This is a genomic window from Sciscionella sediminilitoris (genome assembly GCF_000737195.2).
Lineage (GTDB): Bacteria > Actinomycetota > Actinomycetes > Mycobacteriales > Pseudonocardiaceae > Sciscionella > Sciscionella sediminilitoris.
In genome coordinates, this window is the sequence record NZ_JALM01000079.1 from 1 (window position 1) to 57,671 (window position 57,671).

The following is a 57,671-nucleotide window of genomic DNA, read 5'->3' on the forward strand; positions in this document are numbered from 1 at the left end:
TCGAGTACTTCACCCTCTGACCCGAGCACGGTGGGAATGATCCCGGCATCACAAGCGATTCGGCGTAGTTGGGTTGCGGGGATGGTGCTGCCGTCCATGGTTGTTGCGGTCCCGATGCCTTCACGCAGGGATTCTTCGGTCATGGTGACCATGATCGTGAACGGCTCGCCCCCGTTTTCGGGAAGATTATCCGGATTCGCGGCGAGTTGGACGATCTCGGCGAACGCGTCCGCGTCCCGTTCACTCGCCAGTCGACCTTCCGGACGGCGGGTCTTACCCAGTACATCAAGGACACTACGCAGCTTCAATCCGGTTTCCTGGTCCAGGTGTCCTTCGATGCGCCAATCACTGTTGCGCTGCTGCAACCAGATCTCTCGGCGCGGGCGCACCGGATCATGATCATTGGGTTCCTGCCCATCCGGATCCAGACGGGCATGCAGCTCCCGGATCGGACGACTCAACCCACGCGGCCCGGTCTCACTAGCAATCGTGGCCAAACACTTCTCCGCGATCGGCCAGGATTCTCCGGTCAACACATCCGCGGGCAGTTCGGCAGCGAACTTGCGGATCCGATCCACATGCTCAGCACCGACCTCGCCACGTGCATAGGCTACCGCGGTATTCGGCAGATCCGGCGGCAACGGTTCACCACTGATCCCTAGCGAACCGAACAATGCCCGCGCACGCTCGGCGATCCGCCGCGCCTCGGCCAAACCGACCCGTGCCACATCCTCGACCATCCGCGCGGGCGAACCCCGATACCCGAACTCCACCGGCACACCACGCTTGTCAAGCAGCGCAACAAGATCCAGCAACTCCGCCTCCGCACGCCGCACCACCACGGCCTGCTCACGGAGCCGATCAAGCAACTCCCGATTCGACAACACCGTCGAACACTCCCCAGCGTTCATGACATCTATAATACCCCAGAATCGCGCGAGTTCCACCGTCGCAATCGAGAAACCACCCGAACGGACCAGTGCTAGAATTCCTGGCAGATAAGGGAAGGAAGCGACGCATGGCTTCCTCGGCCGGAAAGAGATGACGGTCGCTGCCGGAGATCTGACCACGACCATCGCGCGGCTCAAGCAGGAACATTCCGAGGGGTATCTGCTCGCGCACGGCGGGATTTCCTTTGCCCGGTCACTGGTCGAGACCGGCCTGGTCGACGAATACCGGCTCATGGTCCACCCGGCGGTTCTCGGTGCGGGCGAACGACTGTTCACCGCACCACTGACCATTACCCCGGTGCGCACCATCACCTTCAGTCGCGGTGCCGTCGCGCACGTCCTCACAGCACAGCCCTAAACCGCCGCTTCGGCGAACTCCGCCATCGAGGTGAATTCCCAGTCCGGGCTGGACTCGGTCTCGGGTGGCGGAGTCGCGCCCCAGCCCGGTTTCCCTTTCCTCCGGTTGATCCACACGGTGGACAGTCCGGCCCGCGCGGCGGGTACGTGGTCGTGGAACAGGCTCTGCGCGACGTGCAGCGGCGCCGGTCCGCCGAGCCCGAGCAGTGCGGCGAAGTTGCGCGGATCGGGTTTGTAGGAGCCGATGTCCTCGGCGGTGAGGATGTGGTCGAATCGCACGCCGAGCCGGGCGTTGCTCCCCGCGAAGGATTCTCTGTCCACATTGGACAGAATGATCAACCGGTAGCGTTCGGCGAGTGCGCGCAGTGCTTCGGCGGAGTCGGGGAAGGCGGGCCAGTCGGGGACCGAGCGACCGAACGCGGTGGCCTCCTCCGGATCGACCGGAGTGGCGAAATCCCGCCCCACCGCGGTGAAACTCCGCGCGAGGATGTCCGGATACCGCGCGGCCGGGGTATCCCGCATGGCCGCGGCCTCGTGCCCGGCATAGGTGGTGAGCAGTTCATCGGCGGACACGTCGAGCCGGTGTGCCTGGGCCCAATCGGTGAGCCGGGAACCGATCCCGGTCTCCCAGTCGATCAGCGTGCCGTAGCAGTCGAAGCTCAGTGCGGGAAAATCGGTGAGTTCCACGGCAACCACCGTAACTCAGCGGGACCCGCCGAACCACCGGTCAACGGCCCGCTCGAACCCGGCCGGATCAGCGCCGCGATCGCCCGCCCAGACCACGATTCCGTCCGGCCGGATGAGCACGGCGCCCAGTCCGAGGTCGTTGCGGACCGGAGCGCCGACGTACCGCAGCCGGTCCTCCCGCCCCTCGACCGCGCCACGCAGCCGCTCCCCGGTGCCGAACTCGAGGGCGAGACCGCGCCCGTCCGCCATCAGCTCGCCGAGCCGAACGCCGTCCGCGAACCGGAAGTCCGGGGTGTTGCCGCCGACAAGGGGATGCTCGCCACCCAAGTCGTGCCGGATCGCGGCACCGGTGAACCGGCGGAACACATAGGTGGTTCCGTCCTCGGTCGCGAGCAGGTCCCGCACCAGTCGCTGGACCGCGCCGGTATGCGAACCCGGCCGCATGATCGCCACCTGGGCGCGTGACCAGTCGAGCACCGAATCGGCGATCGGCTCGCGCTCGCGGGCGTAGCTGTCCAGCACCCCGTCCGGGGCCTGTCCCCGCGCGGTCGCCGCGAGTTTCCACCCCAGGTTCACGGCGTCCGCGAGGCCGAGGTTGAGCCCCTGGCCGCCGAGCGGGGAATGGATGTGCGCCGCATCTCCGGCGAGCAGGATTCGCCCGTTCCGGTAGGTACTCGCCCGCATGGCCCGATCGGTGAAGCTCGAAGCGTGCGTGACCCCGGTCAGCGTCACCTCGGTCCCGGATACCCGGCGCAACACCGCCTGCAGGTGTTCGCGGGTGAGCCGCTGCGTGCGGTCGAACGCGCCGCCGTCGAAGTCCATCATGCCGAGGTGCCCGTCCGCCTCCAGCCGCAGATATGCGCCGGTCGCGGTCAGGTTGATCCCGGGGGTCAGCTTCTCCGGATCATCGAGCTCGGCGAGCATGACGTAGCCGGTGAACAGTGGTTCGGTGCCGGTGAACGCGAAACCGGCGCGCTTGCGCACGGTGCTGCGGCCGCCATCGCAGCCGACGAGCCACCGCGCCGGGTACCGCTGCGTGCCCGCGTGCACCAGCACGCCCTGCTCGTCCTGGGCGATCTCGTCCACGGTGACCCCGCGCCGGATCTCCACACCGAGTTTCTCCGCCCGCTCGGCCAGCACCGATTCGACCGCGTCGAGGGTGGTCATCAGGAACTCCGGCGCGGGGGTCGGCAAGCGGTACGGCAGAGCGCCCAGTTCGACCTTGGCCGGATCGAGCACGGTGCCCGCGAAGTGGCCCACGATGCGCGGGGGCTGCGGCTCATCGGTTTCCGGGGAGGTGACCGGTTCCGCACCCGAGGCCGCCAGCAGCTGATCCAGCATTCCGCGGCGGTGGAACGCCTCCAGCGAGGTGGCGGAAAGGCCGCGCGTGCCGAGTGGATCCGTCCGCCAGGGGGAACCGGGTTCCGGTTCCCGTTCGAGCACCAGCACCGAGCAGCCGGCGAGACCGAGCTCGCAGGCGAGGAACAGGCCGACCGGGCCCGCGCCGACGATCGCGACATCATGCATGGGAACTCCCCTTCCGATTCCTGGCCGCTTCAGGTGCCGCCAGGGTCACCCGGGCCGCTCACACCGGACGCGCACGGCGCTCACGCGGGGGCACCCGGCGCGCACGTCCCCGCGGTGGACGAAGATCGGGGAATGGACCTGCGTATCGCGGTACTCGGCAGCTTCGCGGTGGCGAACGGGGATACCGCGCTCGGCGTCCCGGGCGCCCGGTTGCAGGCACTCGTCACCCGGCTCGCCCTCGAGGGCGGGCGCGTGGTCGGACAGAGCGCTCTTGTCGAGGCGATCTGGGCCGCGGATCCACCGGCCGATCCCGCGCACGCGCTGCAGGCCCTCGCCTCCCGGCTGCGCCGCACCCTCGGTGAGACCGAGGCCATCACCCAGCTCGCCGGGGGCTACCGGATCGCGGTGGATCCCGCCGGGGTGGACGCGCTGCGATTCGAGCGACTGGCCGCGGACGGCCACGAACGGTTGCGCTCGGGCGAGGTCCCCGCCGCGGCGGCCGTGCTCGGCGAGGCCGCCGCGCTGTGGGGCGAACACCCCGGAACCGAACCGGCGGTCGTCGCCGTGGTGGCACCGGCGGCGGCGACCCGGCTGGCCGGGCTCTCGCTGCAGGTGGTCACCGATCTCGCCGCCGCCGAGCTGGCGCTTGGCCAGGCCGACGCGGCCACCACCCGGCTGCACGCCCTGCTCACCGAACATCCGGTGCACGAACAGGCCACCGCGCTGCTGATGGACGCGCTCACGGCCCAGGGACGCGAAGCCGATGCCCTCGCCCGCTACGAGCGGATCCGGGAAACCCTCGCCGAAGAACTCGGCACCGATCCGGGCGCCGCACTACGCGAACGCCACCTGAACCTGCTGCGCGCCGAATCCCCGGGCCCGGGAACCGCACCGCCGCAACCGGGCAATCTGCCCGCGCCGCTGACCAGCTTCATCGGACGGGAGGCGGATCTGGCCCGGCTGGACACGCTGTTGCGCGCGGGTCGGCTGGTCACGGTGCTCGGCCCGGGCGGGGCGGGCAAGACCCGGCTCGCCGTCGAAGCGGCCCGCCGCCACCGCGAGGAGTACCGGGACGGCGCCTGGATGATCGACCTCAGTTCGGTCACCGAACCGGCCAAGCTCGGCGCGGCCCTGCTCGCCGGGATCGGGCTGCGCGGCACCGTGTTCGAGGCCGGGGACCGGACCGACGGCGATGAGCACAGCGCGCTCGTGGACCGGCTCGGTGGCCGGGAAAGCCTGCTGTTGCTGGACAACTGCGAGCATCTGATCGAACCGGCCGCCCATCTGGTCGCCGCGCTGTTGTCCCGCTGTCCGGAGCTGCGGGTACTCGCCACCAGCCGCGAACCCCTCGCGGTCGACGGTGAGGCGCTGGTGCCACTCGGCCCCTTGGCGCTGCCCGGCCCGGAGGACGGCGTGGCGCAGGCGGGGAACACCGCGGCGGTGCGCCTGTTCACCGAACGGGCCGCCGCCGTGCGCCCCGGCTTCGCGGTGGACGAGGCAACGCTTCCGGAGATCCGGCAGGTGGTCCGCGGCCTGGACGGGCTGCCGCTGGCCCTCGAACTGGCCGCGGCCCGGTTGCGGACGCTGTCACTGCCGGAACTGGCCGCGGGGCTCGCCGACCGGTTCCGGCTGCTCACCACCGGCAACCGCACCGCGCTTCCCCGGCACCGCACCCTGCGCGGGGTGCTAGCCTGGAGCTGGGATCTGCTCGGCGAGCACGAGCGCACCCTCGCCGAGCGCATCGCCATCCTGCCCGGCGGGGTCACACCGGAATCGGCGGCCGCGGTCTGCGCCGACACCGCTGTGCCACCCGCCGAGATCCCCGAGCTGCTCTCCGGGCTGGTCGACCGCTCGCTGCTGCAGCTGGCCGAGCCCGGCCGCTACCGCATGCTGGAGACGGTGCGCGAGTACGGCACGGAACAGCTGGCCGCGGCGGGTGATCGGGGCACCGCGGACGATCTCGCCGCCGACCATTTCGCCGCGCTGCTCGCCGAGTACGACCCCGCGCTGCGCGGACCCGGGCAGCTGGGCGCGATCCGGGTGATCGGCGCGGAGTACGACAACGTGCTCGCCGCCATCCGCAGGCGCTGCGCCACCGGGGATGCCACCGGCGCCCTCGCCATCGCCATGGACCTGACCTGGTACTGGCACATTCTCGACCGGCACACCGACGCGGCCCACTTGCTCGGCGAGGTGCTCGCGGTGCCCGGCGCCGCGCCTTCCCCGGACCGCGACTGCGCCGAGGTGATCTGCCTGTTCAACAGGACGAGCACCGCGGGGACAGCGGACGGGGACACGGAGCGGTTGGCCGAACTCGCCGGGCGGTTGGCCGGGTATCCGGAGCTGCCGAACCCGCACGGGGTGCTCATCGCGGTCCCGTTCGCACTGCTGCACGAGGCGCGGGCCGCGCTCGCGATCCTGGACCGTTACGCGGAAAGCGCGGATACCTGGCGCTCCGGACTGGCCCGGATGTTCCGGTCCGAGTTCGCGGAGAACGCGGGCGAGCTCGACCGGGTCCGTGCCGACCTGGAGGCGGCCCTGGCGAATTTCCGGCAGGCGGGCGATCGCTGGGGCCAGTCGAGCGTCCTGCCGATGCGCGCCCAGTTGCGGCAGTACGACGACCTCGACGGAGCGCTCGCCGACCTGCGTGAGGCGCGGGAGCTCTCCGCGGAGTTCGGCACGCTGTCCCTCGGCGACGAGGTGCTGACCGATCTGCGCTGGATCGACCTGTACCTGCGGCGCGGGGACACCGCACGGACGATCGCGGTGATCGAATCGGCACGGGAACGGGCGCAGCGGGTGCGCGCGCCGGGGATGTCGGCACTCGTGGACGTGTGGGAGGCCAGTTTCCGGGTGCAGCACGGCGAACCGGAGCGGGCGCGCGAGCTGCTCGCGGATGCCGACCGGAAACTGCGCGGGGACGCCACATTCCCCGGTAACCACGCGCGCACCTTCGCGGGCAACGTTCGGGCCTCGCTGTGCATGGCGGCGGGCGATCCGGCGGGCGCGGAACAGGCGCTGGCGCAGGCGTACGCGGTCGGGCTGGAGACCAGGGACCTGCCGATCCTGTCCCGGGTCGCGGTGAACACCGCCGCACTCGCCGGGGAGCTCGGCCGGTGGCGCCCGGCCGCCCGGCTGCTCGGCGCGGCCGCCCGGCTGCGCGGCGCGCACGACCACACCGACCGGCAGGTCCGCGAGCTCGGTGACCGGGCGGAATCCGCGCTCGGCACGGAAACCTTCGCCGCGGCCTACGATTCGGGGTGGCAGCTGGACGGGACGACCGCGGTGACCGCGATCGATCCCGCGCGGCTGGACATTCCCTAGTTCTCGATACCGAAGAACTCCAGGGCGTTCGCGCCGAGAATGGCCTGCCGTTCGGCGGCACTGAGCCAATCGGCGGAGCGCACGAGCTCCCCCGGTCGTTCCTCACCGAGCGGGAACGGGGTGTCGCTGCCGAGCATGACCCGCCCGGTGCCCATCACCTCGGTCAGCAGCCGCAGCGCGCCCGGATCGAACACCGCGGAGTCCAGGAAGAATCTGTCCACATAGGACGATGGCGGTTTCGGCGAGTCCGCCCGCACGATGTCCCTGCGCCGCCAGGCATTGTCCGCCCTGCCGAGCAGAAAGGGGAAACTCCCGCCGCCGTGCGCGAAACACAGCCGCAGGTTCTCCGGAAGCGCCTCGAAACCACCGGAGAGGATCAGCCCGAGCACGGTCAGCTGGGTTTCCGCGGCCATGCCGACGAGCCAGGAGAGCATGTAGCGCGGCATGCGATCGGCGCCGAGCATATCCCAGGGATGCACGAACACCGGTGCCCCGCGCAGCGCGCAGTGGCCGAGGAATTCCCGGATCCCGCCGTCGTCGAAGCCGCGCTCGCCGACGTGATTGCCGAGGTGCACACCGCGATGCCCGGCGGCGAGCGCCTTGTCGAGCTGTTCGCAGGCGCGTTCGGTGTCCTGCAAGGGAACCTGGCACAGCGGGACGAAGCGATCGGGCGCGTGCGCGCAGAACTCCAGGATCCGCGTGTTGATCAGCTCGCACCAGTCCATGGCGCGCCCCGGATCATGGGTGTACCCGAAAAGCAGCGGGGTGGAGGAGACCACCTGGATGTCCACGCCCGCGCGGTCCGCGTCGGCGATCCGGGAGGCCGGGTCCCAGAGCGGGGCGTGCACCGGGCGGTACTCCTGCGCCCCGCTCATCATCATCCCGGTCTCCGCGTCGTCGGTCCGCAGCCACGGACCGTCCTCCTCGTGCAGGATGACGGACTCCGCTTTGGACAGTTGCGGGAAGATGTGGGTGTGGACGTCGACGACGGTCACCGGGCTCCCCCGGCGGTCACCGGGACCAGTTCCGCGGGCCATTCCCGGCCCGGATGCTCGGCACCGCAGTTGGCGCAGTGCCCCTGCTCGTCGAAGAAGTCCGCGAACACCGGGGGCAGATCGCGCACGATCGATTCGAGCTGCAACTCGGCGCGGTACACCCGGTGGAAACACGCGGTGCAGTACCACTCGACGGCATCCAGGGATCCCTGCGGGCGGGCGAATTCCACGACCATGCCGACGCTGCCCGGTTCCGGGCGCTGCGGGGAGTGCCGGACGTGCGGTGGGAGCAGGAACACCTCGCCCTCGTTGATCTGGATGTCCTCCGGGGGCTGGCCCTCCTCGGTCATCACCCGCAGCACCATGTTCCCCCTGATCTGATAGAAGAACTCCTCGATCGGATCATCGTGGAAATCGGTGCGCTGATTGGGGCCGCCGACGATGGTGACCAGCAGATCGGCGTCCTCCCAGAGCTGCACATTGCCCACCGGAGGGCGCAGCAGATGCTCGTGTTCGTCGATCCACTGCTGGAAATTGAACGGCTTACGGCTGTTCCGGGGCAACACTGTCTTGGGCGACACTGCTCAGGACTCCTTCCGGTCGACGGGTAGATGGGCCACACAGGCGATCTCGATCAGCAGGTGTGGATGGGGAAGCTGATGCACGGCGACGGTGGTGCGCGCCGGTCCGTGCTCGTCGAAGAATCCGGCGTAGGTCTCGTTGTACCCGCCGAAATCGTTCATGTTCACCAGATACGCGGTCACATTGACCACATCGGAGAGCGCGCCGCCCGCGGCGGCGAGCACATCCCGGATGTTCTCCAGCACCGCGGCGGTCTGGGCCCGGATGTCCAGCCGGGTGGTGCCGAACTCGTCCACCTCGGCCCCGGCGAAACTGTTGTCCGGCCGTCGTGCGCTCGTGCCGGACACATAGACGAAGTCCCCGGCACGGCGCAGATGCGGGAACCGCCCGCGGGGCACGGCTTTTCCGGCCACCGTGATCGCCTGCTCAGTCATCCACCGTCACCTCCACCGCGCCGAGCGCGCTCGTCCGGACCCGCGCGTGCGTGCCGCGTTCCAGTGCGACCGCCGCGGTCGCTGCCCCGGCGAGGATCACCCAGCCCGGTTCGATCGCGAGGCCCGCGGCCGCGGCCAGCCGGGCGGCCGCCTGCACCGAACGCAGCGGATGCCCCAGGATCGCCGCGCTGCTCCCGGTTTCGGCGACCCGGCCGTCGATCTCCAGCAGCATGCCGAGGTTGCCGAGATCGGTATCGGGTGCGCGCCAGGCCCCGATCCCGAACGCCGCGGACGAGGAATTGTCCGCGATCACATCGGGAAGCGAGAACCGGAAGCCTTCGTAACGGGAATCGATGATCTCGTAGGCCGGGGCGACCGCCTCGATCGCGCGCACCGGATCGGCCGTCCGCTCGTCGATGCGGTCACCGATCAGGAAAGCGATCTCCGGCTCGATGCGCGGATGCACGAAGTTCCCCAGCTCCAGGTGTGCGCCGTCGGCCAGCCGCATCGCATCGGTGAGCCATCCCCAGATCAGGTCGGAGACGCCCATCTGGCGCATCTTCGCGGCACTGGTGAATCCGAGTTTGATCCCGGCGAGCCGTTCCCCGCGGCCGAGCCGGAGATCCACGAGCGCCCGCTGCACCGCATAGGCCTGTGGCACATCGAGTTCACGTTCCTCGGTCAGCCGGGGCACCGCCCGCGCCGAGCGCGCGGCCGCGTCGAGCACCCCGGCCATGGCTGCCACACTCATACCGTCTCCTTCGCAAACGCGGCACGCACGCTGCCGAGCCCTTCGATGCGCGCCTCGAACACATCCCCGGGATCCGCCGCGACGACCGGGCCGAGCGCTCCGGTCAGGATGGTGTCCCCGGCACGCAACGGTTCCCCGTACCGCGCGAGGGTGTCCGCGAGCCACAACGCCGCACGCAAGGGATGTCCGAGGCAGGCCGCGCCCGCACCGGTGGAGACCGGTTCCCCGCGCCGTTCCAGCACCATCCCGGCCAGCCGCAGATCCCCGGCCGCGGGCAGCGGAACCGGAGTCCCGCCGAGGACATAGCGGCCCGCGGAAGCGTTGTCCGCCACCGTGTCCAGCAGGCTGATGTCCCAGTCCCGGACCCGGCTGCCCACGATCTCGATCGCGGGCAGCGCGTAGCCGCAGGCGCCGATCAGCTCGGTGATCGTGTGCCGCTCGTGGGTCAGATCCGCGTCGAGCACCAGCGCGATCTCCGCCTCGACCCGCGGCTGCAGTACCGCACCCACCGGGATCTCCGCGCCCTCGGGCACCGCCATCTCGGCGAACAGCGCACCGAAATCCGGGGTGTCCACGCCGAGCTGACGCTGCACACTCGGCGAGGTGAGCCCGATCTTGCGGCCGGTGCGCCGGGCACCCCCATCGGTCCAGCGCCGGGTCAGCTCCCGCTGCACCGCGTAGGCCTGATCCACGTCCGCGAGCAGTTCGCGCACCGGTTCGACGGGTTCACCGCTGGAGTGCGCCCGCGCCAAGCGGTCCGCGGCCTCGGCTATCGGTCGACCGGTCACAGTTTCACGCACACATTCATCGGTTCGGAGAAGAAGTCGAGGGAGTGTTTTCCGCCCTCCCGCCCGATCCCGGATGCCTTCACCCCGCCGAAGGGGGTGCGCAGATCCCGGAGATTCCAGCAGTTCACCCAGGCGATCCCGGTCTGCAGCCGCGGCGCGATCCGGTGCGCACGGGAAAGCGATCCGGTCCACACCGTCGCGGCGAGGCCGTATTCACTGTCGTTCGCCAGTCGCAACGCCTCCTCCTCGGTGTCGAACGGGGCGAGATGACAGACCGGGCCGAAGATTTCCTCGCGCACCGGCCGATCCTGTTCGCGCAGCCCGGTGAGCACGGTCGGCTCCACGAAGAAACCGCTGCGGTCCGGGGCGCCGCCACCGGCGTGCACCGTGGCGCCGGACTGTTTGGCGAGCTCGTAGTAGCCGAGCACCTTTTCCTTGTGCTGCGCGGAAATCAGCGGCCCCATCTCGGTGTCCGGATCGTACGGCGTCCCGAGGCGCAGCCTTTTCGCGCGTTCGGCGAGCGCTTCGACGAACTCCGCGAAGATGGACCGCTCGACATAGACCCGTTCGGTGCACAGGCAGACCTGGCCCGCATTGGTGAACGCCGAGCGGACCGTTCCTTCCACCGCGGCCTCGAAGTCGGCGTCGGCGAACACCAGCGCCGGATTCTTGCCGCCGAGCTCGAACGAGACCGGAGCGAGCCGCTGTGCCGCGGACCGCATGATCGCGCTTCCGGTCGCGGATTCCCCGGTGAACGCGATCGCGTCCACCCCGGCATGCGCGGTGAGCATCGCCCCCGCACTGTCCGTGCCGAAACCGTGCAGCAGATTGAACGCGCCCGCGGGCAACCCGGCCTCGTCGACGACCTCGGCGAGCAGCGCGGCGCTCGAGGGGGTCAGCTCGGAAGGCTTGGCCAGCACCGCGTTCCCCGCGGCAAGGGCCGGGGCGACCTTCCAGGAAAGCAGCAGTAGCGGCAGATTCCACGGCGCGATCACCGCAACCACCCCGAGCGGGCGGCGCACCGTGTAGTTCAGCGCGCCCGCGCCGTCCTCGGTCGGGGTGTGATAGCTCTCCTCGGCGCGGCCCCACAACAGATCCGCGTAGGCGTGGAAGTTCGCGATCGCGCGCGGGATGTCCACGGTGCGCGCCAGTTCGACCGGTTTGCCGGTGTCCGCGACCTCGGCGGCGACGAATTCCTCGAACCGGTTCCGGATTCCTTCGGCGATCCGGTGCAGCAGCGCGCCGCGTTCCTGATCGCCGCAGGCACCCCAGGGCCCGGCCAGCGCGGCACGGGCCGCGGCCACCGCGCGGTCCACGGTCGCCGCGTCCGCCTCGGGGACCGTGCCGATCACCGCCCCGTCGGCCGGGTTGACCAGTTCGAACGGGCTTCCCGACTCCTCGAATCGGCCACCGATGTAGTGCGCAAGGGGCACACCGACCACCTCCTGTCCACCGTGCCAGGACGATCTTCGCGCGCACCAGGCATGCCTAGGAAATACTTTCCTGCGAGCCAGACATGCCCATATGGCTATAGGACCTGGCTAGGATGGGCCCATGGCGGAGAATCTGCTCGACGGCCGGCTGAAGCTGCGGCATCTCGTCCTGGCGACCACGGTCGCCGAGCACGGCAGCGTGGTGACCGCCGCGGAGCACCTGCACATCACCCAGCCCGTGGTCACCCGCGGCATCCGGGAACTCGAGGAACTGCTCGGGGTGAGCCTGTTCGAGCGCACCGCGCGCGGGATGAGCCCGACCGAGCACGGCACGGCCTTCCTCGAACACGCGGACGCCATCCTCGGTGAGGTGCGCCGCGCGGGCAAACACCTCAGTGAACTCTCCGCGGGCGCGACCGGAACGGTCACCGTCGGCACCCATCTCGCCGGGTCCAATGTGCTGCTGCCGCGCGCCATCGCCCGGCTCAAACGCGCCCACCCCGGGATCACCGTGATCGTCCAGGAGGGTTCCCCGGAACTGCTGCGCACCGAACTGCTCTCCGGTGAGCTGGATCTGACCGTCGGCAGGCTGTCCTCGGTCGAGGCGGACCGCACCGTGCGCAGGGCCCTCTACCGCGAACCGATCCGGCTCGTGGCCCGCGCCGGGCATCCGGTGACGAAATCGGCCACCCCGCCACCGCTCGCGGAACTGCTGCACTATCCGTGGAGGGTGCCGATCGCGCAGACCACCCTGCGCCACGAACTCGAGACCGCGCTGGCCAGGCACGGCCTTCCGCTGCCCGCAGACCGGATCGAGTGCACCTCGATCCTGACCATGCGGTCCCTGCTGCTGGAAACCGATGTGCTCGCCGCGCTTCCCGAACTCGTCGCGCGCGGGGAGGAGCAGCTGAGCCTGCTGGGCACCGAACTGGAGACCACGCGCACCGTCGGGGTCACCCTGGCGGACAGCACCCCGCCGAGCCCCACCGCGCGCAAACTGCTCGGCGAACTGGACGCGGTCGGTTCGGCCATCCGCGCGGAACTCGCCTAGCCGGTTTCGCTGCTCAGCTTCCCCGGAACACCCGGCGATACGCCCCCGGGGTGGTGCCCGTCTGATCACGGAACCGGCGGCGCAGATTGACCGCCGAGGTGAGCCCCACCCGGCGCGCGATCGCCTCCACGGACAGATCCGTGTTCTCCAACAGGTTCCTGGCCTCGGCGATCCGGCGGGAAAGCAGCCAGGCACCCGGACTCGTGCCGAGTTGTTCGGCGAACCGCCGGGCCAGAGTGCGGGACGAGACACCGAGCCATGCGGCGAAGTCCTCCACCGAAAGCGCGGTGCTGAGCCGGGTTTCCGCCCATTCGAGCAGGCCATCCAGGGCGTCCCCGGGCGGAGTGGGCGGCGCGTACTGCACCTGGCCGCCGTCCCGGCGCGGTGGCAGCACCATGTGCCTGGCGAGCAGGGCGGCATGCGCCGCACCGTGGTCTTCCCGGACCAGGTGCAGGCACAGGTCGAGGCCCGCACCCGCACCCGCGCTCGTGGCGACATCGCCGTGATCCACGTAGAGCGCGTCCGGTTCCACCCGCACCTCGGGGAAATCCCGGCGCAGTCGCTCGGCGTGCGCCCAATGCATGGTGGCCGAGCGACCGTCCAGCAATCCGGTCTGCGCCAGGGCGAACACCCCGGAACAGATCGTCACCAGTCGTACCCCGCGCTCGTGCGCCCGCAACAGCGCCCGGCGCACCCGGGCCGAAATCGGCGTCTCCACCGGCATCCAGCCCGGGATGAGCACGGTGTCCGCGCTGCGGAACGCGGAAAGGCCTCGGGTCACGGAGATCTCGTAGCCCGCCGAGGTCGGCACCGGCCCGGGCGATTCGGTGCACACCGCGAATTCGTAGTGCTGTGGCACACCGGCGCGCCGGGTACCGAAGACCTCGGCGGCACAGCCCAGTTCGAAGGTCGACTGTACCGGCCGCACCAGGGCCACCACACGATGCATGGCAGAAAGATACCCTAGGATGTCTTTTCTGACACTGTCCATTCGGCCCGCCACCCGGCAGCGTGGCGAGCATGCGATCCGAAATCCTCGCCCAGCAGGGCTACACCTTCGTTTCCGTCGCCGAATCCCCGATCCGCGAACTCTTCCCCGGGATCCGGTTGCGTCCACTGTGGACAGGATCCTCCGGCGCACAGGCCAATGTGCTGGAGATGGATCCGGGAAGCTCCTGGCCGCACCGCGATGTCCACGAACCCGGTCCGGAGGAGGTCTTCGTGGTCGAGGGCACGTTCAACGACGGCGCGCGCGATTATCCGGCGGGCACCTTCCTGCACGCTCCGGCCGGTTCCTGGCACGTGCCGGCGAGCAGCACCGGCTGCACCCTGTTCGTCTTCTATCCGGAGGGTTGAGTTACCCCGCCGGTGCCCGGATCGCCAAGTTGTGCCGATCGCAGTCCCGGATTATGACCTTTTGCCCTGTACGGGGAATCCGCCGGTGGGTAATGGTCACGGGTGAGGCCGACCGAGGCGAGGGAGGGGTCATGCGCGAGCTGCCCTGGGAGGAGTGTCTCCGGCTGTTGCGCAAAGCCACCATCGGCAGGCTGGTGTTCACCAAGGACGCGCTCCCGGCCATTCGGCCGGTCGAGTTCCTGGTGCAGGACGAGGACATCCTGGTGCGCACCACGGCGGACGGGGCGCTCGGCAGGCTCGCGGACACGGTCGTCGCCTTCGAGGCCGACAGCATCGACGAGGCGCGCCGGAGCGGATGGAGTGTGGTCGCGGTCGGCATGGCGCGGCGCATCGAGGACGCCGAGGAGCAGCGCGCGCTCTCCTGCCGGTTGCGGGCCGCGGGGGCGCGGGATCTGTTCATCCGGATCCCGGTGCAGATCATCACCGGCCGCTATCTGGAGGAACACGGCTGACCCGGTTCACGGCAGCGGTGCCCACCACACCAGCCGGGTGCCGCCACCGGCGATCCGCTCCACGGTGCAGTCCCCACCGGCCTGGGCCGCCCGCTCGGCGAGATTGTGCAGTCCGCTGCGCCCGACCCGGTCCGGCAGCCCGATCCCGTTGTCGGTGACCTCCAGGATCAGGTGATCGTCGAGCGAGACGGTGATCGTCAGCTCGGTCGCCCGTGCGTGGCGGACCACATTGCTGATCGCCTCGCGCAGCACCGCTTCGGCGTCCTCGGCGAGCGCGGCCGGGACGAGCTCGAGCGGCCCGGAGATGCGCCGGATCACCCGCAGCGTGCCCTCCCCCGTCAGTTCGGCGATGACCCGTTGCAGCCGGTCCCGCAGCCCGCCGGTCACGGTGCCCGCGTGCAGGTCGAAGATCGCCAGCCGGATGTCCTGCACGGTGTCGTGCAGTTCCCCGATGTGCTCGGCGAGCCGGTCGGCGATCGCGGGTGAACGCACCCGGCTGTGTGTGCCCTGCATCGCCAGCCCGATCCCGAACAGCCGCTGGATGACCTGGTCGTGCAGATCGCGGGCGATCCGGTCCCGATCGGCGAGCACATCGAGCTGGCGGCGCGCGCTCTGCGCCTCGGCACGTTGCATGGCGAGCGCGGCCTGATCGGCGAACGAGGACACCATCTGCACCTGTTGCTCGGTGAAGGCGCTCGCAGCCGGGCGGCGAATCACCAGCAGCACCCCGGATATTGTCTCGCCGGCGTGCATCGGGACGGCGAGCGCCGGACCGAACTCGAAACCGGACCCTTCGGCGATGTCGAAGGCGAGCCGGTCGACGGCGCGCGGTTTACGACTGGTGAACACCTGCCCGGTGGTGGATTCCGTGACCGGGATCGTCCGCCCCTTCAGGTCCGCGAGGCCTTCCCCGGCACAGACCGTGACGGACAGTTCGGTGCGCTCCTCCGGCGGCAGCCGATCGTCCTCGGGCAGCGCGATCAGCGCGTAGTCGGCATCGCTGAGCTCGATGGCGCGGTCCACGATCAGCTGCAGCGCCTCGGGTGCCTCGGCCCCGGCCAGCAGCTCCGCGGAGATCTCGCTGCTGGCCTCCAGCCACCGCTCGTGCCTGCGCACCTCCCCGAACAACCGCGCGTTGTCGATCGCGGTCGCCGCCGAGGCCGCCAGTGCCCGCACCACCACCTCGTCGTCCTTGGTGAAGGCCGCGCCGCCGCGTTTGTCGGTCAGATACAACCGGCCGAACACCTCGCCCCTGGCCAGGACCGGCATGCCGAGGAAACTGGACATCACCGGGTGGTGTGGCGGAAAGCCCACCGAACCCGGGTGCTCGGCGATCTCGGTCAGCCGTAACGGTTCTCCCTCGTGTAACAGTGCGCCGAGCACCCCGTGGCCGCGTGGCAGCCTGCCGATCCGCTCGGCGGTCCCGGCCTCGATGCCCTCGAAGTAGAACTTCTCCAGCTCCCCGGTGTCCCCGAGGACCCCGAGCGCGCCGTAATCGGCCTCGACGAGTTGCATGGCCGCGCGCACCAGGGCACGCAGTGTGGTCTCCAGGTCGAGTCCGGACGAGACCGAGAGAATCGCCTCGAGCAAGGCGTCCATCCGGTCCTGGACACCCACGATCTCTTCGATACGGTCCTGGACCTCGGTCAACAGCTCGCGCAACCGCGGCTGGGGAAACGCTCCGCCCAGCCGTGTCGAGGTCGCCTCCCCGATCACGGGCTCGCCGCCGTCCGGACCCGCGGCGGTGTTCATGCCACCCACTGTGGCACATCACGTACCGGTCCACCGCCTGCGCATTCCGCTCGTACGCACGAACTATCCCCCGAGATGGCGACTCGGCACCCGCGTGCGCACCGATTCGGCCGGGGATTTCCGGTCACACACGGTTTCGGATACGCGACCGCGCGACCGTTCCGCCGCCGGTCTCCTCGAGCGAGCGCTGCGAGGTTTCCTCGGCCCAGGCGAGGCAGGCGAGGAAACCGAGGAAGGTGATCCCCGCGCCGATGAACAGCGTGGCCGAGGCGCCGAGCCCGGTCAGCGAGAGCGGTACGAGGAAGGTGCCGACCGCGGCCCCGAACCTGGTGAGCGCCACCGCCATGCCGACAGCGGCCGCGCGGATCCGGGTCGGGAACAGTTCGTTGGGGTAGCCCCATTCCAGGATTCCGGGCCCACCGGAGAACAGCGCGTAGAGGCAGAAGAACCCGATGGTCAGCAACGGCGATGCGGACGGGAAAAGACCGAGTGCCACCAGGGGCAGCACCATGAGCGCGAACGAGAAGATGATCGTGCGCCGCCGCCCGACGGTTTCCAGCAGCCGCATCGCGGGCAGGCAGCCGAGCGCGAACACCAGATTGATCAGTGCGGTGCCGAGGTTCGAGGCATTGCCCTCGTCCATGCCGAACGAGCCGAGCAGCCGGGGCCCGAAGGTCAGCAGGGCGAAAAGCGGAATGATCGCGCAGGTGAAGAAGACGACCACGAACATGGTGCGGCGCCGGTAGATCCCGCGGAACAGTTCCCCGATCCGGCCGCGTTCGGTCTCGCCCGCCCCGATGTTCTCCAGCTCGGCGAGGTCCACCCTGGTCTGCAGCGCGCGCTCGATCACCTGGCGCGCCTCGGAGATCCGGCCCGCTCCGGCGAGCCAGCGCGGGGATTCCGGGGTGCTCAGCCGCATCAGGAACACGATGATCGCGAGCACCGCGGAACTGCCGAGCATCCAGCGCCAGCCCGCCTCCCCGAACATCTCGGTGAGCAGATAACCGACGAAATAGGCGAGCGCGGTCCCGATATACCAGATGATGATGACCGCGGTGAACATCCGGCCGCGGTGTTTTTTCGGCAGCCATTCGGAGAGCAGGGTTGTCGCGATCGGATAATCCGCGGCTATCGCCACCCCGATCACGAATCGGAGCACGATGAGTTGCCAGGAGGAGGTGACGAAAACCGAGAGCACCGAGGCGGCGATCAGCACGAGCAGATCGAGGGTGTACATGGGTTTGCGCCCGACCCGGTCGGTGATCGGGCCGAAGACGAGTCCGCCGAAGAACATGCCGACCAGTGCCGCGATCCCGGCCACGGCCACGCTCGTCGCGCTCAGCCGCAGTTCCGTTGTGGCCCCGGCGAGCGCGACCCCGACGATACCCAGCAGATATCCGTCGAGCAGCGGTCCGCCACAGCAGCCGACGACCAGTTTTCGGTGGAACCCGGTAATGGGCGCGTTGTCCACGGCCGTGAAACTCATGGTGACTCCTCACGATCGGTTTCCGGTCCGAAATGGTCGGCGAATCAACAATTCAGTCGATGCTCGCACCGAATTTAACTTCGGGTCAACAAATGTGCGATACCTGATTTCTAGGCGGTCGATAGAAGACCGCTATCTCCCCTGCTTCCGCCCGTTCCCGGTCCGGTCGACCAGCCGCACGAACTGTTCGGCGGACGGGGAAAGCGGGCCGGAGCGCCAGAACAACCGGCCCCGGCGCACCACCCGTGGGCGCAGTGGAAGCACCACCGCCCCGCTGCGGGTCGCGTCATCGGCCATGGATTTGGGCAGCAGGCTCACTCCGGCCCCGGCGACCACCAGTGGCACGATCATCGCCTGGTGCGCGGTCTCGATCGCCACCCGGGGTGGATTGGCGCAGCCGCCGAGCACATCCTCGATGATTTCCCGGGTCGCGGTGCCCACCGGAGTGGCGATGAAATCCATCGTGGCCAGTTCGGTGAGCCCGATCCGGGTTCCGGCGCGTTCGGCGAATGCGGGCGGGAGCACCGCGCGGATTTCCCTTCCGGGCAGCAGCGTACTGCGCATTTCCGGGAGTTCGGTCGCCGAATCCACCATGCCGAGCTCGCATTCCCCGCTGCGCACGCTGGCGCTGACCTCCCTGCCGAGCTCGGGATCGAGCACGTGCACCGCGACATTCGGGTAGCTGGCGAGGTATTCGCCGAGCAGGGCGGCCAGCGGGTCCACGGCGAGCGTGGTCTGCGCGACGATGTCCAGCTGCCCGCCGGTCAGGCCGAGCACCTCGCGCACCGAATCGGTCGCCGTGGCCAGATCGCGCATCACCTGGCGCGCCGGTTCGACGAGCGCCCTGCCCGCCGGGGTCAGCGCGATCCCGTTCGGCAGGCGGTGGAACAACTTCCCGCCGAGCCGGTGTTCCAGTGCGCTCATCGCGTGTGAGAGCGAGGGCTGCGCGACGTGCAGTGCCTGCGCGGCGGCGGTATAGCTGCCGTGCTCGGCGATGGCGAGGAAATACTCGAGTTCCCGACGCTCCACAGTGGACTACCGGTTCCGGCGTTCATTCATGGGCGGCCCGGAAACTGTCCGCTTCCCGGTCGGTCTCCGCATCGCTGTGCAGATCCGCGCCGAGGTCCACCCGCACCGAGTGCAACACCCCCTCGAAGGCGTTGCGCAGCGGCGCGTAGTCCTCGGTGACCGGGGACGCGCGATCGACCCCGATATCGAAGGTCTCGTCGAAGGCGAAGTAGTACGGGATCGTGGCGTCCACCCGCACCTCGGCGAGCGCGGCACCGTCGGCGTACAGCCGGGCCGTTCCGCCCTTGCCGACCCCGCCACCGTCGTACTCGAACTCCAGCCGGATCTCGTGCCTGCCGGGCGCGATCGGCTCCGCGGCCCGCGCATGGTGGGTCTGTGTGCCGAAGTAGTTGTAGGCATAGCACGGTTTTCCGTCCACCAGATACAGCGACCAGCCGCCGAACCGGCCGCCCTGGGCCAGCAGTACCCCGCTGGTTCGTTCGCCGGTCTCGATATCGGCGGTGAGCACGTGCGAGCGGTTCTTCACATTGGGCGCGGTCTCCTCGGTCAGCCGCGGCGCGCCGCCGTGGAAGGTGATCGAGCGCCGGTCGCCCATCAGGTCGAGCCTGCCCGCCTCCTTCGGGTTCTCCCGCTCGGTCATCCGGTCGTCCAGCGGGAACACGTTGAATCTGCTCGCCTCGATGAGGAACAACTGCTTGAGTTCCTCGAGTTTCTCCGGGTATTCGGCGGCCAGATCGTGTGCCTGGCTCGGATCGGTGTTCGTGTCGTAGAGCTCCCAGCGGTCCTGATCGAATCCGCGGCGCTGGTCTCCCACCATCTCCCACGGGGTACCGTGCCTGGTCACCGCGGTCCACCCGTCCTGGTAGATCCCGCGATTGCCGACCATCTCGAAGTACTGGGTGCGGTGGCGGTCCGGCGCCTCCGGGGCGTTGAAGCTGTACAGCATGCTGGTGCCCTCGATCGGCTGCTGCGCGATTCCGTTGACCGCACGGGGTTCCGGGATCCCGGCGGCCTCGAGCAGGGTCGGCAGCACATCGATGACGTGATGGAACTGGTCCCGGATCCCGCCGCGTTCGGCGATTCCCGCCGGCCAGTGCACGATCATCCCGTCCCGGGTGCCACCGAAGTGCGAGGCGACCTGTTTGGTCCACTGGTAGGGCGTGTTCATCGCGAGCGCCCAGCCGACCGGATAGTGCGCGTGCGTGCTCGGATCCCCCAGTGCCGCGGCGTTCTCCAGGATGTGTTCGGCGCTGTCGGTGATCCCGCTGGCGATCCGGTGCTCGTTGAGCGTGCCACCGAGACCTCCCTCGGCCGAGGCGCCGTTGTCCCCGAGGATGTAGACGAACAGCGTGTTGTCCAGCTCGCCGAGTTCCTCGAGGGCATCCACCAACCGTCCTATTTGGACATCGGTGTGTTCGGCGAACCCCGCGTAGAGCTCCATCAGCGCCTCGGCCGCCCCGCGTTCGGCTTCGCCGAGCTCATCCCAGTGCGGTACGCCCTCGGCCCACGGCGCCAGTTCGGTGTTCGGCGGCACCACCCCGAGTTCCTTCTGCCGCTCCAGGGTGATCTCGCGCTGCCGGTCCCAGCCGTGACCGAACCGGCCCTTGTACCGGTCCCGGTATTCGGCGGGCACGTGATAGGGCGCGTGCGTGGCCCCGAACGGCAGATAGGCGAAGAACGGCGTGTCCGGTTTCAGCGAACGCTGGGTGCGCACCCAGTCGATCGCCTTGTCGACGAGGTCCTCGGAGAGGTGATACCCCTCCTCCGGGGACCTGCTCGGTTCCACCGGATTCGTGCCGTCGAACAGCACCGGGTACCAGTGGTTCATCTCCGCGCACAGGAAACCGTAGAACTTCTCGAACCCTTCACCGGTCGGCCACCGGTCGAACGGGCCCGCCGCGCTCACATCCCGGGCCGGGGTCTGGTGCCATTTGCCGAACGCGGCCGTGTTGTAGCCGTTCCCGGAGAGCAGCTGCGCCATCGTGGCCGCCGACTGCGGGCGGATCCCGGTGTACCCCGGGGCCGCGCTGGACATCTCCGTGGTCACGCCCATGCCGACCGAATGGTGGTTGCGCCCGGTCAGCAGCGCCTGCCTGGTCGGCGAGCAGATGGCGGTGACGTGGAACCGGGTGTACCGCAGCCCGCCATCGGCGAGCCGGTCCGCGGTGGGCATCGAACACGGACCGCCGAACGCGCTCGGTGCCCCGAAGCCCATATCGTCGAGCAGCACGAGGACCACGTTCGGCGCGCCTTCCGGGGCCCGGCGCGGTTGCCGTGGTTCGAACGGCGGCTGCTGATCGTGCGCATCCAGGGCGGTCGCCCGTGGCACCTCCGGGTCGGGGAGCGGAAGCCGCGAACGATCCTCTGACACCTGTTACCTCCTCGGCCGCGCACGATGAACTCGGGGAACGAGCCTAGGTCGCGCACGGCCGAACGCAAGCCCCCGAGCCCGCGAGCCCGGTCGAACGCGCCGATTCCGCTCACCGTCTCAGCACGTCACAGGACTGCGATAGACGGTAAGAGCGATCATGAATCGCTGGCATAGGCAGCGACTATGGCGGCTCGAGCAGCCGCTGAGCCGAGCTCGCCGCCAGTTCCGCGACCCCGGCTCCCAGCTCCCCGCCGAGCAGGTGCCGCCGCACCAGCGCCAACGGCAGGTCCACCACGGCCAGCCGTAGCCGCTCGAGCGCGTGTTCGGCCGTCTCGCCGTCCGTGCGCAGCTCCCCGGCCAGTTCACGCAGCAGCGCACCGAGCGCGGTATTGCCCTCGCCGAGCCGAATTCGCTCCGCTTCCGGCCAGTTCTCCTGATCGAACTCGCCCGCGCCGTGCAACAGCACCCGCGCCCGTTCGGGGTTGCGGCGGCTCCAGTCCACGGCGAACCACGCGGTCCCCACCGCCGCGGACAGGGCCGGACGGGCGCGCAACCGCTCCGCGCAGCCCTGCTGGAACGCCTCCACCGCGTGCAGCCAGGTCCCGGCAAGCAGGGCGGCCCTGCCGGGGAAACGGTGGTAGAGCGATCCACTCGGCGCGCCCGCCGCCCGCGCCACCGCGGCCATGGTCACGGCGGCGGGCCCGCCGTGCGCCGCGAGCGAAACCGCGACATCGAGCAGATCCTCCGTGCTGAACCGCGCAGGCCTTGCCATGGCGGCAAGCATATGCTTCGCTGTTTTAGAGAGCTATCTCTAATAGGAGTCGCCATGCCCGTGTACAACCTGCACGAACGCCGATTGCCGGTGCCCGCCGAACGTGCGGCGCCCCTGCTCGACGGACTGTCCGGGGAGCGGGACCTGCTCTGGCCGGTGGAGCACTGGCCGCCGATGCGGTTCGACGGCCCGCTCGCGGTCGGCGCCGATGGCGGGCACGGACCGGTGCGCTATGCCGTCGAGGAGTACATCCCGGGGCGGCTCGTCCGGTTCCGGTTCCGCGCGCCACGCGGATTCGACGGGATACACGAATTCACCGTGCACCCCAGCGCTTCCGGGGGCACCGTGCTGCGCCACCTGCTCGCCATGCGCACCACCGGACCGGCGCGGCTGAGCTGGCCGCTGGTGTTCCGCCATCTGCACGACGCCTGCCTCGAGGACTGCTTCGACCGGGCCGAGCGAACCCTGACCGGCACGGTCGGCTCTCCCGCACACTGGAACCGCTACACCCGGCTGCTGCACGCGGTGCTCGCCCGGATCCGCTGACCCGCGCTCAGTCGTCGGTGAAGGTCACCCGTACCGAGACGGGCCTGGTCTGCAGCGCGCGGAAGGTCGCGGCACTGAGCGCGCCGAGCGCCGGATGCGGGGCGAAGCTACGGGCGCGGGCTTCGACGTCGTCCTCGGGCACGAACACGGCCGTCCCGGTGCGCCAGCGGTCTCCCTGCCGCAGCCGGATACCGGGATTCGCGGTGAGATTGGCTCCCCATCCGGAGCGGGTGCCGTGCTGGCAGATCAGCCAGGCGCCTTCGGTGTCGAACAGCACGGAGACCGGAACCCGCCGCGGCTGCCCGGTTTTGCGGCCGATGGTCTCGATCTCGGTCGCCAGCGATACCCGGATGCCGAGCCGGGAAAGCCCGCGCACGGCCGGATTCGCGAGATAACGGCCGACCGCGCGCTCGAAGCGGAACCGGCGCAGCGACCGCTCCGAGCCGGGCCCCGCGTTCCGCCCGCTGCCCCGGAATGCGTCGAACCCATTGCGTTTGAGCATCGAGACGCCGGTCCGCCAGGCGGGCCGGTCCGGCACCGGCTCCTCGCCCGCGCCGAGCCGGTGCAGCTGATCGGTGTGCCACTGCAGATCCAGCAGACCGTCCAGGGATTTCACCGCGCGCCGGTTCGCGAGCCCGCGCGGCAGCCCGGACGAGATCCGCGGCGCATCGAGGCGATCCCGCCCGGCAAGGAGCTCGTTCGCCGCTTCCGGGCTGATCACCGTCGGCCTGCCGAGCCCGATCACCTCGCAGGCCCCGGAACCGACCGCCTCGTCCATCGCCGCGCGGGACCGGAATCCACCGGTGACCGCGAGCGGCACGGTACCGGCGGCCTCCCGTGCGGACTGCGCATAGGAGAGGAAATAGGCCTCGCGCTCACGGGTGCTCGTGGACTGCACGACCGGACGGCCCATCATGGCCGGGGATTCATAGCTGCCGCCGCTGATCTCGATCAGGTCGACCTGTTCGGCGGCCAGGTGTTCGATCACCGCCCGCGATTCGTCCTGGCCGAATCCGCCGCGCTGGAAGTCCGCGGAATTGAGCTTGATCCCGACGGCGAAACCCGGGCGCACCGTGGCGCGGATCCGCCGGACCACCTCGAGCGCGAACCGCATCCGCCGCTCGGGATCACCACCCCAGGCGTCCTCGCGCTGATTCGACAACGGGGAAAGGAACTGGGAGACCAGGTAGCCGTGCGCCCCGTGCACCTGGACACCGTCGAACCCGGCCGATTCGGCCAGCGCGGCCGCGGCGGCGAACCGTTCGATGATCTCCTCGATCTCCGCCTCGCTCAGCGCGCGCGGGGTCGGCAGGCCGGGCAGGTTCAGCGCGATCGCCGAGGGGGCGACCGGACGGCTGCGGGTGGCGAGCGGATTGGACTGCCTGCCCGGATGGTTGAGCTGGGCCCAGATCGGCGCCCCGCCGTCCTTGGTGGTCTTCGCCCAGCGAGACAGCCGATCCAGATCCCGCTCCCGGTCGAGCACCACATTGCCCGGCTCACCGAGGTGATCCCGGTCGACCATCACATTGCCGGTCACGACGAGCCCGTAGCCACCGCTGCCCCAGCGGGCGAAGAGGCGTTCCAGCCGATCGTCGGGCCGATGCTCGCCGTCCGCCAGCCCCTCGCTGAGCGCGGCCTTCATCAGCCGGTTGGGCAGCACCAGTCCGCATGCCAGCCGCAGGGGATCGCCGAGTCCGGTCATGGGTCCTCCTATGCACACCTCGGATACCTCGTCACTAGACCGATTGGTACAGCCCGGTTGTTTGATACGGTGGCTGTAACGATCGGTCTAGTCAAGGTGTGACATGTCACGAGGAGCACGCGAACGCCTGCTGAGCAGCGCAGCCACGCTGTTCCGGCGCAGCGGGATCGCGGGGTGCGGGGTAGCGGAGATCCTGGCGCACAGCGGTGCGGGCCGCGGATCGATCTACACGCATTTCCCCGGCGGCAAGGCCGAGCTCGCCGAAGAGGCCGTCCGCACAACCGGGCAGGACCTGACCGACATGATCAGCACGGTGGCCGATCAGCAGGGCCTCACCGAGGGGCTGCACGCGCTGATCGAGTACTGGCGGGAAATGCTCCGGAGCACGGACTACGCGGAGAGTTGCCCCATTCTCTCCGCGGCGCTGCAGAACGATGCGACCGCCGCACAACGGGCCGCGGGGGAGGTTTTCCAGGACTGGCACGAGGCGCTCACCCGGATCCTGCGTGCCGAACCGGCGACCGGCGAACGCGCGGAGGCGCTCGCCACCCTGGTCATCGCGTCGATCGAGGGCGCGATCGCGCTCGCCCGCGGACAGCACAGCCTGGCCCCGCTCGACGCGGTCGAGGCCGAGCTCGCGCGTCTGCTCGGCCTCGACCGGGAGTGAGCACGGGCGTACCGGGCCTCAGTCGAGCACCTGGTATTTCACCTTGATCATGCCCTTGTCCCGGTCCGCGATCTTGCCGAAGGCACCGTAGGTGAGATCGAGGCAGACCGGATCGTGGAAGGAGCCGCGATCGTTGATCCGTACGGTCACGGATTTCTTGCCATAGCTGACTTTGACCTTTGTCCCGAAGGGAAGTTCGTTGTTCGCCGCGGTCATGGCGAACCGGTCGAATTTGTCCCCGTTCGCGGTGTGCGCTCCCGGCGGGAATTCGCCCTTCTTGCCGTACCAGGTCGCCGTGCACTGTTTCGGTGCGGCTTTCCCGGTCTGTGCGTCCGGCGTGGCCGGTGTGGCTTGCGCGGCGCTCGCGGTCACGGTCAGCGAGGCGGCACCGGCGAGGAGCACGGCGAGGATTCTTCTGTTGCGCATTCTTCTTGCCCTCCAACGCGATCGGGGCCGGACCTCGGCGGCCCGGCCCCGATACGCGCGCGGTTCTCAGTTGAATACTGTGCTATTTGAAATGCTGTGCTATTTGAAGTGAATGAAGTGCTGGAACTTCGCCTGCCCGTTTCCGTGCTTGGCGCCCTTGCGGGTCCCGTAGTGCAGCGGGTTGTTCCAGTTGTACTCCTCGACATCGAAGCTGCCGTTGGAGTTCACCTTGTTCACATAGGCGACGTGGCCGACCTTGTGCACATCGTTGACCGCGATCGCGCCGACGGCCGGTTTGTTGTCCACCTTGAGTTTCGCCGCGCGGGCCGCGTTGTCCCAGTGCCCGGCGTCGCCGAACACCTGACCTTTCCACTGGTTCTTGAATCCCTTGACACCCAAGCGATGCACGATCCGGTAGGCGGCGAACGCCGTGCAGTTCTGCTTGGCGAAGCCGTAGGTCTGGCCCCAGTGCCCCTTGTAGTCGTCGACGGGTTTCTGCCCCGCGGCCGGTGCGGCATCGGCGATTCCCGCGCCACCGAGCAGGGTGGCACCGGCGAGGGCCACGGCGAGCAGGCCGCGGGAGAGCTGGCTACGCATCCTGATCAGTCCTTGATGTTCTTGTAGCGGTACGGTTTGAAGTTCTTGTGGCCCGGGTAGGAAACCTTGTGGTGCATGGTGTGCGGCGGGGTCTGCTCGTAGGTCCAGTAGGCGGTGTGCTCCTTGTTCGCCCACTTCTCGAAGATCACCACGTGTCCCGCTGCCCCACCGGTACCCGGCCCGAGGTTGCCCAGGATGTCACCGGCCTTGAGCTGGCTCTTCTTGATCGGCTTCGCGACATTGGGCAGGGTCACCGTGGACAGGCTGTCCCCGAGTTTCCAGGCGAGCGAGACATAGCCGGAACAGTCGGTGCGGTAACCGTCCTTGTATTTGTTCATGCTGTACGGGACGGGGTTCTTCGCCCATTTCTGGGCACGCTTGATGACCTCACCCCTGGTGATGCTCTTCGCCGCGGCACTGTCCTGTTTCGGGGCCGCGGTGTCCGCCGTGGCGGTGGCGATCCCGGTTCCGGAGATGGACAGTGCAACCGCGATGGCCGCGGTGGCGATCCCCTTGGTCGTTCGACTGCGCATTACTGCTCCCTTCACTTTTCGGCGAATTTCTTCAGTTCGGCGCTGCTGCCGGAGAACTTGTCCAGATCGGTTTTCCCACTGACCCCGGGGACCTTTCCGGAATCGCTGTACTGCCAGAAGGTGTAGCCCTTCCAGCCACCGACCTGTTGCGGCTTGGAGACTCCCCAGGAGGCGACCCAGAGCGGATTGCCGGTGAAACCCTTGGAGTTTCCGGTGCACTTCGACCAGAAGCCCGGGTTGGTGTAGATGATCGCGTTGTGCTTGGTCTGGTCCTTGACGACCTTGTCGAACGCGGTGATCCAGGATTTGATCTGCTTCGCGGACTTGCCGTAGCAACCGTTGGCCCCGCCCGGCTCCAGATCGATGACCGGCGGCAGGGTCTTCCCGTCGTGCTTGTAGTTCGCGATGCCGAGGAATCGTTTCGCCTGCTGCGCGGCGGACGACTGGTTCGGCCGCGCGTAGTGGTAGGCGCCGTGGATCAGTCCGGCCTTGGCCGCGCCGGAGTACTGGGACTTGAAGAGCTTGTTGCTGAAGGATTTCCCGTCCGAGGCGAGCACGAAACTGAACGTCCGCCCGGATGCCTTGACCTTCTTGAAATCGACTGAGCCGTTGTGGTTGGAGACGTCAACGCCGAGCGCCTGTTTCGCGGCCATCTCCGGTGCGTTCGATGCGGTCGCCGTGGCCGCGGTAAGCGTGGTGCACGCGAGCGCCGCGAGAATCGCGATTCCGGACTTGTAACGCATATGCCCTCCAGATCGACGGAACGTGCCGATAGGGAACCGGAGGGGATTAAACGAACCTTAAATGCGACTGAGCGCGGATTCGACCAGGTCGACGCAGCGTTGAAAACCGAGGGAGTCGAAGATGCGTGCCGCACTGTGCAGCAGGTGGTTCCCGGCCTCGGTCTCCCCGCAGGCCAGCCGGCATTTGCCGAGGCCATAGCGGGCATACCCCTGACCGCGCCGGTCCCCGGACGCGTAACAGAGCGCCTGGCAGGCGAGGAACTGCTGCTCGGCGCCGACCGGGTCACCCTGGTCCAGGCGCAGCTCGCCGATCCAGCGCAGCGTGTAGGCGCGCGCGTGCGGGTGCTGTAGCTCCTCGAACAGGGTCAGTGATTCGCCGAGCGCCTTGTCCGCCTCGGCGAGCCTGCCTTCGCGTCTGCGCAGATTGCCGATCGAGCGAAGCACGTGCGCCCGCCAGTGCCGGTCGGCGAGCTCGGTCGCGATGTCGAAGGACTCGGCGAGCAGGCGTTCCGCCTCGGCATGGTCGCCGTGCCAGGAGTGGATGTCGGCGAGTGTCTTGCTCGCCCTGGCCAGCTCGTGCCGGGTCCCGTGGCGCAGGATCAGCCGCCTTCCCTCTTGATACAGCCGCAGCGCCTCATCGATCTCGCCGATGTCGAACAGCAGCGAACCCAGCTGGCGCAGCGCTTGCGCGTACCACAGCCGGTCGCCCTCACGTTCCAGGATGTGCATCGCGGCGTGCAGATCCGCGCGCACCTCGCCGAGCCTGCCCAGGTCGAGCAGCACCTCGGAGCGGGCGAGCAGTACCCGGGCGGCCGAGGGCCGGTCACCACTGGCCTCGAACCGGCGAATCGCCAGCGAATAGCAGGGCAGCGCGACCTTCGCCTGGCCGATGTCCCAGCGCAGATCGCCGAGCGCGCACAGGCTCCGCGCCTCGGCGCGCTGGTCCCCGCTCTGCCGGGCCGCGACCAGGCCGAGCACGGTGACCTGCCGGGTTTCCGCGCTGCCCGGCCGTGGTTCGGCGATACCGGCGAACGCCCCGGACAGCTGCGCGGTCAGCGACCACCAGCCGCGCCCGAAGGCCATCCCGATCACCGCGATCAGGTTGGCCAGCTCCTCACGGCACCAGCCGCCCGGGTTGTCCGCGACCGCGTGCGCGGTGGCCGATTCCGGTGCGGCATCCGGCTCGTCCGGCGGGAACCAGCCGCGTCGCAGGGTGCGCCGCGCCAGCCCGGCGAGCAACAGATAACCCGCGCAGATCCGGTCCAGGGCGGCGTCCACCTCGGCAGGCTCGGCACGCTCCGCGCAACAGGCAGCGATCAGCTCGTGCATCCGGTACCGGGTGCGGCCGAGCCGATCCCGGCCCGCGGCCTGCACCAGTTGCGCGGTGACCAGCCCGCGCAGGACGTCGGTTGCCTCGGATTCCGAGGTATCGGTAAGCGCGGCAACGGTCCACGCGGTGAACGTGGCGAACCGGAACGCGCCGAGCAGGCACAGCGCCCGCCGCGCTGCCGCATCGCACTCGGCGATCCCGGCCTCGAGCGTCGCCCGCACATCCAGGTCACCGGCGCGTAACCGCAACAGGTTCCGGTGCCGGTCGGCGACCCGGTCGGCCAGCTCACGGATCGGTTCGTGCGCCGCCGCGGCCAGCGTCGCACCCACGATCCGCACCGCGAGCGGCAACCCGGCGCACAGCGCGAGCAGCCGCTCGGCCTGCTCGGGTTCCGCGGCGACCCGGTGCGCGCCGACCAGATTGTCCAGTAGCTCCGCCGCATCCTGTCCGGGCAGCTCGGGAACCTCGATGGTGTGCGCGCCTTCCAGACCGAGCAGCCTGCGCCGCGAGGTGACGATGGCGGCACAGCGCGATCCGGTCGGCAGCAGTTCGCGCACCTGTGCCTCATTGGCGGCGTCGTCCAGCAGCACCAGCACATCGGCGCGCGCGGTGTGGCTGCGCCAAAGCTGCCTGCGTTCGGTGTGGTCGGCGGGCAGCCGGTGTTCGTCCACCCCGAGCGCGCGCAAAAACCGCGCCAGGGTCTCCCCGATCCGGCTGCCGTCCTCGCGCAGGTCCGCCGCGAGCTGCCCACCGGGGAACCGCTCACGCAACAGGTGCGCCGCGCGGACCGCGAGCGTGGTCTTGCCGATCCCGCCCTGGCCGCACAGCACGAGCACCCGTGGACCGTCGGTCTCCTCGAACACGCCGTGGATATCGGCGAGCAGTTCCCGGCGCCCGGTGAAATCCCCCAGTTGCGGCGGAAGTTGGGCCGCGGGCGGATCACCGGTCCGGTTCGCCGGTTCGATCGAACGCAGGGCGTCGATCAGTTCGGTTCCCGGGCGCACGCCGAGCTGTTCGTCCAGCGCGAACCGGACCTGTTCGAACACGTTCGCCGCCTCCCCGCGCCTCCCGGTCGCGGCGAGTGCCTTGACCAGGTGCGCGGCCAGGGCCTCCTGGGTCGGCTCGGTGAGCACCTCGACCTGGAGCATGGCGATCACCTCGGCGTACCGGCCGAGCTCGAAATCCACCCGGGCCGCGCGCTCCATGGCCACGGTGCGCAGATTGGCCAGCCAGGCGGCGTGCGCGGACAGTGCGGGTCCCCCGTCCACATCCGCGAGCGGAGCACCACGCCACAGATCGAGCGCATCGTGCAGCACGGCCGAGGCCTCTTCCGCCCGGCCCTCACCGGCCAGCCGGTTGCCGTGCTCGGCGAGCCGGAGAAACCGCGTCTGGTCGAGTTCCCCGCCCGGCACATCGAGGGTGTAGCCCCCGCGACGGCCACGCAGCAGCTGACCCGGATCGCGGGCGGCGACCCCTGGCGCGAGCAGCTTCCGCAGCTCCGAGATGCACATCTGCACCATGACCTGCGCGGATTCCGGTGGATCCGACCAGAGTTCATCGATGAGCGCGCCGAGGGGCACCGGTTTCCCCGCATGCACCAGCAGCGCGGCGAGCACCGTCCGCTGCCTGCGATGCTCGATAGGAGCATCGTCCAGCGTCAACGGCCCGAGCAGGCGATAGCGCATCGGACCTCCAAGCGGTGTTCCGAACAGACAGACACGAAACGTACTTAACACCGAGACTCCGGGTGCACGGTACGCCTGATCGGGCAGGATCGGTCCATCGGAAGTGCGCAAGGCCGCAATGCAAAGGTGCACCCGCGGGGTACCCCACCGCATCCAAAGACGGAGCGGGCCAAGACTCATGGCCGTTGGCGGCGGCGCATGAAACACGTCCGCACCTGTACAACGGTCCGCCGCGGAGCGCACATCCGGCAGCACACCCGCTTCGAGGAACTCCGCTGCGGCGTTCCGCTCGCGCCGACGATACCGGCAGGTCCGTTCAGGTGATCGAGACAACGGACCGCTGACCCGTCAGCAGGTTCCGCGTGGCGCGCTGGACAGGGCACCGGTGGTGTCGATACTCCCGCGCTGTTCCCGGACAGCGCCCGGAGCAGGCGCGCTGGGGCGGCCCCACCAGTTGTGCCGCGCATCGACGTGGATGCCGCGCACCTCGACACCGGGTTCGGCGGCCCCGAGTATGCAGTTCCCACCGGAGCTGCCGAGTCCTCCGCCGCCGAAGTCGAGCTCGGGATCCCCGATGGTTCCGGCGGTGTGTTCGATGTCGGCCGAACCCTTGCCCCCGTCGGCGAGGTTACTGTTGCTGACCTTTCCGTGCAGGGTGCCCAGATCGCCGATGTTGAGCACCCGGAGGTTGGCCTGCTCGTTACCGGTGATCTGACTGTCGGAGATGTCGAAGGACATGTTCCGGTTGGGGCCATCCGCCTTGTTGCCCACGGTGCTGATGATGCCCACCCCGTCACCGGTGCAGTCGGTCGCGGTGGTGCGGTGCATCCGCAGCGAGGTGACATTACCGCTACCGAGGCTTGCGGAGAGCACACAACTTCCGAAGTTCGCCGGAACGACCGGATACACCAGCCCCGCGGGGAAGGTCGAATGCGCGGCGCGCACATTGTCCAGGGTCATGCGCTGCGTGGCGCCCTCGGTGCTGAGGTTGTAGTTCTCGATGATGTCCCCGGGCACATCGGTGAAAGTACTGTTCGTGACGGTGAGGTCGCTGCTCGGTTTTCCGTTGCTGGTGACGTATTCCAAGCCGTTGGCGGAGAAATGCCCGTTCCCGTTCCGGAAAGTGTTGTGATCGATGCGCGCGGAGAGACGCGACTGATCGGCCATATTGGCGAACACCCCCTCGGAATCCACCACTCCACTGCCGACATCGGTCTGCGTGTTCCGCACGAGCTCGGCGTCCAGACTGGCCTTGCCGGTGCTCTGCAAGCCCATGGCGAGATTGGACAGCTGCAGCAGTCCCTGCCTGGTGTGGTCGACCCGGTTGCGGTAAAGCTTGGCGTGCAACGAACTCGTGCCCGAGGCGCGAACATCGATACCGTCCCCGCACGCCGTGTCGTGCACCCGGTTGTCCTCGATACGCACCGTCCCCTGCGCACGGTTGCCGTCGACCATGATGCCCGCCCAGCCGTTGTTCAACGTGATCTTGAACGGCAGATCCAGACCGGGAACCCGCAGCGGAAGCCCCGCCGGAACGGTGAAGGACTGAATGAGAAACCCTTGCGCACAAGAGGTGTTGGTCTCGGTGACGTCGTTGCCCGTGACCACGGTCCCCGGCGTGTCCACACCATAGATGCCACCCCTGCGCGGATGGGTGATCGAGAGGTTGCGCACCTGCGCCCCTGGCGCGAGCCGGACCGCGTCGCCCTCGAGACGACCGGAGGTATTCGTGATCCGCGGTATCGGTACACCACCCGAGGCACCGACAACCGGATCACCGGCACCGATCAAGCGCTGGCCGGGCTTCAGCGCGATCCCGCCGTCCAACGGTGGCGCGGTACTCGATGCGGGCAGCACCACGATGGAATCCCCAGCCCGCGAAGCCGATTCGGCTTGGGCGAGAGAGGAAAACGGCGCGGTCGCGCTGCCCTGCCCGGCAGTGGCCTCGGCGCTGACGTACCACGTCCGGCCGCCCTGCTCGGCACCCGCGTGTGGCGCGGCGAAAGTGGCCAGCAGCAGCGGGAGCGATCCCGCGGCGAGCAAACGAAGACCGGTATTGATCATCGCGACGATCCTCTTCGTTGAGTGTGCGGAAACAGGGGAATCGCTCAGCCGGCGATGAGCTGCACGGCGAGCGCGGCGAGTTGTTGTTCGATCTCGTTCATCGGTGGCCGTTCCTCGCGGCGCAACCAGTCGAAGACGACCGTGGTGGCCGCCCCGATCAGGGCGAGGATGGCGAACCGGAAGTCTCGGGCGGTGACCTCACCCCGTTCGGCAGCGGCCTTTCCCTCGGCTTCCACGAAAGCGATGAGCGCTTCCCGGAATTCCATGTGCGCCTGTTCCACCCGAGGGCCGCCCGCGGGCACCTCGACCGCGATGATGCGCGCGGAACACGGATCCTCGAACATCGGGCGCGCGTAGGCGAGGAAGGCCTCGGTCACCCGCTGGGCGAGGGGGAGCTCGGCATTGTCCCGGTACGCGGCGAGCGCGTGCTCGAAGGATTCCTGCATCAGCTGCCGGTAGACATCCAGGAAGACGTCTTCCTTGCTGCCGTACAGCTGGTAGAAGTGCCGGGTCGAAACGGTGGCACTGGCACAGATCCGGTCGATGTTCGCCGCCGTGTACCCGACGGTGCCGATGACTTCCCGTCCGGCCGAGAGCAACCGGGCACGGCGCAGCTCGTCCCGCTCGGCCGCTGAACGACCGCCGTACGACCGGCCGGCCACGGTGCTCGATCCCTTCCCTTCCATGGCTGCGCTCACCCGGCGGTGATGTTCCGCAGCAGCGCGAGGTTGCTTACCCCCACCGTAACGATGTCGGGCTTGCCGTCCCCGGTGAAGTCGGCCACCAACGGATTCTGGGGCGCCCAGCCGACCTGGTAGTCCCCGATCTCGCGCAGCTGCGCCGTTCCGTCACCCGCGAAGATCTTCACCGCGGGAGTGAGGCTGAACAGCGAGGACACCGCGAGATCCGGCCTGCCGTCCCCGTTGAAGTCCCCCGTGTTGACGCTGGTCGGCCCGGCACCGCCGAAGTGGTATTTCCCGAGCTTGGTGGTGAACCCTCCGGAGCAGTCGGTCAGCGCGGTGGTGAGCGAGAAACTGAACGAGCCGACCGCGGCGACGTCATCGCAGCCGTCGCCGTTCAGATCGGCGGCGGCGACATCCTCGGGAATGAGCCCGGAAAGCGGGAGTTTCCCGCTCACCCGGAACGACCCGTCGCCATTGCCCAGCAGCGCATAGGTGGTGCCGCTCAGACCATCGGTGGCGAACAGATCGGGTTTTCCGTCCCGGTTCAGCGTGGCGGGTGAGATCGCGCTCAGCACCGGAACGGCGTCCACCCGCGACTGCGGTCCCGGCCGGAAACTGCCGTCGCCGTTGTTGATCAGCGTCCGGATGCAGCTGACCGACAACGCCTGAACACAACCGAACGAGGGTGCCACGATGTCCGGGGCCTTGTCTCCGTTGAGGTCGGCCACTCGCGGCTCGATCTGGCCGCTGAACGGGAGCACGTGCGTCTCGGTCTTGCGGAACTTCCCGTGCCCGTCGCCGAGCAGCACGCTCACCGTGGCCAGGTTCTGCACCACCAGATCCAGGTGGCCGTCGCCGTTGAGATCACCGGCGTCCAGCCCCTGGGTGCCACCGCCCGCAATGGTCAGCCCGGTTCCCGGGATCTGCGTCGACCGGCCCCAGGTGCCGTCGCCCTTTCCCGGGGTGAACAGCAGGCCCCTGCCGATCGTGAAATCGGCGATCGAGACGACATCGGCTTTGCCATCGGAGTTGAAGTCACCGGTCACCGAACCACGCGGAGCCGGGCCGGGTCCCAGGGTGTTCCCGAACCCGGTGACCTCCTTCGGCGCGAACCAGGCCGTCTCCGCCGAGGCCGGAGCAACGGCCGCGACCAGGGCCAGCGCCGCGGCCAGCAGCACGGCACCGAGCACCGCCCGAAGTGAAAGTGTGTGTTTTCGCATGGCGGGGACGCTAGCCCCGCGACTGCCGGGCGGCAACGGTCAGTCGTGCCGATACCCGGCAGCCCCGCACAAAGCTCCCCCGTATGCGGTAACTCAGCCCCGCAGCTGGATGTCCCGTGGTGGTCCGATGAACGCGTCGCCGAGCCGGGTGCGCCGCGGGGAGATGTCCACCGGGGCCGCCGCACGGGGCCGGTGCGCGGGCACGGCGCGCACCTCGAATTCCTGGATCCGCGCGGGATCGACCGGGGTCAGGTGGATCATGCACAGCAGTTCGCCGCGCTCGCCGGGGATCGACCAGGTCACGTCGGCCGGACTGGAGGTGGAGACCACCGCGCCGGGTGCGGCGGCGAGCGGGCCGATCTCCGCGACGAGTTCGGCGACCTCGGTGCGGCGTTCCGCGAGCGGGCGGTCGAAATCGACGTTCTCCGCGAAGATCCGTGCGGCCAGTTGCTCGTCCCAGTCGCGCACCAGGCGATCCGCCTCGGCGCGCAGTCGTTCGGTTTCCGGCCACAGCGTTACGGTCCGCGCCGGCGCCTTCTCCCGCGTCAGGATCCGCTGCAGTGCCTCGGTGCACAGCGCCGCGGGATCGCCGCGGTGGCTGTTGGTGAGCACGGTGACCCCGTGCCCGGAATCCGGATGCCAGCACATGAACAGCTTGAATCCGGGCAGCCCGCCGCCGTGCGAGACCACGGTGCCCCAGCGCGGATCCTCCTCGATGCTCAGCCCGAGCCCGTATCCGCCGAGCCCCGCGTGCAGCCCGCCGTCCGGGCGCAGTACGACGGCCGGGCGCGCGATGCTGTGCAACCGCTGCATATCGCGGCGCGCCGCCCTGCCGAGGATCGCATCCGCCCCGGACTGTGGGCGGAACGCCGCACCCAGCCAGGTCATCCAGCCCGCGATGTCCCGGACGGTGCTCATGATGCCGCCCGCCCCGGCGAACCCGTCCGAGATGTTCGGCGGAAACGGCACCCAGTCGCCCTGCGCGTCGAGCGAGTACCCGACCGCGCGCCGTTCCGGTGCCGCGCTGTCGAAACAGGTCGCGGTCAGGCCGAGCGGCGCGATCACCTCGTCCCGCACGAATTCGGTGATCGGGACGCCCACCGCACGGCCGACCGCGATCGCGGCGAGCGTGTAGCCGAGGTTGGAGTATTCGAACACGGTGCCGGGCAGGTTGCTGTACCGGACCCCCTTGCCGACCAGTTCGAGCAGTTCCCGCTCGGGCATGTCGATGAACGGGTCCACCCAGGAGTTGTCCTCGGTGAGCCCGCCGCGCATGGCGAGCAGCATCCCGATGCTCGGCGGTTCGCACGGCTCCTCCGGAGCGGCGCTCGCGCGGAACTCCGGAATATACTTGGTGATCGGATCTTCCAGGGACAGCACACCGCGGTCCCGGGCGAGCAGTGCCGCGCAGGCGATGAAGCTCTTCGACATCGAGGCGATGGGGAACACGGTGTCCGCGTCCGGGACCGTGCCCGCCTCGTCCGCCACGCCGAATCCGGCCGAGTGCACCAGTCCGTTCGCATCGCTGATCCCGTAGACGAGCCCCTTGGCCTGCCCGGCGGCGGTGTACTGCGCGAAGAACGCGTCCAGTTCGTCCACTATGGACACGCGCAAGGTTTCGTAGGACATGGCTCTCACCCTATTCCTGTCCGGGGACGGCGTCGATCAACTGCTTGGTGTACTCGTGTTCCGGCGCGCCGAGCAGGTTTTCGGTCTCCCCCTGTTCGACCAGTTTTCCGGCGCGCAGCACGGCCATGCTGTCCGCGAGGTAGCGCAGCACGGCGAGATTGTGGCTGATGAACAGGATCCCGATCCCGGTCTCCCGCTGGATTTCCCGCAACACGTTCAGCACGGCGCCCTGCACCGAGACATCGAGTGCCGAGGTGATCTCATCCGCGATCAGGAACGCCGGTTCGGCGGCGAGAGCGCGCGCAATGCACACCCGCTGCAGCTGCCCGCCGGAGAACGCGCGCGGCATCAGGTTCGCCCGCGCGGGATCGATGTGCACCAGTTCGAGCAACTCGCGCACCCGGGCGCGGCGCGCGGTCCGCTTGGCTCGCAAGCCCTCCGCGATGGACGAGCCGATACTGCGCCGCGGATCCAGTGCCGCGGCGGGATCCTGGAACACCAGCTGGATCCGGCGGTCCGGAGTACGCAGCTGTGCACCGTCGTACCGGATGCTTCCGGAGCTGATCGGGGCCATACCGACGATGGCACGCGCGATCGTGGACTTGCCGGAACCGGACTCGCCCGCGAGGCCGAGCACCGAACCAGCCGAAACGGTCAGGCTGACCCCGTCCACCGCGGTGTGCGCGCCGAACCGCACGGTCAATTCGTCCACCGTGAGTTCGCTCTGCCCCGATGATTCGCTCCCAAGCTCGCTCATGCCGATACCTCCTGTGCCCCGACCGGATGCCAGCAGCTCACCCGGTGCCCGCCGAGTTCGCGCGGCGCGGGGAGTTCGGCGTGACAGCGGTCGTCGGCGTGTGCGCAGCGCGGCGCGAACGGGCAGCCGGGCAGCTCCTCGGTGGCATCCGGTGCCCGGCCCTCGATCGTGGCCAGCGGCAGCGAACGGTCGGTGCGCAGGTCCGGGGAGCTGGCCACCAGCGCCCTCGTGTACGGATGGGCCGCCCGGTCCAGCGCGTTCGCGGGCAGTTCCTCGACGATCCGCCCGGCATACATCACCAGCACCCGGGAGGCCAGCTCGCGCACCACGGCGATGTCGTGGCTGACGAACAGCACCGCGGTGCCCTGGGTATCGCGCACCTCGCGGAGCAGGCCGAGAATGTCCCGCTGCACGGTGACATCCAGTGCCGTGGTCGGCTCATCGGCGATGATCAGCTTCGGCTCACCCATCAGCCCCATGCCGATCATCGCGCGCTGCCGCATTCCGCCGGAGAACTCGTGCGGATACTGCGCTGCCCGGCGTTCCGGATCCCGGATGCGGACCGCGCGCAGCCGATCCACCGCGCGGGCCATGGCGGAGCGGCGATCGGCGTTCCGGTGCACCTCGGCGACCTCGGCGAGCTGCCTGCCCACCCGCAGCGCGGGGTTCAGCGAACTCATCGGGTCCTGGAACACCATGGCCAGCCGGTCGCCGAGCCGGGCGGGATCGAGCGGTTCCCCGTCGAACTCCAGCCGGTCCGCCTCGACCCGGCCGGGGTGCGGAACCAGACCGGCGATCGCGGCACCGGTGACACTCTTCCCGGAACCGGATTCCCCGACAAGGCCGAGTATTTCCCCACGGCACACGGTGAAGCTGGCACCACGCACCGGGTTCGCCGCGGGGAACCGCACCCGCAGGTTCACCACCCGCAGCACACCGTGCTCCGCATCGGGTTCCGGTTCCCCGCTCGCATCAGGTTCCCGTGGTGCCGCGCGCTGGCCGGGGGATTCCGCGGTGAGCACCCTGGCGGTCAGTTCACCGGCCAGCACGAAGGTGATCCCGGCGAACACGATCGCGAAGCCGGGCAGCAGCGCCGAGGCCGGATCGGTGTAGATCCGCGGCAGGCCCTCGTTGAGCAACCGTCCCCAGTCGTACGAGGGCGGCTGCACCCCGAAGCCGAGGTAGGACAGCGCCGCGAAGTTGAGCAGTGCGTTGCCGATCGCCGAGGCGAAGTTCACCACCAGCGGCTCGGCGATGTTCGGCACCACATGCCTGGTGATCAGCAGACCGCGCGGTACCCCGAGCAGCCTGGCCGCGGACACGAAATCCGCCTCGGCCACCGCCACCGCCCTGGTATAGGTCAACCGGGCGAAGTTCGGTGTCAGGGCCACCGCGAGCGCGAGCACCGCACCGTCCGCACCGACCCCGAACACCACGCCGAAAAAGATCGCCAGCAGCAGGCCGGGAAACGCCACGGTGAGGTTGATGAACGCCACCACCAGCCCGCCGATCCGCCTGCCGAGCACCACCGGCAGCGTGCCGAGCAGGATGCCCAGCACCGCACCGAGCACCGTGGCCAGCAGCGCGAGCAGCACCGAAAGCCGGGTAGCCACCAGGGTTCTGGCCAGCACATCGCGCCCGAGATAGTCGGTGCCGAACGGATGCGCAGCCGACATTCCCTGCCGCATCGCGTCGATATCGATCGAGTCCGCGCGCGCCGACCACAGCATGGGCGCGAACACCGCGAGCAGCAGGATCACGGCGACCAGCACGAGGGTGGTGATCCCGAGCGGGCGAGTCAGCTGACGCATCTCAGCGCTCCCTGATCGTGGAACGCGGATCGGCCGCCGCGATGGCGATGTCCACGACGAGGTGGATCAGCAGCGCGGCGCCGCCGAACACGATGGCCAGGGCCTGCACCACCGGATAATCCTTGTTCAGCACCGACTGCACCAGCTGCATGCCGACCCCCGGGATCGCGAAGATGTTCTCCACCAGCACCGTTCCGGCCAGCAGCGAGCCGAGGATCAGCCCGCTCATGGTCAGCGTGGAGGTGAGCAGATTGGGCAGGGCGTGCCGCAGATACAACAGCCGGTCCGGCAGCCGTTTCGCGCGCGCGGTGCGCAGATACGGGGTGTCGAGCACCCGCCTGGTCTCCACCCGCACGATCCGGGACAGCAGCGCACCCGGTGCCGCGGCGAGCGCGAGCACCGGAAGCACGAAGGCAACCGGGCTGGCCAGGCCCGCTGGCGGGAACCAGCCGAGCGTCACCGCGAACACGAAGACCAGTCCCACGGCGAGCAGGAAATCCGGAACCACCGAGAAAAACCCGGTCACCGTGACGAATCCCGCCTCGGTGCCGCGCGCCCGGCCGTTGCGGGTGCGCACCCCGACGAACATGCCGAGCGGCACCGCGAGCACTACCGCGAGCAGGAAGGCATAGCAGGCCAGCTGCGCAGTCGCGGGCAGCTGTTCACCGAGCAACCGGCGCACCGGAAGGCCGGAGATCAGCGAACTGCCCAGCCGTCCGGTGCACAGTCGCTGCAGATAGTCCAGGAACTGTTGCGGCAGCGGCAGATCGAGGCCCAGCTCGTGCCGTTTCGCCGCGACGAGCGCCGTCGGCGCCTTGAGACCCATCGCCACCCGGACCGGATCCCCGGGGATGGCGTGCACCATGGCGAAGGTGGCCACGGCGAGCACGAACATCGAGACGAGGAACCGGAACAGCCTGCGTGCCGCGAAACCGAGCCAGTGGTTCATGGCGTGTCCCGGTGGAACGCGCTCGGCACGAACTCCCCGTTGCCGTCCAGTTCGAATCGCGCCCCGGCCCCGAACCACGGGGTGTCCGCGTCCGCGAACGGCACCACATCGGCGTTGCGGAACAGCGCCGTCTCGGCGGCGTTCCACTCGGCACAGCCCGCGGTCCCGGTGCGCTCGCTGGCCGCCCGCATCCCCGCGCCGTAGCCGGGATTCTCGATGTGCGCGAAATTCGAGCCGTTCGGCGGGGCCGGACCGGAGAGAAAGGCGCGGATGGTCGACGGGTTGGTGACGTTCACGTTCTCGAAGATCGTGTCCCAGTCCCCGGTACCCATCATGGTGGCGAGCAACTGTTCGTTGGTGCGCTGTTCGAGCCGGACGGAAACCCCGAGCGCGCGCCACTGCTGCGCGAGGTATTCCGCGGCTGCGGCGGCCAGCGGCGGGAACTTCAGCGAGAACGACAGCGGCGCGCCGTTGTTCACCCGAACCCCGTCCGGCCCGCTCCGCCAGCCCGCCGCGTCCAGTAGGGCACGCGCCCGCGCGGGGTCGTAGCCGGGCAGCGCGGCGGCGTTGTTTCCGGGGCACAACTTCGGTTCCGGCATCAGTCCGGTGGATCGCCGCCCTTCGCCCATGGTGATCGCCTTGGCCGCGTTGTCGAACCGGACCCCCATGGCCAGTGCCCGGCGCACCCGCACATCGGCGAAGGTCTTCTTGGCCTGGTTGAAGTAGAGCTCGCCGACGGTCTCCGGAATATCGCGCCGGAACAGCTTCGCCGCGGCGAGCCGGTCCCGGTCCGGTCCGCGGATCCCGGCGATATTGGCCTGCCTGCCGAGCAACAGGTTCGCCATGGTGGTCTCGTCGTTGACGAACTTGACCACGATGGTGCGCGGCAGCCCTTCCGGCGCTCCGGACCGTTTCGTGTAGCTGAGGTGATCCCCGGGTGCGACCTCGCTGAGCACATAGGGGCCGGAGCCCGCGCTGCGCCGGTTCAGCGCGGCGCGGTCGTGCATTCCCTTACGGCACACCAAACCCAGGATCGCGACGTTCTGCATGAAGAACGGCTCCGGTTTGGCGAGCCGGACTTCCACCTCCTTGCCGTGCGCGCTGGCCTCGGCCCCCGCGGGAACGGCGACATCGATCAGCTCGGACTTGTTCGCCGGATCCGCGACATAGTTCAGGTTCGCCGCGACGGTCGCCGCGTCGAGGGGTTCGCCGTCCGCACAGCGCACCCCGTCCCGGATGCGCAACCGGGCGCTGGTCGGGCTCACCGTCCAGTGGCTGGCCACCCCCGGCGCGAGGGTGTGATCGCGGTTCGTGGTGGCCAGCATCTGGTAAGCGAGCGGGACCAGCGCCATATTGCTCGAGGAGGAGGAAGCCTGCGGGTCGAACTTCGCCGATCCCGCGGGCATGGCGATGGTGATCGTGTCCCCGCCGGATCGTGCCCCGACCGCGCACCCGGCGAGCAGCGGCAGCAGCGCGAGCGCCACCGCGGCGCGTTTCACGGTCGGACCTTGGGTGTGGCGCGCAACCCGAAGTGCACGTAGGCGCTGCCATCCGCGAGCCGGAAGAACCGCACCCGCTGCCATTCTCTGGTGCGCGGTTCCCGGATCAGGTAGGCGTCCTGTTCATCGGGCACCAGGGTGAACTCGCGCGGTGGCTCGGGCTCCCCGAGCGAACCGACCTCGGAGGTGCTGAGCGTGGCGTGCAGTCCGCCCTCCCGCCGGGAAACCTCGAAGCGCAGCGCGGCCCGTTCGTAGACACCGAGATGCCAGTCCGCCGGTTCTGCGGTGTCATATTCCGATGGGCGCAGCGGTTCCGGTGGGGCGATACCCGCGAACTTCCCGAAGATCTCGGTGAACAGTTCGTGCGCGAGCGGATTCGCCTCGCCGCCGTTGGTCAGCAGGGTGACCGCGATGTCCGCCTCCGGCAGCACGCGCAGGAACGCGGACTGGCCGAGCGTGTTGCCGTCGTGCCCGATCAGCCGGGCACCGTCCCAGAGGTTGCGCCACCAGCCGAGTCCCCACGCATCCGCGCGGCTCGTGTCCGGGAGCGCGACCTGTTCGGTGCGCATCAGCTCGGCGGTTTCCGGGCGCAGCAGCTGTCCGCGGGCGAACCGCAGCACATCCTCGGCGGTGGCACAGATCGCGCCCGCGGGGGCGACCGCGCGCGGCAGATGCCACTGCGGGGCCGGTGCCAGCTTGCCGTCCTTGCCCTTGACGTGGCCGATCGCGGAGTCGAACCGCAGCACCTGTTCGGGCAACAGCACGGTGTGTTCCAGGCCGAGCGGTTCGAGCAGTAGTTCGCCGAACAGCTCGTCCCACACCTTGCCGGTGCACACCTCGGCGATCCGGGCCACCAGGCTGAATCCCGCGTTGCAGTAGGAGAACGTCTCACCGATCGGGTGGATCCGGGCCGCCTCGGCGAGTTTGGCGGTGTACCGCTCGAGGCAGTCGTCCCCGCGGCCGGTGTCGTGGAACAGATCGCCGTCGATGCCGCTGGTGTGGGTGAGCAGGTGCCGGATGGTGACCCCTTCGGCGATGCCCGGCACATAGCGCTCGATCGGGTCGTCCAGCCCGAGTTCGCCGCGCTCCACAAGGCGCATGATCACCGTCGCGGTGTACACCTTGGTGATGGAACCGATCTGGAACAGGCTGCCGGTGCGCGCCGGGGCCCCGGTTCCGGTGTGCAGCAGCCCGGCGGCCGCGGTACTGATCTCGTCCCCGATCGCGATGCCCAGCGAGGCACCCACGACGCCGTGCGCCTCCACCAGCGCGGCGAGCCTGCGCTGCCAGTAGTCCGGATCGGCGCCGCCGCGCACCCGGGTTCCGGTGTGCCTGGTGACCCAGTTGAGAATGCGCCGGTTGTAGTCGATCCGGTGCGCGGGACGACCGTCCAGAATGAACAGATGGCTCGCCTCCGGATAGCTGACCAGCTCGGTACGCACCCCGCGACGGCGCAGCCCGGAGTACCACAGCTCGGCCTGCGCGTGCAGGCACCGCTGATCGGCAAGCCCGTGCAGCACCAGCGTCGGACTGCTGACCCGGTCGATGTGCCGGATCGGTGACTGCGCCGCGGAATCGCCGATTTCCTGTTCGTAGAACCAGTCCCCGATATCGGAGGTGTCCCGCAGCAGTTCGAGATCGCACACCACGCCACCGGCGACCACCGCGGCGAACCGCTCGGTCCGGGTGGACAGCCAGCACGCCATGAACCCGCCGTAGCTGTAGCCGCAGAGCGCGAGCCGCCGCGGATCGGCGATGCCCTCTTCCACCAGCTGGTCCACCGGGTCCAGGAAATCCCGCTCATCGGCGGTTCCCCAGGCCCCGATCCCGGCGCGCAGGAGCTCTTCGCCGTAGCCGTCGCTGCCGCGCGGATTGAGCAGCAGCACCGACCAGCCGCGCGCGGCGAGCACCTGGTGGTACAGGTGCGCCGGATCCAGCGCCGGATGCCAGGCGTTGTGCGGGCCACCGTGCACATCGAGCAGCAACGGCCCCGGTTCCCGCAGTTCCGGATCGCGTACCAGCCAGCCGTGGACCTGGACACCGTCGTGCACGGTGAAGGTGCGCTCGACCGGGACGATCGGGGTGCGCCCCTCGGGGGTGTGTCCGGTCAGCAAGCGCAGCTGCCCGGTCTCCGGATCGACCACGCCGATTTCCCCGCTGTGCCGCGGATCGGCGACCACGACCGCGATCCGGCCACCGGCAACCGCGAGCCCGGAGACCACATGATCCCCGCCGAGCAGTGGTTCACCGTCCCGGTAGAGATGGGTGCACCCGCGGTCCCGGACGCAGTAGAGCACCTTGTCGCCGAGCACGGCGGGCGTGGCACCGGGATAACCGGCAGCGCCCGGCATCACCGCACGGTCCAGCTCCGCGGTGAGTACCGAAGTGTTGCCCGCGCTGTCGACCCGGGTGAGCACTGCATTGCGCACCCCGGTTTCCGGTTCGCCGACCAGCAGCAGATCCGTGCCGTGCCAGGCGAGCGCGGACACCGAGACCGGCCCGGGCACCAGCCGATGCGGGGCGGCGGGGTCCCGTGGATCGAGCACATGGGCTCGCGCGGTCGGGGTGTCCTCGGCGAAACCGCGCAGGTAGGCCAGTTCGCTGCCGTCCGGGGACCACGCGGGGGCGTGCGCCTCGAACTCGCCGCCGGTGAGCATGGTGGTCTCGGCGCTGTCCAGATCCAGCAGGAAAAGCTGGCTGTACACCCCGCGGAACCGGGCACCGCCGTCGATCTTGTGCACCGCCGCGGAGGTGACGATGGGCGAATGCGCGGTGCCACCACGGAAATCGAACGCGGCGGTGAACGCCAGCTTGCGGGCGTCCGGATGCCACACCGCGGGACCGGCACCGAGCGGGCGATCGGTGAGCTGCTCCGGGGCGCCGCCGTGCACGGGCATCGTCCAGAGTTGCTTCTCCCGCAGGAAAACCAGCGTTTCCCCGTCCGGGCTGATCGCCGGATCGGTGCCCTCCCCGATCCGGCGGGGCGGTGTGCCATCGGTGCCGGCCGACCACAGCTCGTGCACGTTCTCATCGGCCTCGGTGTCCGCGGTACGTAGCACGTACACCACGGTGGAGCCGTCCGGGCTCAGCGTGAGATCGATCGGTTGCCCGATTCCTGCGATATCCGTGATGTCGAAGGTGGACATCCCCTGTCCCTTCCCTAGTTCCGGTTCACTGACCGCGCAACGGCCGTCCGGGGAACGCGTCCGCGCGCAGTTCACCGTCGCGCACCACGAAGGTGCCGTCCACCAGCAGATGCCGCACGCCCTGCGCGGTCCGCGTCGGATCGGCGAAGGTGGCCCGGTCGGTGAGGTTCTCCGGGTCGAGCACCACGATGTCGGCATCCGCGCCGATCCCGAGATGCCCCTTCCCGCTCGCCGTGGCGCACACCCGGTCCAGCACCCGCGCGGGCAGATAGGAGCACCGGCGGAACGCCTCCAGCCAGGTCCACGCGCGTTGTTCGCGCACCATCAGGCGCAGGGATTTGCTGAACGTGCCCGCGGTGCGCGGATGGGTGCGCCCACCGGCGGGCAGCGGCCACTCGGTGCTCTCCCTGCTGCCGTCGGGCCAGCTGACGAACATCGCGTCGCTGGCCACGATGCTGTCCTCGAAGGCGAGGGCGTGGCGCAGCAGCGCACGATCGGCCTCGGCGCGCTCGTCCAGATAGTGCACGATGCACGGCGCGCCCGGATCGTTCGCGCGCACCTCGTTCAGCCGTGCCGCATCGGCGATCCGCTCCCCGGTGTCCACCAGCACCAGGTCCGAGGGGCTCATGCCCCAGGCGGGAAGCCGGTCCGGGGAGAGGAAGAACGCGCCGATCGCCGTGGATCCCGCACCATAGGGATACGCCTCGACGGTGACCGGGGAACCCGCGGATCGTGATTCATCCAAAGTGGACAGAACGCGGTCGATGTGCCTGCGCGAGGTGCTGTTCACGTGGCAGTGGTGCATGGCCGCCCCGGTTTCCGCCGCGGCCATGGCGATCTCGCTCGAACCGTCCACCGGAGTGGTCGGGTCGGCCTCCACCAGTTCCCGGACGTGGGTGAAGGTCGGCACCCCGGCGCTCGCGGCAAGCCGGGCCACATCGAGGAATTCCGCCGGATCGGTGCGCGGCGCGTAGCCGAGCAGGATGCCGACCCCGAGCCCGCCCGCGGCGAGTTCGGTCTCCAGCCTGCCCAGCCAGGTCGCCCGCTCGCTCGGGGTGGAGGATCGCTGCCATTCCGGTGCGCCGAGCACGCCGAGGATGTCGTCCGGATCCGCGCCGGTGTGCGCCGCGAACCGGGCACCGGCCCAGGATGCGGCGTACCCGTAGTGCAGCGGGCGCCCGTCCCGCGCGGCGCTGGCGTACGCGGTCTCCACCCGCGCCGCACCCGCCTCCAGTTCCAGGGTCGCGCACACCCCGTCCATGGCCTGCAGTCGCTGTCCGGCGATGGAGTCCACATGGCTGTGCAGATCGATGAACCCCGGCCCGACCACCAGCCCGGTCACATCGAGCACCGGAACATCCTCGGGCGCCCGGAGATCCGTGCCGATCTCGGCCACCCGGCCATCGCGGACCAGCAGATCGGCCGTGCGTGCGGTCCCCGTTCCCGGATCGCACACCTGACCGCCGCGCAGCAATACGTTCTCGTTCATGCTCGACTCCTCAATTCCTCGATCGCCCGTGCGGCGGCGAACCCGATGAACGCGTCCCGTTCCGGCGCCTGGGAGCGGGCATCGACCGCCTCGGTGAACACCGCGACCGCGAACCGGCTCCCTTCGGCGTATTCCACGACCCCGACCTCATTGCGGATCGTGGGCAGGGTCCCGGTTTTCCCGCTGATCCGGACCTCGTCGGTGTGGAAACCGGAGCGCAGCCGGTGCGGCCACACCTGCAGGCCGAGCCAGCGGCGCACATCCGCGCAGGCGCCGGGGCCCGCTGCTTCGTCCCGCCAGATCATGCCCAGCAGCGCGGTCATCTCCGCTGCCGTGCTGCGACAGGTCTGCGCCGGATCCAGGGCGCGCAGGCTCCGCAGTTGTTCCGGCGTCAACTCGGTCAGGGCGCGCTCATCGTCGGTATAGTCGTAGCCGAGGTCCTCGCCGATGGTGCCGAGCAGTTCGGCGCAGTCCTGCTCGAGCACGGTGCCCGCGAGGCCGAGCCGGTCCAGCAGCGCGCGCACGGCTGGTTTGCCGATCTTCGCGAACACCAGATCGGTGGCGACGTTGTCGCTGATCCCGATCATCAGGGTGGCCAGCGCGTCCAGGGACAGCGTCACCGGATGCCGGAAGGTGGCCAATCCGTACGGGGACGGCACTTTCGGCCCGGCGGGCACGGTGATCTGCTCGGCGAGGTCGCAGTGTCCCCGCTCGGCCTGATCGGCGAGTTCCACGGCCAGCGGCACCTTGAACACCGAGGCGGTCACCACGGGTTCGTCCGCGCCGATCCCGAAACTCGCGGTCCCGTCGATCGCGCGGGCGTGCATCCGCACCCGGACCCCGACCTGTTCGGCGCGGGCGATGATCTCGTCCTCCATCAGACTCCCTTCACCGCGAAACTGAAATCCTCGGCACGCTGCGGGATCCGCACCGCGAGCCCGGCCGCGATCAGCCCGGCCACCACGAGCAGGCCGAACGCTGCCGCATAGGAGAATCCGTCCACCAGCATGCCGAGCAGCAGCGGCGCGGCGGCACCCGCGACCTGGCCACCGAAGTTGATCACGCCCATCCCCGAACCGGTCAGCGCGGTGGGGAACACCCGCATCGGCAGGCCGAACAGCGCCATCGAACCGAGCCCGTCCACGGCCAGTGCGAGCGCCTCGAACAGGATGAACTGGCCCGCGGTGCTCGCCAGTGCCATGGGAGCCAGCAGGATCGCCGAGGTGAGCGTGGTGGCGAACAGATACCAGCGCGGGCGGGTGCTGAAGTAGCGGTCGAACAGCCAGCCGCCCAGGATCGTGGTGGCGAACCCGATCAGCGCCGGGATCGCGGCCAGTACCCCGGTCTCCCCGATGGAGACGTGCTTGGCCTCCTGCAGATAACTCGGCACCCAGGTGATCAGCCCGTAGACCACGAAGTTCTTGGCACAGAACAGTCCGGCGAACAACCACACCTGCGGGGAGCGCAGCACCGCCCGCCGCGCTGCCGGGGTGGGTTTCGGTGGCTGCGCGGACAGTTCGCACATCCGCGCGGGCAGCCGGCGCGGAATCAGCAGCCACAGCAGGATGCCGAGCACCGCACCCGCCGCGGCGAGCCAGCCGAAGGTGCCGCGCCAGCCGAAGGCGATCAGCAGCGGAGCGGCGATCAACGGGGTGAGCCCGCTGCCGATCCCGCTCGCGGACATGACCAGCCCCATGACCGTGCCGCGATTGTCCGGGGTGGTGCGCTCGGCCACCGTCTTGAAGCTCGCCGCGGGAAAGAATCCCTGCGAGGCACCGAATGTGGCACGCAGGACGAGCAGGAGGGCGAAGGTCCCGGCGAGCGCGGTGAACATGGTGAACGCCGACCACAGCAACAGCGTGGCCAGCAACAGGATCCGGGCGCCGAACCGGTCGGCGACCACCCCGGCCGGGATCTGGCAGAGCATGTACACCACGGCGAACACGGTGACCAGAAGCCCTTGTGCCGTCTTGGAAAGCCCGAACTCGGTGCCGATCGAGGGCAGTGCCATGCTGATCGCGAACCGGTCCACGTAGTCGATCGTGTAGGCGAGCAGCAGCACGACACCGGTCAGCAGGCCGATCCGGCGCACCCGCGCCGGGCTCGGCTCGGTCTCGATACGCTCTCGTAGCATCGCGATCTCCATTGATCTCGAGCCGTACTCAGCGAGCCGGGCTCAGCGGGTCGGGCGCAGCCAATCGAGTTCGGGGCCGGTTGCGCCGGTGGCCATGTGCTCGGCGAGCAGCTTTCCGGTGAGCGGGCCGAGGGTGACTCCCCACATTCCGTGCCCGCCCGCGATGTAGACACCCTCGGTTGCCGAAGGCCCGACCAGCGGGATCCCGTCCGCGCTCAACGGCCGCGCACCCACCCACTGGTCCCGGATGTCCGACCAGTCGGCACCGGCGAGCAGCGGGCGCAGCGACCGGACGGTGGCGGTGATCCGCGCCGGGTCCAGCGGGGCATCCGGGCGCTGGAACTCCATCACGCCCGCGACCCGCACCCGGTCCCCACGTGGCGCGAGCGCCGCCCTGGCCGTGGGGAAATACAACGGGGAGCGCAGCGGCTCGCGCAGGGGAATAGTGAAGCTGTACCCCCGCCCGCCGAACTGCGGCATCCGCACCCCGTGCGCGGCGGCCAGCTCCGGCAGCCAGGCACCGCTGGCGAGCACCACCGCGTCCGCCTCGCGAGCACCGTCCGCGCACCGCGCCCGGATCCGCCCGCCGGAGCGCCGGACGGCCGAGACCGGGACCTGTTCGGTGATCGTGCCACCCCGGGCCCGCACACTCGCGGCGAGCGCGCCCGCGTACGCGACCGGATCGAGGTAGCGCTGCCCGCGCACCCGCATCGCGAGCCCGATCCGCCCGGAGAGATTGGGTTCGGCATTGCGGGCCTGTTCCCCGGTGAGCAGTTCCAGATCGACCTGCTGCCCGCTGGCGACCACCCCGTCGAGTTCGTGCTGCAGTCCGGTCGCCTCGGCGGCCCCGGCGAAGGCGGCGAGCACATCGGCGGTGTGCACCTCGCCGCGCACCCCGTCGGCGAGCTGCGCGTCGAAGGACTCGAAGATCCGCTCGTTGAGCACCCGGTATCCGGCCATCGCCCTGCTCCAGTGCGCGCTGGTGCAGTTTCTGCTCAACCGCAGCAGAAACCGCGCCAGTTCCGGATCGGCGCGCGGCGGCAACCGGACCGGGGAATGCCGGTCGAGCACGGCGCGGATCCCGTAGCGCAGGATCGAAGGCTCGGGGAGCGGAACGGTGAAGGCCGGGGCGAGATACCCCGCGTTACCCCAGGATGCCCCGGACCCGGCAGCGGCCTTGTCCAGCACCTCCACCTCGATGCCGTACTCCTGCAGCGACCAGGCGCAGGACAGCCCGACCATGCCCGCACCGACGACGATGACCTTGCGTGCACCCATGCACCAGCTCCGTTCGCTGTTGGTGCCTGTCAACTTAGGGCGACAAGCGGGCACGGGGCTTCGGTGCGCGCGGCCAAAATCGGTACCGGGCTTTCGTGCGATCCGACGTAGCGCCTACTCGGTGAACACCCGCAGTGCCAGCATGGCCGCGAACCGGTCCTCCGGATCGGCCAGATCGATGCCGCCGATCTCGGTGAGCCTGCGCAGCCGGTAACGGAAGGTGTTCGGGTGCACGTGCAGGGCCGCGGCGGCCGCGCCGACATCCCCGAACGCGTCCAGCCAGGCCGCGAGGGTGGGCACCAGGCTCGCCCCGTGCCGTTCGTCGTACTCGCGCAGCCTGGCCAGGGCCCCACTCGGCCGGTCCCCCTGGCCGATGGCGAGTCCGCGCAGCTCGGAGACCAGGATCCACCCGTGCACCTCGGCGAACCGGGCCACCCGCGGACCGTCCTCGTGCGCGCGCAGGGCCCGCACCGTCCGGCTCGCCCGGTGCCGCGCGGTGGCCAGTTCGGCGCTGGTGCGCGCGCAGGAACCGATCCCGATCACCGCGTCGGTACGGTCCCCGAGCCTGCCGAGGAAGTCACCGGCCACCCGCAGGGCCCGCTCCCCGGCATCGCTGTCCTCCCCGTCCACCGGGAGCAGCCCGTAGGCGTGGTTCTCCAGCAGCGCGACCGCACTGCGCGGGTGCATCGCGGCCAGGTGCATCGCGAACCCGTCGGCGATCCGCTGGCGTTCGGTTTCCCTGCTTGCCTCCTCGTTCAGCGAGCCGCTCGGATCCTGCGGCCCGCGCATCGCCAGCGCCAGCACGATCACCGGGCTTCCGGCGAGCCCGAGCCGGTCCAGCGCGGCGTGCGCGTCCGGGCCGCCCTCGAGCGCGGTGCTCAGCAGGTCCGCGCGCAGCCTGCGGCCCACATCCGCCCCGGCCCGCACGCGCAGCAGGTGCAGTGCCACCACCTTCGCGGCATCGGTGAGCGCCGCCTCGCGTTCGGCGGAAAGCGGTCCGTGCACCGCGGCCCAGATCGAGCCGAGCTGTTCGGCACCCGCGCGCACCGCGATGGCCACCCGGGGCATCGTGATCGATTCCGCGCCCAGCCCGGTGGAATCCACGTAGACCGGCCGCCTGCTGCGATAGAGCTCGTCGAACACCCCGGACTCGGTGAGCAGCTGCGAATAGCGCTGCGGGACCTGCCTGCCGAGCACCGTCTCCACCCGGGACTGGTCCGCTTCCTCCTGGTGACCGGAGAAGGCGAGCACCCGGGATCCCCGGTCCTCGATGGTGACCGGGGCATCCAGCTGCGCCGCGATCGCGTTCGCCAGGGAGAACAGGTCCCCGGCCGGGAAACCGCCCAGTGTCTCGGTGTCCTCGACGCGGATACCGTCCTCGGTGAGCACCGAGCGCAACAGCGCGGCGAGCTGCATCCAGGAGGCGCCCCGCGCGACCGCGAGCAGTACCACCCCCGCATCCGCCGCGGCGGTGCGCAACCGCTGACCCGCGGGCACCGGGGACCGGATCAGCAGCGCCCCCGCCCGGCCACGCAGCCGGTCGAGCAGGGCCGCGATCTCCCCGGGTTCGCGCAGCCCGACCCCGAGCACCACGGCGGCCGGGGGCAGCGCCGGTTCCTCGACCGCATCGTGGATCACCACGCCGCCGACCTCGCCGACCCGGTCCGGATCGCCGTGCACCACCTCGAGCAGGGTGCCGCCCAGGTCGTCGAGGATCCGCGTCAGACTCGCCCGGGCCATCGGAACAGCCTAGAGCACGCCTGCCCCACTGACTTCTAGCTCAGCTCCGCGCGCATCCGGTCGAGTTGTTCGGTGAGCGCGTCCTCGGTGGCCGGTCCGCAGATCACGTGGGTGTCGCCGAGCTGGTCGGTCTCGAACAGGTTGTACCAGGCACCACGGCGACCGGCGACGTAACCGAGCGAGTACGGGCTGCGCTGCGGACGGCCCGCGCGGTCCCGGACCTGGACGTAGGCCTCGGCGCTCGCGGTGCTGATCCCCGCCCGGATCAGCGCGAACACGGTGGCCCGATCGTCGTCGGTTTCCGAGTAGTCGTTGCTGACCAGCACGCTGTCCTCGGCGCGGGGCGGCTCGACGAACTCGGTCAGGGAAAGCCGGATGGGCGCGAACCGGGCCGCGGTCGCGGCGGGCCACTCCGCGAGAAAGCCCTTGGCGAGCGCGTCCGGCGAGATCTGGTCGAGGCACAGGCCGCCATTGCAGCGCACCGCGCACACCGCTTCCTGGCCACGCTGCGCGGCAAGGATCTCCCAGCGGTCCTGGGTGTCCCGGAACCAGCCGTAGTAGGCGACATCGGGATGACACAGCACCCCCATGCTGACCGCGAAATCCCGGTCCAGGTGCTCCCGATCCTCGAGCAGTCCCCGCTCACCGAAGGCCCGCAGCGCGGCGGCGAGCTGTTCTTCTTCGGCCTCCTGCGAGCGCCACAGAAGTTCACCGGCCAGCACCGAATGCGGTTCACCGACCTGGAAATGGCGCGCCAGGCTGATGAAGTGCTCGGCATGGCAGACGACCCTGCCACCAGGAAGCATCGCTGGCTCAGCCTTCGTCGTTCGTGTCGTGGCGTGGTTCGGTGTCCTGCCCGATCACCGGCGGTGCCGTCGGCGGGATGTCCCCGACGACCTCGTTGCCGTGCCCGCGAGTGACCAGGAAATCGGGAGTCGTCTTCTCCCTGTCCGCTTTCCTGCCTCGTCCCGCGGACCGGTCACCGGTATCCCTGCCGCGCCGGCCACCGGGCACATAGCCGGGCGCGATTCCACCATACGGGCTAGTCGCCGAGCCGGACCCGGCAGCACCACCCGCACCGGTTCCGGGGTCCGCACCGGCCTGCGAGGTGTACGCGGAGGTATCCGTGCGCCCGCTCGCGGAGCCCTGCGCCGCCTGCACCCGCATCGGATGCTCGCTCCCCGCGGTGTCCTCGCCGTGGGCGGGATGCGTTCGCGGCAGGTTGTCGATGTGCTGCCCGGTCGCCGCAGCCAGGCTCCGGTACTGGTGCACGTTGTGCGCCTCGGCTCCCTGCTTCGCCTGCATCGCGGCACCGTAGTCGGCGGGCCCCGAATGGCCGGGCAGCAGCGCGTCGAGTTTCGTCAGGCCGCTCGGCTGTGCGGGAATCGCGGGAACCGGCACCAGCTTCCCGCTGACCTCATCGGTCACCTCCGCCTGTGCGCGGGTCATCTTCCGGGCCTTGTCCAGGCTTTCCGCCATCCTGGAGAACATCGCCGACGCCGGGCCCGCACCGCGCTGCGCGGCACCCGCACTCGGGCCCGTCCAGCTGCCCTCCAGCTTGCCCGCGGCGTTCTCGATCCGGTCCGACAGCTCGGTGAACCGTTGCATCAGCCGGGAAACCTGGTCGGTGGACTGGTGCAGGCCCTCGGTGCCGACCTTCTGCTCCACGAGCCTCCGGTAGATCTCCGCCCCGGTATAGCCCGCCGTCACGTTCGATTCCTTCGCAGGTCCTGTGCGTTGCGATCCTCGGCCCCGCGGTAGTCGGCGAGCGCCTTCTTCATGCTCTGCACCAGGCCGTCGAGGTAGGCGGTGGCCCCCTTCGCCTCCTTCGCGGCGTCGTCCAGTGATGCCCGATACGCGGCGAGGTACGTTTCGCTCTGCACCTCGGGGGCCGGAGCGGTGGCGACAGCGGATGCCTCGCGGATCTCGTTCTCGAACTTCCTCGAGTCCTCGGCGATGTCCTCGAACTCGCGGATCAGTGCGGGCAGCGTCTCGGGGTCGAATTCATAGCCCGCATCCTGCGGTGTGGTCATCCCTGCGCGCTCCCGTCTACCTGGTATCCGATCGCTCGCACATGGTAGCGAGGCGGCGCCTTCGCGTATACGTTCCGGTAGCCGCCGGAGCTGGTGACTTCCGTCCCACCATCCCCTCGGGCGGTGATCACATGAATACGACCGGTGGCACGAACCGCGCCGCCATCTGGGGGTAGACAAAACTTCCGGATCTGCCAAAATTATCGCCAAGAAATCGGATATGGCGAAGCTGGGGAGAATGGAAAGCGAAAGAAACACCAGAACGAAAACGGCGACAGGAACCCGGCTTCCCGAGCAGCGAAGCAAGCGCACGAGGCTTTTGTCAAATGACAACGTGCTGACCAAACGGGTATCGCTGCAAATCCGCGAAGGAATACCGATCAGGGATTGGCGGGACCTCGGCCAGCACATACACATACTCACGGATTCCTCGTCCTGGTGGCTCGGCGACTGGCTGCTCTACGGGCAGCACCAGTACCCGCGCCGATACCAGGAGGCCGTCGAGCAGACCTCGCTCGACTACCAGACACTCCGCAACTACGCGTGGGTCGCGCGACGGTTCCCGCCGTCGAGACGGCATGCCAAACTCAGTTTCCAGCACCACGCCGAGGTCGCACCGCTCTCGGATGCCGAGCAGGACAATTGGCTCACCATCGCGGAGAAACGGAACTGGTCCCGCAATGAGCTGAGAAGAAGAATCCGGGAGCAGCGGGAAGCCTTTTCCGAGCCGCGGGAAGTGACGAACGGCCATTCCGTCGTCCAGTTGACGATGAACATCGCCGACGAGAAGAAACAACGCTGGCAGCAGGCCGCGGACAAGGCCGAACAGGACCTGCTTTCCTGGATATTATCCGTTCTGGACAACGCGGCCGGACCGGAAAACTGACGGCGGCCGTCCGCACAGCCGGATACGGGGCCGGTCCCGAGAGACCGGCCCCGCGCCGCCCCCTCAGCCGGTGGCGCCGGAACGCTTGAAGTTCAGCGCCACCAGGACCATCACCACGATGCCCGCCGCCGCGACGAACACCGCGGTACGCACCCCGTCGGCGGTCGCGGCGGGCAGTTCCGCCGCGCTCACCCCCGCGGTCCGCGCGTTGGCGATCGCGACCAGGACAGCGAGCCCGACCGCGGTGCCGACCTGCTGGCCGGTGGACGCGATCCCGGAGGCGATGCCCTGCTCCGCGGCGTCCACCCCGGAGGCCGCCGCGGCGAACATCGAGGTGAACGTGACCCCGCCGCCGATACCGAACAGCACGAGCCCGGGGATCAGGGCCGCATAGGAGGAGGTCGCGGACATGCCGAGGCCGAGGACCGCGGCACCGACGGCGAGCACCGCGAGGCTGCAGGTGATCGTGAGCCGCACCCCGAGCCGGGTCAGCAGCCGCCCGCCGAGCGTGTTGCCGCACAACACGATGGCCATCGGCAGCAGATAGGCCACCCCGGCCTCCAGCGCGGAATAGCCGTGCGCGCCCTGGAAGTAGATGGTGAGCAGATAGAGCAGCGAACCGAAGGTGGATGTGAACAGGAAGGTGATGGTGACCCCGGTGCTCAGATTGCGATTCCGCAGCAGCCGCAACGGAAGCAATGGATCGGCGCTGCGTTTCTCGATGAGCACGAAGGACGCCAGCAACAGCACCGCGATGACCGCGCTGATCACCACTCCGGGCGAGCCCCAGCCCAGTTCCGGTCCCTGTACCAGGGCGAACACCAGCAGGGTCGCGCCGACGGTCGCGGTCAGCGCACCCGGCAGGTCGAACCGCCGGCCGTGCTCCCGCGGGGCGTCCCTGGCGATGAGCGCGAAGCCGAACCCGATGGCGATCACGGCGAGTGGCACGTTGACGAAGAACACCGCCTGCCAGGCGAAGGCCTCGGTCAGCAGTCCGCCGAGCAGCGAGCCGAGCACCAGCCCGCCCGCTCCGGAGCCGGACCACACCGCGAGTGCCCGGTTTCGCTCCTTCCCCTCCGCGAACATGGTGTTGACCAGGGAGAGCGTCGCCGGGAACAGCAGCGCGCCGCCGAGCCCCTGCACGGCCCGCGCCGCGACCAGTAGCAGCGAGGAGGTGGCCAGCCCACCGGCCAGCGAGGCCACCGCGTACAGCACGAGACCGGCGATGAACATCCGGCGGCGGCCGAGCAGATCCGCGGCCCGGCCGCCGAGCAGCAGGAACCCGCCGAAGATCACCGCGTACGCGCTGACCACCCATTGCTGGGTCTGGGCGGTGAACCCGAGTCCGTGCCCGATCTCGGGCAGCGCGACGAACACGATGTTGTAGTCGATCGAGATGATCAACTGCGCGAAGGCCAGCAGCGCGAGGGTCAGCGCGAGCCGGCGGCGGTGCCGCCGTTCACCACTGCCCGCGACCGTGGCGGCGGTCGATGAGGTCACGTTCTCTCCTTCGTCCTGGAAGTCCCCGCTGTCCAGGCGAATCCGCCGGACTCGAGATTGAGCTATACTTTGTATAGTTGCTTATGGGATATTAGTAGCCAGGCCGGGCGCTCCTGTCAAGCAGTGCCAGCGGCGATCCCGGACGGGAGGTACGGTCACAGCGTGCGAGGAAACAGCGAGGACCAGCTGCCCGACCTGCGGGAGGGCTTCTGCACGAGCTATCACCGTGGCGTCGAGCTGATCGGCCGCCGCTGGAACGGCGTGATCCTGCGGGAGTTGCTGCTCGGTGCCCGGCGGTTCAGCGAGATCCGCCGCGGGATTCCCGCACTCACCGACCGGATGCTCGCCAGCCGGTTGCGCGAACTGGAGGCCGAGGGAATCGTGACCCGTGTCGTGTACGACGAGACACCGGTGCGGGTGGAGTACGAACTCACCGAGATGGGCCGCGATCTCGAGCAGGCGGTCGCCGCGCTGAACCGGTGGGCGAGCCGCTGGCTTCCCGAGGACTGAGCACGCGCCCGATCGACCGCCTGTCGTCACGGAATTACCCGCAGCAGAGCGGAATCTGACAAACAATCCACGCCCTGACAAATGCGCCGCCAGTTTCGAACGGTGCCGCCGTCGTGCTTCTAGATTCGATCCCGATGAGCCGAAGCATCGACAGTGAGGGGCGTAGATGCGCCAGATCGAGATCGCCTGGGAGCCAATCGGCGCCAAGGTGCGAATAACCCTTGATGAGCAGAACAACGCGGATCTCGTCGAGCCGTTGTGGGCCGCGTTGCCGTACCAGACCCTGCAGGCGCACGCGCTGGTCGCCGGGGACTGTATCTACCATGTGCCGCCGGCGCACGAACTCCTGCACGCGGTGCCCGATCACCGCGTGGACCGCAAGATTCAGCCCATGGGAACGGTTTTCTGTTCCGCCGTACAGCATCTGACGATCAAATACGGCGAGCTGACCGAACCGATGCCCACCGCCCCGATCGGTGCCGTCGTGCCCGAGGATGTCGATCAGCTGCCCAAGATCGGCCAGCTGGTCTGGGATGCGGTGTACGGCAACGGCGCGCCGATTTTCGCGCAGGTGCGCCGGATCGATGGGCCGAGCGGGCACGGGGTGCGGCGGATGGTCGCGCAGCACGAACAGGCGCGTGCGCTGATCGAGCGGATCGCAGCCGAGACCGAGCGGGTGCTGATCGATCCGACCGATGAGCTGATCGATGTGCACGAGGGCAGGTTCAGCACCGGAGCGGGCAGCAAGAACTCGGTACTCACCACCCTGGTGTGCGTGAACGGGGAAACCCGGCCGCTGGGCTACATGAACTACACCAGCCTGGTCCGCGCGGGGCGGTTGACCGAGATTCCGCTCTCCGCGCTGCTGGAGATGGCCCGGATCCTGTTGGTCAAGCCGACCGAATTCCTCGGCTACTGCGGGCTGAACACACTGTGGGACATCACCAAGGAAGTGGTCGACGTCCTCGACCGGATCACCGAACGCGAGGATTTCCTCGCGCTGATGGGCCAGATGGCCACCTACGTCAACGCACTCGGCGCCTGGAACCTGCAGTTGTTCCCGTGGGCCATCGAAGGCGAGGAATGGACCTACCGTCCGAACGTGAACAGGAGTGCGCATGTCTGAGAACAGCAAGGCCGAGCTGCTGATCATCGGCGGTGGCGTGATCGGCCTTTCCATCGCCTATCACTGCGCCGAAGCCGGTGTGGACGTGGTGTTGCTGGAGAAGGGCGAGTTCGGTACCGCGACCACCTCGCAGACCGCCCGCGCGTTCCGCACCTATTTCCCGAGAAAGCCGTACGACACCGAGCTCGCGGTGCGCAGCTTCGCCGATTTCCGTTCGTTCGCCGGGAAAATGGGCTTCGATCCGGGCCTGGAGAAACTCGGCCTGCTCACCGTGCTGACCGGCGAGAAACAGGCCGAGGAACTGATCGCCGACCTGCCCGCGCATCGCGAAGCCGGTGGGGAACTGGAGGTGCTCACCGCAGCGCAGGCGTGCGAGCTCAACCCGTGGCTGGACCCGGACACCATCGAGGCGGCGATCTGGAGCCCGCAGACCTACCGGGTGAAACCGGAAGTGCTGGTGCGGGGCTACGCCGAGGCGGCGGACAAGCTCGGGGCGCGGGCGCTCAGCGGTGTCACCGTGACCGAGCTGGACGCGAGCACCGGCCGGGTCGGCACCACCTCCGGCGAGTTCACCGCCGAGGCCATCGTGATCGCGGCCGGTCCGTGGAGCGGGGACGTCGCCGGGCTGGCCGGGCTGGACCTGCCGGTATGGGGCCAGTTCGCGGAGCTGTTGCACACCGACCCGCTGATCGCCGAGGGCAGGGTGGAGACCCCGTTCACCTTCCACCCGGTTTCCGGGCTGAAGACGATGGGCTTGGGGAAATCCTTCCTCGTCGGGCTGGAACGCATCTCCAAACAGCACGGTATGCGGGACATCTGGTTCCAGGCAGC

At 69.3% G+C, this 57,671-nt stretch carries 50 protein-coding genes (1 of these 50 running past the window's edge); 11 read left to right on the plus strand and 39 right to left on the minus strand.

Annotated elements, in window-relative coordinates; genetic code table 11:
• The coding region (locus AD72_RS26930) for a DUF222 domain-containing protein (RefSeq protein ID WP_051899062.1) at window positions 1–911 on the minus strand (911 nt) is incomplete at its 3' end.
• A gap of 130 nt (window positions 912–1,041) precedes the next feature.
• Here AD72_RS26930 and AD72_RS26935 point away from each other — a divergent pair.
• Window positions 1,042–1,308, plus strand: a complete 267-nt coding sequence (locus AD72_RS26935; protein ID WP_051899063.1) for a dihydrofolate reductase family protein — start codon at window positions 1,042–1,044, stop codon at window positions 1,306–1,308.
• On the opposite strand, the gene AD72_RS26940 is transcribed toward AD72_RS26935, so the two are convergent.
• Entirely contained in the window at window positions 1,305–1,994 is a 690-nt protein-coding gene (locus AD72_RS26940; RefSeq protein ID WP_031469403.1) for an HAD family hydrolase, read from the minus strand. The genes AD72_RS26935 and AD72_RS26940 overlap by 4 nt on opposite strands.
• A 15-nt stretch (window positions 1,995–2,009) precedes the next feature.
• Window positions 2,010–3,521: an FAD-dependent oxidoreductase gene (locus tag AD72_RS26945; RefSeq protein ID WP_031469404.1), complete on the minus strand. Its 1,512-nt coding sequence runs from the start codon at window positions 3,519–3,521 to the stop codon at window positions 2,010–2,012.
• 132 nt (window positions 3,522–3,653) lie between these two features.
• On the opposite strand from AD72_RS26945, the gene AD72_RS26950 reads away from it, so the two are divergent.
• Window positions 3,654–6,845 carry an ATP-binding protein gene (locus tag AD72_RS26950; protein WP_031469405.1) on the plus strand — a complete coding sequence of 1,064 codons (3,192 nt, stop codon included), beginning with the start codon at window positions 3,654–3,656 and terminating at the stop codon, window positions 6,843–6,845.
• On the opposite strand, the gene AD72_RS26955 is transcribed toward AD72_RS26950, so the two are convergent.
• From AD72_RS26955 to AD72_RS26980, 6 genes are read right to left on the minus strand one after another with little or no spacing between them, the layout of a single operon-like run.
• Window positions 6,842–7,840, minus strand: coding sequence for an amidohydrolase family protein (locus AD72_RS26955; protein ID WP_031469406.1), 999 nt, complete (start codon window positions 7,838–7,840; stop codon window positions 6,842–6,844). The two genes, AD72_RS26950 and AD72_RS26955, sit on opposite strands and share 4 nt — an antisense overlap.
• On the minus strand, window positions 7,837–8,421 hold the full coding sequence (locus AD72_RS26960; protein WP_231644974.1) for a 3-hydroxyanthranilate 3,4-dioxygenase: 585 nt from the start codon (window positions 8,419–8,421) through the stop codon (window positions 7,837–7,839). Before AD72_RS26960 ends, AD72_RS26955 begins: the two co-directional genes overlap by 4 nt.
• Window positions 8,422–8,424: 3 nt before the next feature.
• Window positions 8,425–8,856, minus strand: coding sequence for a RidA family protein (locus AD72_RS26965; RefSeq protein WP_031469408.1), 432 nt, complete (start codon window positions 8,854–8,856; stop codon window positions 8,425–8,427).
• Window positions 8,849–9,607: a 2-keto-4-pentenoate hydratase gene (locus AD72_RS26970; RefSeq protein WP_031469409.1), complete on the minus strand. Its 759-nt coding sequence runs from the start codon at window positions 9,605–9,607 to the stop codon at window positions 8,849–8,851. The genes AD72_RS26965 and AD72_RS26970 overlap by 8 nt, the downstream gene beginning before the upstream one ends.
• Window positions 9,604–10,395 carry a 2-keto-4-pentenoate hydratase gene (locus AD72_RS26975; RefSeq protein ID WP_031469410.1) on the minus strand — a complete coding sequence of 264 codons (792 nt, stop codon included), beginning with the start codon at window positions 10,393–10,395 and terminating at the stop codon, window positions 9,604–9,606. The genes AD72_RS26970 and AD72_RS26975 overlap by 4 nt, the downstream gene beginning before the upstream one ends.
• A complete protein-coding gene (locus tag AD72_RS26980; protein ID WP_231644975.1) occupies window positions 10,392–11,828 on the minus strand; it encodes a 2-hydroxymuconic semialdehyde dehydrogenase in 1,437 nt (478 codons plus the stop codon). Before AD72_RS26980 ends, AD72_RS26975 begins: the two co-directional genes overlap by 4 nt.
• Window positions 11,829–11,949: 121 nt before the next feature.
• Here AD72_RS26980 and AD72_RS26985 point away from each other — a divergent pair, with 121 nt between their 5' ends.
• Complete coding sequence (locus tag AD72_RS26985) at window positions 11,950–12,879, plus strand: LysR substrate-binding domain-containing protein (RefSeq protein ID WP_031469412.1); 930 nt, start codon at window positions 11,950–11,952, stop codon at window positions 12,877–12,879.
• Between the two features lie 13 nt (window positions 12,880–12,892).
• On the opposite strand, the gene AD72_RS26990 is transcribed toward AD72_RS26985, so the two are convergent.
• A complete protein-coding gene (locus AD72_RS26990; protein ID WP_031469413.1) occupies window positions 12,893–13,828 on the minus strand; it encodes a GlxA family transcriptional regulator in 936 nt (311 codons plus the stop codon).
• Window positions 13,829–13,899: 71 nt separating this feature from the next.
• On the opposite strand from AD72_RS26990, the gene AD72_RS26995 reads away from it, so the two are divergent.
• Together AD72_RS26995 and AD72_RS27000 are read left to right on the plus strand one after the other, a co-directional pair.
• Window positions 13,900–14,235: a cupin domain-containing protein gene (locus AD72_RS26995; protein WP_031469414.1), complete on the plus strand. Its 336-nt coding sequence runs from the start codon at window positions 13,900–13,902 to the stop codon at window positions 14,233–14,235.
• 131 nt (window positions 14,236–14,366) lie between these two features.
• Window positions 14,367–14,747 (plus strand): pyridoxamine 5'-phosphate oxidase family protein, encoded by a 381-nt coding sequence (locus AD72_RS27000; RefSeq protein WP_031469415.1) that lies wholly within the window; start codon window positions 14,367–14,369, stop codon window positions 14,745–14,747.
• A 6-nt stretch (window positions 14,748–14,753) separates the two neighbouring features.
• Here AD72_RS27000 and AD72_RS27005 read toward each other — a convergent pair whose 3' ends face one another.
• The 5 genes from AD72_RS27005 to AD72_RS27025 all read right to left on the minus strand — a co-directional run bounded on the left by AD72_RS27005 (window position 14,754) and on the right by AD72_RS27025 (window position 22,157).
• A complete protein-coding gene (locus tag AD72_RS27005) occupies window positions 14,754–16,499 on the minus strand; it encodes a GAF domain-containing sensor histidine kinase (protein ID WP_082469183.1) in 1,746 nt (581 codons plus the stop codon).
• A gap of 124 nt (window positions 16,500–16,623) precedes the next feature.
• Window positions 16,624–17,985, minus strand: a complete 1,362-nt coding sequence (locus tag AD72_RS27010) for an MFS transporter (protein WP_031469417.1) — start codon at window positions 17,983–17,985, stop codon at window positions 16,624–16,626.
• 132 nt (window positions 17,986–18,117) lie between these two features.
• Window positions 18,118–19,014: a LysR family transcriptional regulator gene (locus tag AD72_RS27015; protein WP_031469418.1), complete on the minus strand. Its 897-nt coding sequence runs from the start codon at window positions 19,012–19,014 to the stop codon at window positions 18,118–18,120.
• 22 nt (window positions 19,015–19,036) lie between these two features.
• Complete coding sequence (locus AD72_RS27020) at window positions 19,037–21,385, minus strand: arylsulfatase (protein ID WP_031469419.1); 2,349 nt, start codon at window positions 21,383–21,385, stop codon at window positions 19,037–19,039.
• 181 nt (window positions 21,386–21,566) lie between these two features.
• Window positions 21,567–22,157, minus strand: coding sequence for a TetR/AcrR family transcriptional regulator (locus AD72_RS27025; protein ID WP_031469420.1), 591 nt, complete (start codon window positions 22,155–22,157; stop codon window positions 21,567–21,569).
• 54 nt (window positions 22,158–22,211) lie between these two features.
• On the opposite strand from AD72_RS27025, the gene AD72_RS27030 reads away from it, so the two are divergent.
• Window positions 22,212–22,703: a hypothetical protein gene (locus tag AD72_RS27030; RefSeq protein WP_031469421.1), complete on the plus strand. Its 492-nt coding sequence runs from the start codon at window positions 22,212–22,214 to the stop codon at window positions 22,701–22,703.
• A 7-nt stretch (window positions 22,704–22,710) separates the two neighbouring features.
• Here AD72_RS27030 and AD72_RS27035 read toward each other — a convergent pair whose 3' ends face one another.
• Window positions 22,711–24,405 (minus strand): nitroreductase family deazaflavin-dependent oxidoreductase, encoded by a 1,695-nt coding sequence (locus tag AD72_RS27035; RefSeq protein WP_031469422.1) that lies wholly within the window; start codon window positions 24,403–24,405, stop codon window positions 22,711–22,713.
• A 103-nt stretch (window positions 24,406–24,508) separates the two neighbouring features.
• Here AD72_RS27035 and AD72_RS27040 point away from each other — a divergent pair, with 103 nt between their 5' ends.
• Complete coding sequence (locus AD72_RS27040) at window positions 24,509–25,072, plus strand: TetR/AcrR family transcriptional regulator (protein WP_031469423.1); 564 nt, start codon at window positions 24,509–24,511, stop codon at window positions 25,070–25,072.
• A gap of 18 nt (window positions 25,073–25,090) precedes the next feature.
• Here AD72_RS27040 and AD72_RS27045 read toward each other — a convergent pair whose 3' ends face one another.
• The 22 genes from AD72_RS27045 to AD72_RS27150 form a co-directional block, all read right to left on the minus strand.
• Window positions 25,091–25,498, minus strand: coding sequence for a septal ring lytic transglycosylase RlpA family protein (locus tag AD72_RS27045; protein WP_031469424.1), 408 nt, complete (start codon window positions 25,496–25,498; stop codon window positions 25,091–25,093).
• 99 nt (window positions 25,499–25,597) lie between these two features.
• Entirely contained in the window at window positions 25,598–26,095 is a 498-nt protein-coding gene (locus AD72_RS27050; RefSeq protein WP_051899065.1) for a CHAP domain-containing protein, read from the minus strand.
• A gap of 5 nt (window positions 26,096–26,100) precedes the next feature.
• Complete coding sequence (locus AD72_RS27055; protein ID WP_037347482.1) at window positions 26,101–26,628, minus strand: NlpC/P60 family protein; 528 nt, start codon at window positions 26,626–26,628, stop codon at window positions 26,101–26,103.
• Window positions 26,629–26,639: 11 nt separating this feature from the next.
• Window positions 26,640–27,371: a GH25 family lysozyme gene (locus AD72_RS27060; RefSeq protein ID WP_031469427.1), complete on the minus strand. Its 732-nt coding sequence runs from the start codon at window positions 27,369–27,371 to the stop codon at window positions 26,640–26,642.
• Between the two features lie 57 nt (window positions 27,372–27,428).
• Complete coding sequence (locus AD72_RS27065) at window positions 27,429–30,386, minus strand: AfsR/SARP family transcriptional regulator (RefSeq protein WP_051899066.1); 2,958 nt, start codon at window positions 30,384–30,386, stop codon at window positions 27,429–27,431.
• A 348-nt stretch (window positions 30,387–30,734) separates the two neighbouring features.
• The gene (locus AD72_RS27070; protein ID WP_031469429.1) at window positions 30,735–32,450 is read right to left on the minus strand and encodes a right-handed parallel beta-helix repeat-containing protein; all 1,716 of its coding nucleotides are present in this window, start codon (window positions 32,448–32,450) and stop codon (window positions 30,735–30,737) included.
• Window positions 32,451–32,494: 44 nt separating this feature from the next.
• Window positions 32,495–33,112, minus strand: coding sequence for a TetR/AcrR family transcriptional regulator (locus AD72_RS27075; RefSeq protein ID WP_197285087.1), 618 nt, complete (start codon window positions 33,110–33,112; stop codon window positions 32,495–32,497).
• 32 nt (window positions 33,113–33,144) lie between these two features.
• A complete protein-coding gene (locus AD72_RS27080) occupies window positions 33,145–34,353 on the minus strand; it encodes an FG-GAP repeat domain-containing protein (RefSeq protein WP_031469431.1) in 1,209 nt (402 codons plus the stop codon).
• A gap of 93 nt (window positions 34,354–34,446) precedes the next feature.
• Entirely contained in the window at window positions 34,447–35,982 is a 1,536-nt protein-coding gene (locus tag AD72_RS27085) for a serine hydrolase domain-containing protein (RefSeq protein WP_031469432.1), read from the minus strand.
• A 10-nt stretch (window positions 35,983–35,992) separates the two neighbouring features.
• On the minus strand, window positions 35,993–36,739 hold the full coding sequence (locus tag AD72_RS27090) for an ABC transporter ATP-binding protein (RefSeq protein WP_031469433.1): 747 nt from the start codon (window positions 36,737–36,739) through the stop codon (window positions 35,993–35,995).
• Window positions 36,736–38,550: a dipeptide/oligopeptide/nickel ABC transporter permease/ATP-binding protein gene (locus AD72_RS27095; protein ID WP_031469434.1), complete on the minus strand. Its 1,815-nt coding sequence runs from the start codon at window positions 38,548–38,550 to the stop codon at window positions 36,736–36,738. The genes AD72_RS27090 and AD72_RS27095 overlap by 4 nt, the downstream gene beginning before the upstream one ends.
• 1 nt (window position 38,551) lies before the next feature.
• A complete protein-coding gene (locus AD72_RS27100; RefSeq protein ID WP_031469435.1) occupies window positions 38,552–39,499 on the minus strand; it encodes an ABC transporter permease in 948 nt (315 codons plus the stop codon).
• Entirely contained in the window at window positions 39,496–40,998 is a 1,503-nt protein-coding gene (locus tag AD72_RS27105) for an ABC transporter substrate-binding protein (RefSeq protein WP_031469436.1), read from the minus strand. Before AD72_RS27105 ends, AD72_RS27100 begins: the two co-directional genes overlap by 4 nt.
• Complete coding sequence (locus AD72_RS27110) at window positions 40,995–44,144, minus strand: serine hydrolase (protein WP_031469437.1); 3,150 nt, start codon at window positions 44,142–44,144, stop codon at window positions 40,995–40,997. Before AD72_RS27110 ends, AD72_RS27105 begins: the two co-directional genes overlap by 4 nt.
• Window positions 44,145–44,169: 25 nt before the next feature.
• Window positions 44,170–45,633, minus strand: coding sequence for an amidohydrolase family protein (locus AD72_RS27115; protein ID WP_031469438.1), 1,464 nt, complete (start codon window positions 45,631–45,633; stop codon window positions 44,170–44,172).
• Window positions 45,630–46,511 carry a serine hydrolase gene (locus AD72_RS27120; RefSeq protein ID WP_031469439.1) on the minus strand — a complete coding sequence of 294 codons (882 nt, stop codon included), beginning with the start codon at window positions 46,509–46,511 and terminating at the stop codon, window positions 45,630–45,632. Before AD72_RS27120 ends, AD72_RS27115 begins: the two co-directional genes overlap by 4 nt.
• Window positions 46,511–47,767: an MFS transporter gene (locus tag AD72_RS27125; RefSeq protein ID WP_031469440.1), complete on the minus strand. Its 1,257-nt coding sequence runs from the start codon at window positions 47,765–47,767 to the stop codon at window positions 46,511–46,513. Before AD72_RS27125 ends, AD72_RS27120 begins: the two co-directional genes overlap by 1 nt.
• 42 nt (window positions 47,768–47,809) lie before the next feature.
• Window positions 47,810–49,045 carry an NAD(P)/FAD-dependent oxidoreductase gene (locus tag AD72_RS27130; RefSeq protein ID WP_031469441.1) on the minus strand — a complete coding sequence of 412 codons (1,236 nt, stop codon included), beginning with the start codon at window positions 49,043–49,045 and terminating at the stop codon, window positions 47,810–47,812.
• A gap of 114 nt (window positions 49,046–49,159) precedes the next feature.
• Window positions 49,160–50,785: a PucR family transcriptional regulator gene (locus tag AD72_RS27135; protein ID WP_031469442.1), complete on the minus strand. Its 1,626-nt coding sequence runs from the start codon at window positions 50,783–50,785 to the stop codon at window positions 49,160–49,162.
• A gap of 35 nt (window positions 50,786–50,820) precedes the next feature.
• Window positions 50,821–51,591: an ESX secretion-associated protein EspG gene (locus AD72_RS27140; RefSeq protein ID WP_031469443.1), complete on the minus strand. Its 771-nt coding sequence runs from the start codon at window positions 51,589–51,591 to the stop codon at window positions 50,821–50,823.
• Between the two features lie 7 nt (window positions 51,592–51,598).
• The gene (locus tag AD72_RS27145; RefSeq protein ID WP_031469444.1) at window positions 51,599–52,495 is read right to left on the minus strand and encodes a hypothetical protein; all 897 of its coding nucleotides are present in this window, start codon (window positions 52,493–52,495) and stop codon (window positions 51,599–51,601) included.
• Complete coding sequence (locus AD72_RS27150) at window positions 52,492–52,818, minus strand: hypothetical protein (protein WP_031469445.1); 327 nt, start codon at window positions 52,816–52,818, stop codon at window positions 52,492–52,494. The genes AD72_RS27145 and AD72_RS27150 overlap by 4 nt, the downstream gene beginning before the upstream one ends.
• A gap of 220 nt (window positions 52,819–53,038) precedes the next feature.
• On the opposite strand from AD72_RS27150, the gene AD72_RS27155 reads away from it, so the two are divergent.
• Window positions 53,039–53,704: an LmbU family transcriptional regulator gene (locus AD72_RS27155; protein WP_231644976.1), complete on the plus strand. Its 666-nt coding sequence runs from the start codon at window positions 53,039–53,041 to the stop codon at window positions 53,702–53,704.
• Between the two features lie 63 nt (window positions 53,705–53,767).
• On the opposite strand, the gene AD72_RS27160 is transcribed toward AD72_RS27155, so the two are convergent.
• The gene (locus AD72_RS27160; RefSeq protein WP_082469186.1) at window positions 53,768–55,204 is read right to left on the minus strand and encodes an MFS transporter; all 1,437 of its coding nucleotides are present in this window, start codon (window positions 55,202–55,204) and stop codon (window positions 53,768–53,770) included.
• A 162-nt stretch (window positions 55,205–55,366) separates the two neighbouring features.
• Here AD72_RS27160 and AD72_RS27165 point away from each other — a divergent pair, with 162 nt between their 5' ends.
• The 3 genes from AD72_RS27165 to AD72_RS27175 form a co-directional block, all read left to right on the plus strand.
• The gene (locus AD72_RS27165; protein WP_231644977.1) at window positions 55,367–55,714 is read left to right on the plus strand and encodes a winged helix-turn-helix transcriptional regulator; all 348 of its coding nucleotides are present in this window, start codon (window positions 55,367–55,369) and stop codon (window positions 55,712–55,714) included.
• Between the two features lie 166 nt (window positions 55,715–55,880).
• Window positions 55,881–56,840, plus strand: a complete 960-nt coding sequence (locus tag AD72_RS27170) for a cucumopine synthase-related protein (RefSeq protein ID WP_037347490.1) — start codon at window positions 55,881–55,883, stop codon at window positions 56,838–56,840.
• On the plus strand, window positions 56,833–57,671 hold the 5' portion of the coding sequence (locus AD72_RS27175; RefSeq protein ID WP_051899068.1) for an NAD(P)/FAD-dependent oxidoreductase. It continues 307 nt past the right edge of the window; only the first 839 of its 1,146 coding nucleotides appear in the window; its start codon is at window positions 56,833–56,835; its stop codon lies beyond the right edge, outside the window. The genes AD72_RS27170 and AD72_RS27175 overlap by 8 nt, the downstream gene beginning before the upstream one ends.

Coding starts and splice junctions, on each gene's coding strand:
- AD72_RS27025 (WP_031469420.1), bottom strand. CDS start 22,157: ATGGCAAGGCCTGCGCGGTTCAGCACGGAGGATCTGCTCGATGTCGCG.
- AD72_RS27130 (WP_031469441.1), bottom strand. CDS start 49,045: ATGGGTGCACGCAAGGTCATCGTCGTCGGTGCGGGCATGGTCGGGCTG.
- AD72_RS27070 (WP_031469429.1), bottom strand. CDS start 32,450: ATGATCAATACCGGTCTTCGTTTGCTCGCCGCGGGATCGCTCCCGCTG.
- AD72_RS27150 (WP_031469445.1), bottom strand. CDS start 52,818: ATGACCACACCGCAGGATGCGGGCTATGAATTCGACCCCGAGACGCTG.
- AD72_RS27085 (WP_031469432.1), bottom strand. CDS start 35,982: ATGTCCTACGAAACCTTGCGCGTGTCCATAGTGGACGAACTGGACGCG.
- AD72_RS26965 (WP_031469408.1), bottom strand. CDS start 8,856: ATGACTGAGCAGGCGATCACGGTGGCCGGAAAAGCCGTGCCCCGCGGG.
- AD72_RS27100 (WP_031469435.1), bottom strand. CDS start 39,499: ATGAACCACTGGCTCGGTTTCGCGGCACGCAGGCTGTTCCGGTTCCTC.
- AD72_RS27120 (WP_031469439.1), bottom strand. CDS start 46,511: ATGGAGGACGAGATCATCGCCCGCGCCGAACAGGTCGGGGTCCGGGTG.
- AD72_RS27110 (WP_031469437.1), bottom strand. CDS start 44,144: ATGTCCACCTTCGACATCACGGATATCGCAGGAATCGGGCAACCGATC.
- AD72_RS27045 (WP_031469424.1), bottom strand. CDS start 25,498: ATGCGCAACAGAAGAATCCTCGCCGTGCTCCTCGCCGGTGCCGCCTCG.
- AD72_RS27155 (WP_231644976.1), top strand. CDS start 53,039: ATGGCGAAGCTGGGGAGAATGGAAAGCGAAAGAAACACCAGAACGAAA.
- AD72_RS27010 (WP_031469417.1), bottom strand. CDS start 17,985: ATGAGTTTCACGGCCGTGGACAACGCGCCCATTACCGGGTTCCACCGA.
- AD72_RS27125 (WP_031469440.1), bottom strand. CDS start 47,767: ATGCTACGAGAGCGTATCGAGACCGAGCCGAGCCCGGCGCGGGTGCGC.
- AD72_RS27095 (WP_031469434.1), bottom strand. CDS start 38,550: ATGCGTCAGCTGACTCGCCCGCTCGGGATCACCACCCTCGTGCTGGTC.
- AD72_RS27055 (WP_037347482.1), bottom strand. CDS start 26,628: ATGCGCAGTCGAACGACCAAGGGGATCGCCACCGCGGCCATCGCGGTT.
- AD72_RS27115 (WP_031469438.1), bottom strand. CDS start 45,633: ATGAACGAGAACGTATTGCTGCGCGGCGGTCAGGTGTGCGATCCGGGA.
- AD72_RS27030 (WP_031469421.1), top strand. CDS start 22,212: ATGCCCGTGTACAACCTGCACGAACGCCGATTGCCGGTGCCCGCCGAA.
- AD72_RS26945 (WP_031469404.1), bottom strand. CDS start 3,521: ATGCATGATGTCGCGATCGTCGGCGCGGGCCCGGTCGGCCTGTTCCTC.
- AD72_RS27080 (WP_031469431.1), bottom strand. CDS start 34,353: ATGCGAAAACACACACTTTCACTTCGGGCGGTGCTCGGTGCCGTGCTG.
- AD72_RS26970 (WP_031469409.1), bottom strand. CDS start 9,607: ATGAGTGTGGCAGCCATGGCCGGGGTGCTCGACGCGGCCGCGCGCTCG.
- AD72_RS26995 (WP_031469414.1), top strand. CDS start 13,900: ATGCGATCCGAAATCCTCGCCCAGCAGGGCTACACCTTCGTTTCCGTC.
- AD72_RS27035 (WP_031469422.1), bottom strand. CDS start 24,405: ATGACCGGACTCGGCGATCCCCTGCGGCTGGCATGCGGACTGGTGCTG.
- AD72_RS27005 (WP_082469183.1), bottom strand. CDS start 16,499: ATGAACACCGCCGCGGGTCCGGACGGCGGCGAGCCCGTGATCGGGGAG.
- AD72_RS27040 (WP_031469423.1), top strand. CDS start 24,509: ATGTCACGAGGAGCACGCGAACGCCTGCTGAGCAGCGCAGCCACGCTG.
- AD72_RS27065 (WP_051899066.1), bottom strand. CDS start 30,386: ATGCGCTATCGCCTGCTCGGGCCGTTGACGCTGGACGATGCTCCTATC.
- AD72_RS27170 (WP_037347490.1), top strand. CDS start 55,881: ATGCGCCAGATCGAGATCGCCTGGGAGCCAATCGGCGCCAAGGTGCGA.
- AD72_RS27050 (WP_051899065.1), bottom strand. CDS start 26,095: ATGCGTAGCCAGCTCTCCCGCGGCCTGCTCGCCGTGGCCCTCGCCGGT.
- AD72_RS26990 (WP_031469413.1), bottom strand. CDS start 13,828: ATGCATCGTGTGGTGGCCCTGGTGCGGCCGGTACAGTCGACCTTCGAA.
- AD72_RS26985 (WP_031469412.1), top strand. CDS start 11,950: ATGGCGGAGAATCTGCTCGACGGCCGGCTGAAGCTGCGGCATCTCGTC.
- AD72_RS27140 (WP_031469443.1), bottom strand. CDS start 51,591: ATGCTTCCTGGTGGCAGGGTCGTCTGCCATGCCGAGCACTTCATCAGC.
- AD72_RS27135 (WP_031469442.1), bottom strand. CDS start 50,785: ATGGCCCGGGCGAGTCTGACGCGGATCCTCGACGACCTGGGCGGCACC.
- AD72_RS27060 (WP_031469427.1), bottom strand. CDS start 27,371: ATGCGTTACAAGTCCGGAATCGCGATTCTCGCGGCGCTCGCGTGCACC.
- AD72_RS27000 (WP_031469415.1), top strand. CDS start 14,367: ATGCGCGAGCTGCCCTGGGAGGAGTGTCTCCGGCTGTTGCGCAAAGCC.
- AD72_RS27090 (WP_031469433.1), bottom strand. CDS start 36,739: ATGAGCGAGCTTGGGAGCGAATCATCGGGGCAGAGCGAACTCACGGTG.
- AD72_RS26950 (WP_031469405.1), top strand. CDS start 3,654: ATGGACCTGCGTATCGCGGTACTCGGCAGCTTCGCGGTGGCGAACGGG.
- AD72_RS26935 (WP_051899063.1), top strand. CDS start 1,042: ATGACGGTCGCTGCCGGAGATCTGACCACGACCATCGCGCGGCTCAAG.